This is a genomic window from Tianweitania sediminis (assembly GCF_017813335.1).
GTDB classification, from domain to species: Bacteria; Pseudomonadota; Alphaproteobacteria; order Rhizobiales; family Rhizobiaceae; genus Tianweitania; species Tianweitania sediminis.
On sequence record NZ_JAGIYY010000006.1, the window covers coordinates 1 to 54,938 of the forward strand.

The 54,938-nt window shown below is 65.0% G+C and carries 58 protein-coding genes (1 of these 58 running past the window's edge); 20 read left to right on the forward strand and 38 right to left on the reverse strand.

Going from position 1 to position 54,938, the window contains the following annotated elements:
- Positions 1 to 45 precede the first annotated feature (45 nt).
- Complete coding sequence (locus tag J5Y06_RS23325; protein WP_209336153.1) at positions 46 to 714, forward strand: nuclear transport factor 2 family protein; 669 nt, start codon at positions 46 to 48, stop codon at positions 712 to 714.
- A gap of 189 nt (positions 715 to 903) precedes the next feature.
- On the opposite strand, the gene J5Y06_RS15760 is transcribed toward J5Y06_RS23325, so the two are convergent.
- The 10 genes from J5Y06_RS15760 to J5Y06_RS15805 all read right to left on the reverse strand — a co-directional run bounded on the left by J5Y06_RS15760 (position 904) and on the right by J5Y06_RS15805 (position 10,161).
- Positions 904 to 2,097, reverse strand: a complete 1,194-nt coding sequence (locus J5Y06_RS15760; protein WP_209336154.1) for an ABC transporter substrate-binding protein — start codon at positions 2,095 to 2,097, stop codon at positions 904 to 906.
- Between the two features lie 41 nt (positions 2,098 to 2,138).
- Positions 2,139 to 3,233 carry a branched-chain amino acid ABC transporter permease gene (locus J5Y06_RS15765; protein WP_209336155.1) on the reverse strand — a complete coding sequence of 365 codons (1,095 nt, stop codon included), beginning with the start codon at positions 3,231 to 3,233 and terminating at the stop codon, positions 2,139 to 2,141.
- A 6-nt stretch (positions 3,234 to 3,239) separates the two neighbouring features.
- Positions 3,240 to 4,145, reverse strand: a complete 906-nt coding sequence (locus J5Y06_RS15770; protein WP_209336156.1) for a branched-chain amino acid ABC transporter permease — start codon at positions 4,143 to 4,145, stop codon at positions 3,240 to 3,242.
- 1 nt (position 4,146) lies between these two features.
- Positions 4,147 to 4,875 (reverse strand): ABC transporter ATP-binding protein, encoded by a 729-nt coding sequence (locus J5Y06_RS15775; protein WP_209336157.1) that lies wholly within the window; start codon positions 4,873 to 4,875, stop codon positions 4,147 to 4,149.
- A complete protein-coding gene (locus tag J5Y06_RS15780; protein WP_245247948.1) occupies positions 4,872 to 5,696 on the reverse strand; it encodes an ABC transporter ATP-binding protein in 825 nt (274 codons plus the stop codon). Before J5Y06_RS15780 ends, J5Y06_RS15775 begins: the two co-directional genes overlap by 4 nt.
- A gap of 230 nt (positions 5,697 to 5,926) precedes the next feature.
- Entirely contained in the window at positions 5,927 to 6,898 is a 972-nt protein-coding gene (locus tag J5Y06_RS15785) for a 5-oxoprolinase subunit C family protein (protein ID WP_209336158.1), read from the reverse strand.
- Positions 6,895 to 7,764, reverse strand: a complete 870-nt coding sequence (locus tag J5Y06_RS15790; protein ID WP_209336159.1) for a 5-oxoprolinase subunit B family protein — start codon at positions 7,762 to 7,764, stop codon at positions 6,895 to 6,897. Before J5Y06_RS15790 ends, J5Y06_RS15785 begins: the two co-directional genes overlap by 4 nt.
- Before the next feature lie 11 nt (positions 7,765 to 7,775).
- Positions 7,776 to 9,140 (reverse strand): acetyl-CoA carboxylase biotin carboxylase subunit, encoded by a 1,365-nt coding sequence (locus J5Y06_RS15795; protein WP_209336160.1) that lies wholly within the window; start codon positions 9,138 to 9,140, stop codon positions 7,776 to 7,778.
- A gap of 1 nt (position 9,141) precedes the next feature.
- On the reverse strand, positions 9,142 to 9,375 hold the full coding sequence (locus J5Y06_RS15800) for an acetyl-CoA carboxylase (protein ID WP_209336161.1): 234 nt from the start codon (positions 9,373 to 9,375) through the stop codon (positions 9,142 to 9,144).
- 63 nt (positions 9,376 to 9,438) lie between these two features.
- Positions 9,439 to 10,161: a LamB/YcsF family protein gene (locus J5Y06_RS15805; RefSeq protein WP_209336162.1), complete on the reverse strand. Its 723-nt coding sequence runs from the start codon at positions 10,159 to 10,161 to the stop codon at positions 9,439 to 9,441.
- Between the two features lie 128 nt (positions 10,162 to 10,289).
- On the opposite strand from J5Y06_RS15805, the gene J5Y06_RS15810 reads away from it, so the two are divergent.
- Both J5Y06_RS15810 and J5Y06_RS15815 read left to right on the forward strand, forming a co-directional pair.
- Entirely contained in the window at positions 10,290 to 11,195 is a 906-nt protein-coding gene (locus J5Y06_RS15810; RefSeq protein ID WP_209336163.1) for a LysR family transcriptional regulator, read from the forward strand.
- Between the two features lie 272 nt (positions 11,196 to 11,467).
- Positions 11,468 to 11,707 carry a DUF6074 family protein gene (locus J5Y06_RS15815; protein ID WP_245247949.1) on the forward strand — a complete coding sequence of 80 codons (240 nt, stop codon included), beginning with the start codon at positions 11,468 to 11,470 and terminating at the stop codon, positions 11,705 to 11,707.
- A 619-nt stretch (positions 11,708 to 12,326) separates the two neighbouring features.
- Here J5Y06_RS15815 and J5Y06_RS15820 read toward each other — a convergent pair.
- Entirely contained in the window at positions 12,327 to 13,118 is a 792-nt protein-coding gene (locus tag J5Y06_RS15820) for an alpha/beta fold hydrolase (protein ID WP_209336164.1), read from the reverse strand.
- Between the two features lie 577 nt (positions 13,119 to 13,695).
- On the opposite strand from J5Y06_RS15820, the gene J5Y06_RS15825 reads away from it, so the two are divergent.
- Both J5Y06_RS15825 and J5Y06_RS15830 read left to right on the forward strand, forming a co-directional pair.
- Entirely contained in the window at positions 13,696 to 14,949 is a 1,254-nt protein-coding gene (locus tag J5Y06_RS15825) for a TadE/TadG family type IV pilus assembly protein (RefSeq protein ID WP_209336165.1), read from the forward strand.
- A 680-nt stretch (positions 14,950 to 15,629) separates the two neighbouring features.
- Positions 15,630 to 15,803 carry a hypothetical protein gene (locus J5Y06_RS15830; RefSeq protein ID WP_209336166.1) on the forward strand — a complete coding sequence of 58 codons (174 nt, stop codon included), beginning with the start codon at positions 15,630 to 15,632 and terminating at the stop codon, positions 15,801 to 15,803.
- 258 nt (positions 15,804 to 16,061) lie between these two features.
- On the opposite strand, the gene J5Y06_RS15835 is transcribed toward J5Y06_RS15830, so the two are convergent.
- Positions 16,062 to 16,478: a hypothetical protein gene (locus tag J5Y06_RS15835; RefSeq protein WP_209336167.1), complete on the reverse strand. Its 417-nt coding sequence runs from the start codon at positions 16,476 to 16,478 to the stop codon at positions 16,062 to 16,064.
- A gap of 160 nt (positions 16,479 to 16,638) precedes the next feature.
- Positions 16,639 to 17,007 (reverse strand): hypothetical protein, encoded by a 369-nt coding sequence (locus tag J5Y06_RS15840; RefSeq protein WP_209336168.1) that lies wholly within the window; start codon positions 17,005 to 17,007, stop codon positions 16,639 to 16,641.
- 219 nt (positions 17,008 to 17,226) lie between these two features.
- Here J5Y06_RS15840 and J5Y06_RS15845 point away from each other — a divergent pair, with 219 nt between their 5' ends.
- Positions 17,227 to 18,006 carry a glycoside hydrolase family 26 protein gene (locus J5Y06_RS15845; RefSeq protein ID WP_209336169.1) on the forward strand — a complete coding sequence of 260 codons (780 nt, stop codon included), beginning with the start codon at positions 17,227 to 17,229 and terminating at the stop codon, positions 18,004 to 18,006.
- A gap of 498 nt (positions 18,007 to 18,504) precedes the next feature.
- Here J5Y06_RS15845 and J5Y06_RS15850 read toward each other — a convergent pair whose 3' ends face one another.
- Positions 18,505 to 18,990 carry a DUF305 domain-containing protein gene (locus tag J5Y06_RS15850; protein ID WP_209336331.1) on the reverse strand — a complete coding sequence of 162 codons (486 nt, stop codon included), beginning with the start codon at positions 18,988 to 18,990 and terminating at the stop codon, positions 18,505 to 18,507.
- Between the two features lie 762 nt (positions 18,991 to 19,752).
- Between J5Y06_RS15850 and J5Y06_RS15855 the strand changes: the two genes are divergently transcribed.
- From J5Y06_RS15855 to J5Y06_RS15905, 11 genes are all read left to right on the forward strand, one after another.
- Positions 19,753 to 20,085 (forward strand): four-helix bundle copper-binding protein, encoded by a 333-nt coding sequence (locus J5Y06_RS15855; protein WP_209336170.1) that lies wholly within the window; start codon positions 19,753 to 19,755, stop codon positions 20,083 to 20,085.
- Positions 20,086 to 20,121: 36 nt separating this feature from the next.
- On the forward strand, positions 20,122 to 20,616 hold the full coding sequence (gene copM, locus J5Y06_RS15860) for a CopM family metallochaperone (RefSeq protein WP_245247951.1): 495 nt from the start codon (positions 20,122 to 20,124) through the stop codon (positions 20,614 to 20,616).
- 262 nt (positions 20,617 to 20,878) lie between these two features.
- Positions 20,879 to 23,356: a heavy metal translocating P-type ATPase gene (locus J5Y06_RS15865; RefSeq protein WP_385932322.1), complete on the forward strand. Its 2,478-nt coding sequence runs from the start codon at positions 20,879 to 20,881 to the stop codon at positions 23,354 to 23,356.
- Between the two features lie 414 nt (positions 23,357 to 23,770).
- Positions 23,771 to 24,151, forward strand: a complete 381-nt coding sequence (locus J5Y06_RS15870; RefSeq protein WP_342453440.1) for a DUF411 domain-containing protein — start codon at positions 23,771 to 23,773, stop codon at positions 24,149 to 24,151.
- 178 nt (positions 24,152 to 24,329) lie between these two features.
- Positions 24,330 to 24,740, forward strand: a complete 411-nt coding sequence (locus J5Y06_RS15875; protein WP_209336172.1) for a hypothetical protein — start codon at positions 24,330 to 24,332, stop codon at positions 24,738 to 24,740.
- Positions 24,741 to 24,856: 116 nt separating this feature from the next.
- Positions 24,857 to 26,281, forward strand: a complete 1,425-nt coding sequence (copM, locus tag J5Y06_RS15880; protein WP_245247952.1) for a CopM family metallochaperone — start codon at positions 24,857 to 24,859, stop codon at positions 26,279 to 26,281.
- A 114-nt stretch (positions 26,282 to 26,395) separates the two neighbouring features.
- Positions 26,396 to 26,758, forward strand: a complete 363-nt coding sequence (locus J5Y06_RS15885; protein ID WP_209336173.1) for an ArsR/SmtB family transcription factor — start codon at positions 26,396 to 26,398, stop codon at positions 26,756 to 26,758.
- Complete coding sequence (arsC, locus tag J5Y06_RS15890; RefSeq protein WP_209336174.1) at positions 26,755 to 27,189, forward strand: arsenate reductase (glutaredoxin); 435 nt, start codon at positions 26,755 to 26,757, stop codon at positions 27,187 to 27,189. Before J5Y06_RS15885 ends, arsC begins: the two co-directional genes overlap by 4 nt.
- Before the next feature lie 13 nt (positions 27,190 to 27,202).
- Positions 27,203 to 28,297, forward strand: coding sequence for an ACR3 family arsenite efflux transporter (gene arsB / locus J5Y06_RS15895; RefSeq protein ID WP_209336175.1), 1,095 nt, complete (start codon positions 27,203 to 27,205; stop codon positions 28,295 to 28,297).
- A gap of 10 nt (positions 28,298 to 28,307) precedes the next feature.
- The gene (arsH, locus tag J5Y06_RS15900) at positions 28,308 to 29,063 is read left to right on the forward strand and encodes an arsenical resistance protein ArsH (protein WP_209336176.1); all 756 of its coding nucleotides are present in this window, start codon (positions 28,308 to 28,310) and stop codon (positions 29,061 to 29,063) included.
- Between the two features lie 91 nt (positions 29,064 to 29,154).
- Entirely contained in the window at positions 29,155 to 30,126 is a 972-nt protein-coding gene (locus J5Y06_RS15905) for an ArsO family NAD(P)H-dependent flavin-containing monooxygenase (protein ID WP_342453441.1), read from the forward strand.
- 38 nt (positions 30,127 to 30,164) lie between these two features.
- On the opposite strand, the gene J5Y06_RS15910 is transcribed toward J5Y06_RS15905, so the two are convergent.
- The 14 genes from J5Y06_RS15910 to J5Y06_RS15970 all read right to left on the reverse strand — a co-directional run bounded on the left by J5Y06_RS15910 (position 30,165) and on the right by J5Y06_RS15970 (position 43,713).
- Positions 30,165 to 30,671, reverse strand: a complete 507-nt coding sequence (locus tag J5Y06_RS15910; protein ID WP_209336177.1) for a 3TM-type holin — start codon at positions 30,669 to 30,671, stop codon at positions 30,165 to 30,167.
- Complete coding sequence (locus J5Y06_RS15915; RefSeq protein ID WP_209336178.1) at positions 30,664 to 31,398, reverse strand: glycoside hydrolase family 108 protein; 735 nt, start codon at positions 31,396 to 31,398, stop codon at positions 30,664 to 30,666. Before J5Y06_RS15915 ends, J5Y06_RS15910 begins: the two co-directional genes overlap by 8 nt.
- Before the next feature lie 81 nt (positions 31,399 to 31,479).
- Positions 31,480 to 31,773 carry a DUF6127 family protein gene (locus J5Y06_RS15920; RefSeq protein ID WP_245247954.1) on the reverse strand — a complete coding sequence of 98 codons (294 nt, stop codon included), beginning with the start codon at positions 31,771 to 31,773 and terminating at the stop codon, positions 31,480 to 31,482.
- Between the two features lie 17 nt (positions 31,774 to 31,790).
- Positions 31,791 to 32,867: a DUF2793 domain-containing protein gene (locus J5Y06_RS15925; protein ID WP_209336179.1), complete on the reverse strand. Its 1,077-nt coding sequence runs from the start codon at positions 32,865 to 32,867 to the stop codon at positions 31,791 to 31,793.
- A gap of 7 nt (positions 32,868 to 32,874) precedes the next feature.
- A complete protein-coding gene (locus tag J5Y06_RS15930) occupies positions 32,875 to 36,840 on the reverse strand; it encodes a baseplate multidomain protein megatron (RefSeq protein ID WP_209336180.1) in 3,966 nt (1,321 codons plus the stop codon).
- A gap of 9 nt (positions 36,841 to 36,849) precedes the next feature.
- Positions 36,850 to 37,296, reverse strand: a complete 447-nt coding sequence (locus J5Y06_RS15935) for an NlpC/P60 family protein (protein WP_209336181.1) — start codon at positions 37,294 to 37,296, stop codon at positions 36,850 to 36,852.
- A complete protein-coding gene (locus tag J5Y06_RS15940; protein WP_209336182.1) occupies positions 37,293 to 38,177 on the reverse strand; it encodes a DUF2163 domain-containing protein in 885 nt (294 codons plus the stop codon). The genes J5Y06_RS15935 and J5Y06_RS15940 overlap by 4 nt, the downstream gene beginning before the upstream one ends.
- A complete protein-coding gene (locus J5Y06_RS15945) occupies positions 38,174 to 38,800 on the reverse strand; it encodes a DUF2460 domain-containing protein (RefSeq protein WP_209336183.1) in 627 nt (208 codons plus the stop codon). The genes J5Y06_RS15940 and J5Y06_RS15945 overlap by 4 nt, the downstream gene beginning before the upstream one ends.
- Positions 38,800 to 41,217, reverse strand: coding sequence for a phage tail tape measure C-terminal domain-containing protein (locus J5Y06_RS15950; RefSeq protein WP_209336184.1), 2,418 nt, complete (start codon positions 41,215 to 41,217; stop codon positions 38,800 to 38,802). Before J5Y06_RS15950 ends, J5Y06_RS15945 begins: the two co-directional genes overlap by 1 nt.
- Complete coding sequence (locus J5Y06_RS23330; protein ID WP_280819058.1) at positions 41,210 to 41,338, reverse strand: DUF7697 family protein; 129 nt, start codon at positions 41,336 to 41,338, stop codon at positions 41,210 to 41,212. Before J5Y06_RS23330 ends, J5Y06_RS15950 begins: the two co-directional genes overlap by 8 nt.
- 98 nt (positions 41,339 to 41,436) lie before the next feature.
- Complete coding sequence (locus J5Y06_RS15955; RefSeq protein ID WP_209336185.1) at positions 41,437 to 41,874, reverse strand: hypothetical protein; 438 nt, start codon at positions 41,872 to 41,874, stop codon at positions 41,437 to 41,439.
- Complete coding sequence (locus J5Y06_RS15960) at positions 41,874 to 42,815, reverse strand: phage tail tube protein (RefSeq protein WP_209336186.1); 942 nt, start codon at positions 42,813 to 42,815, stop codon at positions 41,874 to 41,876. The genes J5Y06_RS15955 and J5Y06_RS15960 overlap by 1 nt, the downstream gene beginning before the upstream one ends.
- A 24-nt stretch (positions 42,816 to 42,839) precedes the next feature.
- The gene (locus J5Y06_RS15965; RefSeq protein WP_209336187.1) at positions 42,840 to 43,259 is read right to left on the reverse strand and encodes a hypothetical protein; all 420 of its coding nucleotides are present in this window, start codon (positions 43,257 to 43,259) and stop codon (positions 42,840 to 42,842) included.
- Between the two features lie 91 nt (positions 43,260 to 43,350).
- Positions 43,351 to 43,713: an ArsR/SmtB family transcription factor gene (locus J5Y06_RS15970; protein WP_013654510.1), complete on the reverse strand. Its 363-nt coding sequence runs from the start codon at positions 43,711 to 43,713 to the stop codon at positions 43,351 to 43,353.
- A gap of 47 nt (positions 43,714 to 43,760) precedes the next feature.
- Between J5Y06_RS15970 and J5Y06_RS15975 the strand changes: the two genes are divergently transcribed.
- Positions 43,761 to 44,630, forward strand: a complete 870-nt coding sequence (locus tag J5Y06_RS15975; RefSeq protein WP_013654509.1) for a cation efflux transmembrane domain-containing protein — start codon at positions 43,761 to 43,763, stop codon at positions 44,628 to 44,630.
- 128 nt (positions 44,631 to 44,758) lie between these two features.
- Here the strand turns inward: J5Y06_RS15975 and J5Y06_RS15980 are convergent, their stop codons facing one another.
- From J5Y06_RS15980 to J5Y06_RS16015, 8 genes are all read right to left on the reverse strand, one after another.
- Complete coding sequence (locus tag J5Y06_RS15980; protein WP_245247957.1) at positions 44,759 to 45,394, reverse strand: DUF6441 family protein; 636 nt, start codon at positions 45,392 to 45,394, stop codon at positions 44,759 to 44,761.
- Positions 45,394 to 45,705: a head-tail joining protein gene (locus J5Y06_RS15985; RefSeq protein ID WP_209336188.1), complete on the reverse strand. Its 312-nt coding sequence runs from the start codon at positions 45,703 to 45,705 to the stop codon at positions 45,394 to 45,396. The genes J5Y06_RS15980 and J5Y06_RS15985 overlap by 1 nt, the downstream gene beginning before the upstream one ends.
- Positions 45,705 to 46,040, reverse strand: a complete 336-nt coding sequence (locus tag J5Y06_RS15990) for a DUF2190 family protein (protein ID WP_209336189.1) — start codon at positions 46,038 to 46,040, stop codon at positions 45,705 to 45,707. The genes J5Y06_RS15985 and J5Y06_RS15990 overlap by 1 nt, the downstream gene beginning before the upstream one ends.
- Before the next feature lie 77 nt (positions 46,041 to 46,117).
- Positions 46,118 to 48,217 (reverse strand): prohead protease/major capsid protein fusion protein, encoded by a 2,100-nt coding sequence (locus tag J5Y06_RS15995; protein WP_209336190.1) that lies wholly within the window; start codon positions 48,215 to 48,217, stop codon positions 46,118 to 46,120.
- A 4-nt stretch (positions 48,218 to 48,221) separates the two neighbouring features.
- Positions 48,222 to 49,766: a phage portal protein gene (locus J5Y06_RS16000; RefSeq protein ID WP_209336191.1), complete on the reverse strand. Its 1,545-nt coding sequence runs from the start codon at positions 49,764 to 49,766 to the stop codon at positions 48,222 to 48,224.
- A complete protein-coding gene (locus J5Y06_RS16005) occupies positions 49,766 to 49,975 on the reverse strand; it encodes a phage head-tail joining protein (RefSeq protein ID WP_209336192.1) in 210 nt (69 codons plus the stop codon). Before J5Y06_RS16005 ends, J5Y06_RS16000 begins: the two co-directional genes overlap by 1 nt.
- A gap of 2 nt (positions 49,976 to 49,977) precedes the next feature.
- Entirely contained in the window at positions 49,978 to 51,993 is a 2,016-nt protein-coding gene (locus J5Y06_RS16010) for a phage terminase large subunit family protein (protein WP_209336193.1), read from the reverse strand.
- On the reverse strand, positions 51,941 to 52,501 hold the full coding sequence (locus J5Y06_RS16015) for a hypothetical protein (RefSeq protein ID WP_209336194.1): 561 nt from the start codon (positions 52,499 to 52,501) through the stop codon (positions 51,941 to 51,943). The genes J5Y06_RS16010 and J5Y06_RS16015 overlap by 53 nt, the downstream gene beginning before the upstream one ends.
- Positions 52,502 to 52,614: 113 nt before the next feature.
- Between J5Y06_RS16015 and J5Y06_RS16020 the strand changes: the two genes are divergently transcribed.
- Together J5Y06_RS16020 and J5Y06_RS16025 are read left to right on the forward strand one after the other, a co-directional pair.
- Positions 52,615 to 52,839, forward strand: a complete 225-nt coding sequence (locus J5Y06_RS16020; RefSeq protein WP_209336195.1) for a hypothetical protein — start codon at positions 52,615 to 52,617, stop codon at positions 52,837 to 52,839.
- 90 nt (positions 52,840 to 52,929) lie between these two features.
- On the forward strand, positions 52,930 to 53,502 hold the full coding sequence (locus tag J5Y06_RS16025; protein WP_209336196.1) for a DUF3489 domain-containing protein: 573 nt from the start codon (positions 52,930 to 52,932) through the stop codon (positions 53,500 to 53,502).
- Between the two features lie 53 nt (positions 53,503 to 53,555).
- Here the strand turns inward: J5Y06_RS16025 and J5Y06_RS16030 are convergent, their stop codons facing one another.
- Complete coding sequence (locus J5Y06_RS16030; RefSeq protein WP_209336197.1) at positions 53,556 to 53,780, reverse strand: DUF7220 family protein; 225 nt, start codon at positions 53,778 to 53,780, stop codon at positions 53,556 to 53,558.
- Positions 53,777 to 54,938: the 3' portion of a site-specific DNA-methyltransferase gene (locus J5Y06_RS23670; protein ID WP_245247959.1), read on the reverse strand. It continues 98 nt past the right edge of the window; 1,162 of the gene's 1,260 nt are visible here — the last part of the coding sequence; the start codon falls outside the window, past its right edge — the gene reads right to left on this strand; the stop codon is at positions 53,777 to 53,779. Before J5Y06_RS23670 ends, J5Y06_RS16030 begins: the two co-directional genes overlap by 4 nt.

Here is a 54,938-nt window from a genome sequence, read left to right on the forward strand (position 1 = left end):
CACGCTGGAGCGGCTGACAAGCGCTGTCGCAGCAGAGGGGCTGAAATGACCAAAGTCACCGCAGAACCAGTGGTTCATATCGACGACGATCGGTTCAAGGTCACTGAATGGCGTTTCGCGCCGGGTGCAGAGACCGGGTGGCACATCCATGGCCACGACTACGTAATCGTGCCGCTGACAGACGGTGCCCTTGGCCTGGAGGGACCGGATGGCAAGAGAAAGCAGGCGAAGCTCACGCAAGGAGTACCCTATTCGCGCCGTACAGGCGTTGCGCACAACGTCATCAACGACGCCGACACGCCGCTCGCCTTCCTCGAAGTCGAAGTGGTTGAAGGTGGCGACCTCTCCGCACGGCGGCTGGCCGTACTCGATCGTTTCATGACTGCATGGAACGAGCGCGATGTCGACGCGCTGATGGCCTGCATGGCCGAAAACTGCGCTTTCAACAGCTCGGCTGGGCCCGATGCGGAGGGCAGGCGACATACTGGTCGCGAGGCGGTGCGCGCATCCTACACAGCCTTGTTCGAAGCGTTTCCGCAGGCCACTTGGACAAACGATCGCCATACGGTCATGGGCGAGACCGGTCTGTCATCCTGGCGCTTCGTAGGCACCAACACCAGCGGCCAGACAGTGGAAGTCGACGGTTGCGATATCTTTTCCTTCGACGGCGCGTTGATCTCGCTGAAGGACTCCTATCGAAAAGCGCGAGGATAGACCCTTCCACCCGAACCAAGACCAGGGCGGCGACAAGGCCGCCCTTTTTTGTCAGGTCTGGCGGTCTTCCCCCGGGCTGCGGTAGCTATCCAAAGCTTATACTTCAAACAACAAAGAACCCGGCTGCCGAGCGACAACCGGATCCTGCGCAACATCGGTTTCGGACGAGCCGGCACCGTGTTTTGAAAGCTACTTCAGGATCGCTTCCATCGGAACCGGCTCGGAAAGCGTCCATTCGCCCACCACACCCGGCTTACCCTTGTCGACGTTGACGACGAGGTACCGTGCGTTCGCCTGGTGATGCAACTCCGAGGTGAAGGTGCGCGGTCCAAAAAGGGTAGGCTCATCTTTCATCTTTTCGAGTTCGGCAACGACCGCTTCGGCTTCAGTCGTCCCGGCACGCTCGACGGCCTTCGACCAAACGTCCACCGCCACGTAGCCTGGATAAACATACTGGCTGGACGGATCAGCACCGGTCTTGGCCTTGTAGGCTTCGTTGAACTTCTTCACATCCGGGTTTGGGTCGTCGCCGTAAATCGACGCCTGAACCGGAATATAGAAGTTCGACAGGTCCGGTACGGCAGAAAGCCAGTAGCTGCCATCCATGCCCGACCCGTTCAGGATCATCGAGTTGATTCCGGCGGCGCGAAGCTGCTTCACCGCAGAAACGCCGCCCGGCATCATCGTGCAGAGCATGATCGCGTCGGGCTCTTCCGGCAGCGCCTTGATGCGGGTGATCTGGGCCGCGATCGAGGCGTCTTCGTTCTTGAACGTGTCTTCTCCAACGAGCTTCGCGCCCTGTTCCTCGAGCTTCGGCATCATCCAGTCGAAGCCGTCGCAGATGCCTTTGTTGTAGACCGTCCAAGTGTCGAGGAGCTTGTAGAAGGTCTTGGCATCCTTCTCCTTGAAGGCCCATTCCGCCATGGCTGCGCCCTGCACGGGTGCCAGCACCGAGCCCGAGAAGCTCAGCGGTCCGACGCCTTGGATACCGGCCTTGACCGACTCGGCGCAGGAGAAGAACGAAACGATGCCGGCATCCTGCGCGGCGAGTGCCGCTGGTGCGCCGAAGTCGTAGTCGCACGACACGATGACGAGGTCGGCGCCCTGGTCGAGAACTGACAGGCCAGCCTTGGCGCCCTCGGCGCGGTCTGACTTGGTGTCGGCGGTAACAACCTGGATCTGCTTGCCAAGCAAGCCCCCGGCTGCGTTGATCTCCTCGATGCGGATCATTGCCGCTTCGTCGGCCGGCTTGTCATAGGCCTGCATCGCGCCGGACTGCGCGGTGGCGAAGCCGACCGTGATGGTCTCATCATCAGCCAGCGCCGGAAGCGCCATTCCGACCGAGGCCAGTGCGGTTGCAAGTAGTCTTACCTTGTAGGACATGCACGTCTCCTTTTGTTTGACCGGGGGCGTCATGCCGCCGGTCATCGGTTGCGTTTTCTTTGGAACAAAGTGACCTCGCGGTTGCCCAACAGCCCGGATGGACGCAGTGCGAGGATGACGATCATAATGACGCCTAAGGCGATTTCCTGGACGCCTTTGGGCAGGGCTATCGTAGTTTCGGCGATCGAGATTCCAGCTTCCATCCAGCGCAGGATCTGGATCAGCGCTGAAAGCAGTACGACCCCGATCACGGCACCTGACAAGCTGCCCATGCCGCCGACCACGAGCATGGAAAGCGTGATAAACGTCAGGCCCAGATAGAAGGTGTCAGGCGTCACCACGCCGACCGAATGGGCGGTGAGCGCGCCGCCCAGCCCCATTACGGCTCCGGACACAACGAAGGCGACGAGCCGCTCCCTCGGGATATCGACACCCGAAGCGGCGGCCGCCGTCGGCTCGTCGCGGGCAGCGCGCAACGCCAGCCCGGATCGCGAGATCGCATGTGCCCAGGCAAGGAAGATCGCGATAATGGCACCGATCAGGTAGGGCCAGATGGTGCGGATGATCGGTATGCCGACCACTGAAGAGGTGCCGCCTGTCACGCTATCCCAGTTGGCATAGATCGTGTTGATCATGGCGAGTACCGCGAACGTGGCGATGGATGCCGCGATGCCAGACAACCGCATCAGGACCTTTCCAAGGATCAGTGCGGCGACGCCGGCGAAAATCGCGGCAATCACGGCGGATTGCCAGTAAGGCAGGCGCAGGTCGAGGATGAACTGTGGCAGTCCGGGCAGGGCGCTCGCCTTCATGATCGGATTGATGGTGAGCCAGGCCGCAGCATAGCCGCCGAGGCAGGTGAAGGCGATGTGGCCGAAGCTGAGAACGCCCGAATTGCCGATGAAGATGTAGAGACCGACCACCAGCGTGACGCGCACGAAAACATCGATGACAGTTTGATTGAAGGGGCGTGAGCCGGTCAGATAGGTCAGCACCGCGATGGCCACGAGGAGCAGCGACAGCAGGATCGGCGTCATGATCGTTTTGCGGGCAAGCGCGAACCGGGCCGGCTTGTGTTCGGCGACGGCAGATGGCGGAACGGCTTGGGCGGACATGGTAGGGGAGGCAGCGGTCATGATCGATCAGACCCTTTCCTTGGTGCCACGGGCTGAAATCAGGCCCTGTGGACTGAACAAAAGGACGAGGATGACGGCGCCGTAGACAAACGCGTCGCGGAAGGGGCGCGCGTCGATCGGCAAGAATACTTGCATGACCACCGAAGCGGCACCCAGAAGGAAGCCGGCAAGCACCGCACCGGGCAAACTGCCAAGACCGCCGATGACGGTAGCGATGAATGCCATCAGCATCACCGAAGCGCCCATCTGGATGTCGAGCGTGCCGGTCTGGCTGCCGAAGATGAGCGCAATGGCGCCGGCTAACGCACCAGAAATAGCGAAGGCGCCCATGATGACGTTGTTGGCGCGCACGCCGAGCATCCTTGCCATGGAGAAATTTTCTGCCGCAGCACGCATTTCAAGGCCGAAGCGGGTGCGGCGCAGGAATAAGGTGAGCGCCAGCAGGATGCAGATGGTGGCCACAATGGTGATCAGCTGCAGGAGCGGCAGGCGTGCACCGAAGATTTCTACCGGTTGGCCGAGCGCGGGCAGAAGCGAAATCGACTTAGGCCGGCTCGTGAAGAGCATCAGCAGGAAATAGCGGATGACAAAGCCGAGCGCGAAAGAGGCGATCATCATCGTTGCCGGGCTGGCATGGCGGAAGCGGCGGTACACCACGATTTCGCACAGCACCGACAGAAGGGCGCCGACGATCAGCACGAACGGGATCAGCAGGTACCACGGCAGCTGGCCGGCGAAGACGATCGCCAGCGCGTCAGTTGAGGGCCAGAGCAGTGCGAACACCGAAAAGGCGATCACATCGCCATGGGCGAAGTTCACCAGCCTCATCACGCCGAAGATCAGCGCGATGCCGAGCGCCCCCAGCGCATAAAGCGAGCCGAGCGAGAGTGCGTCAAACAGGATCTGCAGCATCTCAGTGGTCCTCGTAGCCGAAATAAGCGGCCTGGATGGCCTCGCTGTTGCCAAGTGCGCGGGCGTCGCCATCCAATACGATCTGACCGCCGCGCATGAGCAGCATGCGGCCTCCCACCATCACGGCGCGAGTGGAGCTCTGCTCCACGATGAGCAGTGTCAGGCCGCGCTCGGCGCGCAGGGCGATCAGCCGCTCGTAGACTTGGTCAGTGATGTTGGGGGCGAGGCCGAGCGACGGTTCGTCGATGGCGATTAGGCGCGGTTGTGTCATCAGCGCCCGGCCGATCACCAGCATCTGCTGCTGGCCGCCTGAAAGCAGGCCGGCCTGGCCGTTGCGGCGCTCTTTCAGGATTGGGAACGTGTCGTAGACGGAGGCAAGCTCATCGGCGATACGGCCGCGCTTCGCGCCGCCATGCATGCCGGTGCCGACCATCAAGTTTTCCTCGACGGTGAGCGAGCCGAAGACCTCGCGTCCTTCCGGCACCATGGAAAAGCCCATGCGCGCGATGTTTTCCGGTTTCTCGGCCGTGATGTCGCGTCCATCGAGCGTGATCTTGCCGGCTGCGCAGTGGGTGACGCCGGCGATGGCGCGCATCAGCGAGGACTTGCCGGCCCCATTGGGGCCGGTGACGAAGAGGATCTCGTTTTCGGCAACCGAGAAGGAAACGCCGCGAACGGCGGTCAGACGGCCGTATCGAACGGAAACGTCAGTGAGCGACAGAAGCGTCATTGAGCAACCTCCAACGCTTCCACTGGGGGTTCCGTATCGGCGGCGGTGCCCATATAGGCGTGCCGGACCTTTTCGCTGTTGCGGATCGCAGCCGGTGCGCCTTCCTCGATGATGGCGCCGGAATCCAGCACCACGACATGTTCGCAAAGGCCGAGAACCAGTCCGACATTGTGCTCGATCAGCAGCACGCCGCAGCCGAGGTCATGGGCGATACGTCGGATCAGCGCCGAGAGTTCCGCGGCCTCCGGACCGCTCATCCCGGCGGCGGGTTCATCGAGCAGGATGTAGGAGGGACGGCCCATCAGTGCGCGGCCGATGGCAACGCGGCGTTCGTCCGTATAGGGCAGCGTCCCGGCGATCCGGTCGCCAAGCACGCCGATACCCATCCATTCGAGCATGGCTTCCGCTTCGGCAACGGCTGCGCGGCGGCTCATGCCGAGGCCCACGCCTGTGACTTCGAGATTGTCGACCACGGCCAGATCGCGGAACAGCCGCCCGCCCTGGAAGGTTCGCGCGATGCCTTTGCGGCGTACCTGGTGCGGCTTCAATCCGGCAAGTGACGCGCCGTCGAGCTTTACCGCCCCCTCGGTGGGTGACTGGAAGCCGGTCAGCACGTTAACCAGCGTCGTCTTGCCCGCGCCGTTGGGCCCGATCAGCCCGCTGATGCGGCCCGGCTGGATTTGGAGGTCAACCGCCGAAAGGGCCGTGAGGCCCGCGAATGCCACCGAGACGGTCTCCGCGCTCAGATGACTCATGCGCCATTCCTTTCTGTTCCCCGAGGAAAAGGCGCGCAGCGGCACGTCCGGCCAGAAGGCCGTCATGATGCTGATTGTCTTCCCCTTCGGTCCCGGCGGCCTCTTTCGGGCTGCTCAGGTGGCCAATTTGATGTCGTCACCGACATTGTCTTGTCATTGCGCGCGCCGATTTTGGTGATCGGCGCGCGGGAGGCCGGATTGGCCGACCGTTCCCTCCCTCCGGCCTCATGCGAAGCTGGAAACTTCAGCTGCGCACAACTTCGATGGAAAATCTCATCACAGTCGCGCGCCGGTCCTCAGCCGACTAGGTAATCCTCGGCGCGTCTTTGCGCCGCGTTCGAGTCGGCGCGGGCGGCGAGCGCTTGATCGAGCGTTACTTCCACAAAGCGGGCTGGCGTATGCGGCTGGAGCTGCGCGATCTGGTCCATGTCGGCCGAGATCACCACACCCACCATCATGTAGCCGCCGCCCGAGACCGCGTCACGGTGGAGCACGATCGGCTCGGTGCCGCTCGGTACCTGCACGGAGCCATAGGGGTAACAGGCGTCCACGATGTTCGACGGGTCTGATCCTGCGCCGAAGGGCGGCTCGCGGGGCACAAAGTCGAGCGGCGTGCCGCCCTTGAAACGGTAGCCGATGCGGTCGGCCTCGGGCGCAACCTTCCAGGTTTCCTCAAAGAAGCGCTTTCCCGCTGCCTCGGTGACGCGGTGCCAGTAGAGCCCGGGCAGCATGCGCAGTTCCGCGGGTGCCTGCGCTGGTCGGCGATATTCGGCCGGCAGCGATTTGCCGGCTTTGCCCATACCCTCGCCGATCGGCAGCTCGTCGCCGGCCTTGAGGACGCGACCCTGAAAGCCGCCGAGCGCGCCAAGCACATAAGTGGTGCGCGAGCCTAGCACGACCGGAACGTCGATGCCGCCGGAGATCGCGATATAGGCCCGTGCGCCGCCCTTGAGGTAGCCAAAGGAAAGCCGGTCGCCTGCTTTGACCTCAAAGCTTTCCCAGCTCGGCTTTTCCTCGCCATTGACCTTCGGAGGCAGTTCGCCGCCGGTGACGGCAACGGTCGCGGCTTGCGTGAACTCCAGTTCGGGACCCATGAAGGTCGCTTCGAGGAGAGCGGCACCCGGCTCGTTGCCCACCAGCAGGTTGGCAATGCGGGTGGCAAGGCGGTCCATGCCGCCGCCTTCGGGAATCCCGATGTGGTAGTAGCCGGGGCGGCCTAGATCCTGCACCGAGGTGGCGAGGCCCGGCGAGATAACCCTGACGGTCATTTCAGCAACTCCATCAGCTTTGCATTGGTCCCGGCGATGTCCTTGTTGAAGTTGTCGAGGCTGAACTTCGCGTCACGAACCACCGGTTGCCAGGTATTCGCCTCGATCGCTTCCAGCGTCGCGTCGTAGTCGTCGCGGCTGATCGCCTTGAACTTGACGATGTCGCCCGGCTTGAACAGGCACATTTCGTCGGTGAGATAGCGCACCTTGCGCTGCGGATCGTAGATCGGGGCCGGCGTCACGCCATACATCTGGTAACCGCCCGCGCCACGAACGGAGTAGATCGCCGCGAAGCAGCCGCCGTGGCCGACCGTCAGTTTCGGCGTATCGGTGCGTGGACGCAGATATTTAGGCGCCTGGATCTGCCTTGCGCGCTCCACCATCTGGTACAGGAAAGGCAGGCCGGACACGAAGCCGACCATGGAGACGAACCACGGTTGTCCCGCATAAGCGGCAATGAAATCCTCCACCGTGGCATAGCCGTTGATGCGGGCCGAATATTCCAGGTCGGTTGAGGAGGGGTCCTGGTGGCGCTCGCGGAAGCGCAGCAGCGTTTCGTGCGTCCAGGGGTCCTGGAAATATACTGGCAGCTCGATGATGCGGGTGTCGAGCACAGGGTCGGACTTCGCCGCAGCCTGTTCCATGGCCTGGAGCTCCATCAGGAGGTCCTGTGGCTTGATCAGATCCGGGTTGAATCGAACCTGGAAGCTGGCATTGGCCGGGCAGATTTCGGTGACCCCCTTGATGCCGGCCTGCCTCACCGCATTGGTCATGGAAAGGCCGGTGAAGAAGGAGGCAAGCGACATGTCTTCGGAGACTTCCCCGAAGATGTGTTCGTCACCGCCGAAGTTGAAACGGATCGACATCGGTTCCCCTGTCAGTTCGCAAGTGCTGCGGCGTTTTCGGTGAGCCAGCTTTCCAGCCAGCGGGTGTGAACCTCGCCCGCCCGCACCGAGGGATCGGCGGCCAGGGCAACAAACAGCGGCTTCGTGGTCTTCAGTCCACCGATCTGCAATTCGCCGAGGGCGCGGATCAGCCGGTCGATTGCGGCTTCGCGCGTGTCGCCATGCACAATGAGCTTGGCGAGCAGGGAGTCGTAGAACGGCGGCACCTGATAGCCGCTAAAGAGCATGGAATCGAAACGTACGCCGGGTCCGCCCGGGATGCGCAGGTCGTCGACCTTGCCTGGAAATGGCGCGAAGTCCTTGGCGGGATCTTCCGCGCACAGCCGCACTTCGATGGCGTGCCCCTTCACGGCGATGTCGGACTGCTTCAGCCGCAGCTTCTCGCCGCCGGCGATCCGCAGCATCTCCGCAACGAGGTCGATCCCGGTGATAGCTTCCGTCACCGGATGCTCGACCTGGATACGGGTGTTCATCTCGATGAAGTAGAAGCGATCGGCTTCGTCGTCATAGAGATACTCCACCGTGCCCGCGCCCGAATAATGCACTGCCTTGGCAAGTGCGATGGCGGACGCGCACAGTTCCTCGCGCAATGCGTCCGAAAGCGCACACGATGGTGCTTCTTCCCAGACCTTCTGTCGGCGGCGTTGCAGCGAGCATTCACGCTCGTAGCAGTGAATGGCGTCCGTGCCGTCAGCCAGCACCTGCACTTCGATGTGGCGCGCCTTGCCGATCACCTTTTCCATGTAAAGGCCACCGTCGCCGAAGGCTGCAAGCGCTTCGGCTTCCGCCTGCGGGAACGCTTGTTCGAACTCGGCCTGGCTGTTGGCTATGCGGATGCCGCGCCCGCCGCCCCCGGCGGCAGCCTTGATCATTACCGGGAAGCCGGTTTCCTCCAGAATGGCACGGGCGGACTCGATGCCGTTGACGCGGCCCTCCGACCCCGGCACCACCGGCACGCCGGCCCTTGCCGCAGCAACACGCGCCGAGACCTTGTCGCCCATCAGCCGGATGGCGTCACCGGACGGGCCGACGAAAACGAGGCCGGCATTCTTCACCGCATCGGAGAAGTCGGCATTCTCGGCCAGGAACCCATAACCCGGATGAACGGAGTCGCAGCGCGTATCCGCGGCTGCCTTCAGCAGCGCCTCGGTGCTGAGATAGGACTTCTTGGCCGCGGGAGGTCCGATGTTGACGGACTCGTCGGCAAGCTGGACATGGAGCGCGTCAGCGTCGGCAGCGGAATAAACCGCCACGGTCGCGATGCCGAGATCCTTCGCCGCGCGAATGATGCGCACTGCGATTTCGCCCCGGTTGGCAACCAGAAGCTTCTTCAGCATCTCAGTCGAGGTCCGCGAGCGGCGCGCCGGCCATCACCGGCTCCTCGTTGTCGGCGAGGAAGCGGATGTTTGAGCCCGCCACTTCCGCGCGGACCTCGTGGAACGACTTCATGACCTCGATAAGGCCGATCACGTCGCCGGCCGCCACCGTGTCGCCATCCGCCTTGTAGGGCGGCTTGTCCGGGGACGAGCTGCGGTAGAAGGTGCCAGGAAGCGGGGAAAGTATTTGGGCCATGACGAGCTCCGGATCAATCAAGTCAAAAAAGGATAAACGCCGCCGCGCCGGGGGCAAGGCGGTTCAGTGCCAGGGGGCGATGGCGTCGCGAACGGCCTTGGTGATCTCGAGCGCGTTGGGCGTATCGGAATGAACGCAGATCGTTTCGCAGCGAACGGGGAAGAAGCTGCCGTCCTCGCAGGTGCCCTGGCCCTCCGAAATGGCGCGGACGCAGCGCTCGGCCATCAGGGCCGGCTCCTTGGCATCGTGTTCGCGCGTCACGATCAGGGTTCCGCCCGGCGCATAATCCAGATCGGCGTAGAACTCGGCGATGAACTGCTTGCCGCGTGCCTGGTAGATCTTCTCGTGCATCGTGCCGGTCATGCCAAACAAGGGAACGTCGAACACGTCGGCTGCATCGCAAATGCCTTGCGCAACCTCTTCCTGACGGCCGGCCATGCCGTATAGGCTGCCGTGCGGCTTGATGTGGTTGAGGGTCATTCCTTCCGCCTTTAGGAATCCGACCAGCGCGCCCACCTGGTAGATCACGAGATTGGCGACTTCCTCGCGGCTCAGCTTCATCTCGCGGCGGCCGAAACCCGCCAGGTCGGGCAGAGACGGATGCGCGCCGACCTTGACGCCGTTTTCCTTGGCGCGGCGAACCGTGAGCCGCATGTGGTCGGGATCGGAAGCGTGAAAACCGCAGGCGACGTTGGCCACATCGATCAGCGGCATGATGCCGGCATCGTCGCCGATCCGGTACAAGCCGAAGCCTTCACCCATGTCACAGTTGAGCGTCACACCCATCGCTTTAACCCCTCGAATGCCGTCTTTTGCGGCGTTGCAGTAGTCTTGGCGTGAGAATGGGCACTTGTGAAATAGTAGTTTTTTGATTGTTATATCGAAAAATCAGATCGCCTATTTGCGAGGCAGAGTTGGCTATCACGCTGAAGCAACTTGATTATTTCATAGCCACCGCTGATAGCGGTCAGGTCAGCAACGCCGCGGTGGAGCTGAACATCTCGCAGTCTGCTGTTACCGCCGCGATCAAGGCGCTGGAGGTCGAACTCGGCGCCCGGCTGTTTGATCGCACCCATTCCGGTGTGCGCCTTACGATGGAAGGCGCACGTTTTCTCGACCATGCCCGAGTCATCACCGGCGCCGTCGCTGCTGCCGTTCACAGTCCGCTTCGTCAGGGCAAAGGGCTCGCGGGGCGCCTGAAGCTTGGCATGACCTATACGGTGGTCGGCTACTTCATGTCGAAGTATTACGCGCGTTTTCGCAAGACTTATCCTCAGATCGAGGTGGAGGCGACGGAACTGCCGCGCGACGCCCTGGAGCAGGGGGTCGTCGACGGTGAGATCGACATGGCTGTGATGCTGGTGTCGAACCTAGAGCGGGTTACTGAGATTGACCATGAACTGCTTGTGCGCTCACGCCGCCGCCTGTGGATGCCGGCCGACCATCATCTTCTATCGAAGCCGGCCATCACCTTAGCCGATGTCGCGGCAGAAGATTACATCTTTCTAACGGTCGACGAGGCAAAGACCACCGCGTCGCGGTATTGGGAATCGGCGGGCCTTTCGCCTCGAACGGTTCTCGTGACGTCCTCGGTGGAAGCCGTGCGCTCGCTCGTTGCGGCTGGCATGGGCGTGACGGTTCTGTCGGACATGGTCTACCGGCCGTGGTCGCTGGAAGGTCAGCGCATTGAAGTTCGTGCGCTGGACGACAAAGTTCCCAGCATGGATGTCGGCCTTGCTTGGGCGCGGGGCCGTGAAATCATGCCTCAGGCCGCTGCTTTTCGCGCCTTCATGTCGGTCACAATGGGCGGCGGCGGCTGATATTAGCACGTCCCCATTTGGCAAAACTGAAGGGCGAAACGCGAGCGGCATCCGGGTGCAGCGCCCCGCGTGGCCGGCAGGCAATGACTCGGAGCAAACGGGCCGATCAACCGAGCAGTGCCTGGTCTAGCTACACGCGCTCAAAACGGCCATGGACGAAGAATGCTGCGGCGTAGCGGGGCTGCAAGTAGCGCAGACATCCCTAGTGGCAAACGAACTGTTCATCGTTCTCACCGACCATCAGTCTTGTTGATTCGCGTGGGAGGTCGATCTTGAGTGCCAGTGTTTCCGCTTTTCCGCTGTGCCGGCAGCGGGAGGCCCTTGTTTGCGTGACCGAGATCCTGAAGAAGAACGGCGAACAAGCCAATCAAGCTTGGCGGGACATGGCGAAGGATCTCCTGCAACAGCTCGTCGGGCGCGGCATTGCGGTTCATCTGGCCGAGGCTGAAGTGCGGAGCCTCCTCTACGCGGCACTCGCTGAATTGAAGAAAGCGGACGCTCGTCGCGCCTGAGAGCGGTTGAAGCCGCTAAGATCGAAGCCAGAGAAGAAGTCAGCCTCGGCGGCGAGGTATGCCACGAGGCGATCGGCTCCTACCGACATCTTAAGCGGATGAGGTCGCCTTTATCCAGATTACTGCCTACGTCTAGCGACCTTGGGCCCGAGAGTTGGCTTAAAAGGTGATCGATGCACAGCAGCAGGAAATCTCGGAATGCTGACCTGGCTCGACAAGCGCGCAGGCGCTGAGTCTGAGGAAGAGCTCAGCAGACGGAGACCCCCGTTCAAGGTGTGAGCATAGGTGCAGGACGGCCAGCGTGATCTCGCGGCAGCAACGTGACGTCAATCGGTCGCCCGACCGCGATCTAAAGATATCGCCAGTCGCGTCCTTAGAGGCTTCTGGCAGAGCGCGTCGCGCCTGTCGAATAGAAAAGCCTGGCCGCTCAAGGTTCAGTTCATCCCGCAGCTGACCTCAAACGCGTGAAGAAAGGTCTGAGTGAGAGCGGATGCCCGGCGGTGAAGACCAAGGAACGGCCGGGCGCTGGATCTGGCAAAGAATTCTTTCCTCCGGTAGGCAAATATCGCCTCTGCCTTGCTGCACAAACTTGAGATCTGCCGAGATGACAACGCGGCTATTAAGTCGCTTGTGACGCCGGGGTGCAAGTAGCTGCAGCCCCACCCCGGCCGAGCCACTCCAGCAGGAGGGCGGCGAAACGGTCAGGATCCCTTTCGGGGAGCATGTGGTCTCCACCGCGGACGGTTACCAGAACTGCGTCGGGAATAGACTTGGCCACAGACCTTGAGGCTATCTGAAAGAGGGGTCTGGATTGTTCTCCAAAGGCCACGGTGGTGGGCACCCTGATCGTGGCGAGATCCTTCATTCTGATGGTGGTCGGAGGGGCGCCTCCAAGCAGAAGCGGCATGGCGCCTGCACCCGCGAGATAGCGCGCTTGGCGATCCGGAGCCAAGCTCTCGAAGGCGCCGAAACCGCCTGAACTGAGAAACAGCGCTCGCATGGCTTCTTCAGGTCCCTCTTCGTGCAATGCCCTGAAGATCGGCCCAAATGCCTGTCCGGCATCGGCATTGAAAGCTTCAAGGTCTTCGCCCTCCAGATAGGTGGAAAACCCCGGCTCATAGAGGAAGCAGCTGGTAAACAGGTGCGGCTGCTTAAGGAGGGCTTCAAGAACAGGATGGCAGGCGTAGGACCACGCGGCGATCGCGACGGGCTTTGCTCGTTGCCTGGCAAGATCGACAAGCTCGTCTGCGTGGAAGGCAGTGCCAAATCGCCCGACTGCCTCAGGTGACGGATCCGGGCCGAAACCTGCCAGCGTCGGCGCGACAACGGTCACGTGAGGCATACGAGAGAGGACTGGCTGCCATAGTGCGCCATCGCCGGGCGCACCGTGAACAAGAATGAGGTCTTCCATTTCCTACTCGCGGAGGCGTGTCTTTCCTTGAAGGCGGCAATCTGAGGCAGGCGTTATGCCAATAGTCTCCTGGGTCTCCTTTGTATTGTTCAGTATCTAATACGGCACGACCGGCTTGAGTTCATCGCCCCGCCGTTGCCTTCCTTGCCGCTTCGATCGTTGTTACCGGAAGACCAGCCTGCTTGAAATCTAAAGTGCCGGATGCGATCCGCTCCGCCGTCACTTCGAGTGTGAGGACTGCCGGCCGCAGCGCAGAAGCTAACGCTGCTTGAGGCAAGCTTCCTGGATCGATCCTGCCACTCAGGTGCTGAAGCTCGATGGCAAGGGCAGGCAGCGCCAGTGGGCCGCAGGAGGGCTGGGGCGGTTAAGACGCGCTGCAAGGCTCCTTGAAGCAGGATGAGACGAGCTTGATCTCGTGCCAGGCGTACGGCTGCGGCGATCACCAGGCGGATCCATCCCCAAGCAAAATCGGCGCTAATTAGACCTAAGTCCAAACCTCGAATTTTAATGGCTTCAGTAAGGTTTGCTCAGCTTACTGGAAGCATCAGTTCGTGCAGGCTGTTAGTAGAGACTTGGCATGTTCAGGAAGTTCCAGAAGGATAGAAGAGGCAACATAGCAGTCACGTTCACGCTTGCGATGCTGCCCGTGATGGGCGGTGTGGCAGGCGCCGTTGATTACTCGAGCGCGTTCAATCGAAAGGCGCAGTTGCAGAACGCCTTAGACGCAGCGGCTCTGGCAATCGGGATGCAATCGCTCTCGGGGACGAGCCAGGCAGAGCTGAGCCTGTTAGGCCAACGGGTATTTAGCGCGAACGTGCCAGAAGAAATGGCCGCGAGCTTCCGCTATCTCCACAGCGGCACCAGCACTGCCATCGAGACTTCCGAATGGGGAAACGCGCTGTTGCCAGACGCAGGTGGCGCGTCTGAAGATCGCATTCTCGTGAAAGCGACGGCCGCACAAAAGCGCCTACTTGATTGGGGCGAAGACTGGCCCGTCTCTGCAAGCTCGGTGGTCCGCGTCACACGGGGTGAAGAAGCTTGTGTTTTGGCGCTCAGTCGTACTGCCACCGAAGCCATAAAGTTGCAGGGGTCGACCCAGGTGCGGCTCGATGGCTGTGTGGTCGCTGCCAACTCTAACTCCGACACAGCCGTTTCACGCAGCGGTTCTGCAATTCTCTCGGCCGGCTGTGTTTATGCCTCAGGTGGCACACTCGGACTAAATGTTAGCAACGCGCAACTCGAGTGCGGTTTGCCAAAAGAGCGACAGCCAATTTCGCGCGATCCCCTGGCGATCATGCAGCCTCCAGAGTACGGGACATGCAAGTCGATGCCCGGTGGCAAACAGAAGACGCTGCAGCCCGGTACCTACTGCGACCGCACCATATCCGGGGATGTGACGCTTGATCCGGGAACCTACATCCTAAAAGGAGGTCAAATCCGCCTCGGTGGCAACGGTCGACTCTCCGGAACTGGCGTGACGATCTTTCTTATGGAGGGTGCTTCCATCACTGTCGGCGCGAACGAAGTCATCAACCTTAGCGCTCCCACATCTGGACCATACGCGGGTGTGACGATCTTCCAATCACGCGACAATGCGCAAGACGTTAAGCTGAATGGCGGCGCGGGATCGCAGTTCGTGGGCTTCCTCTACGCGCCTTCCGCTCATGTGCAATACGCTGGAAACGACTCCATGACTGGTTCCGGCGGTTGTCTTCGCATCGTCGCGAACACCGTCGAGATGACGGGGAACTCGGACGTAGCGAGCGGCTGTGAAGACCCATTGGCTGGCAAGAAGATCCACGCCGGACGTACCGTGAGCCTCATGCGCTGACGGCTCGGCCGCAAAGCGTTACCGGTGCACGATCAGCCGGCCTGATCCCGTAGATGGTGAGTATCGCTGCAGTGCGCGCAAGCAGCCTGGAGCGGTCCGGCTTTGTGAGCCGCTCCACTTTATGGCCGGTTCGGATGAGCGCCGCTGGCCTTCCAGTTGGCGACAGTGATTTGGCGTGGTTAGCTAAAGAGCCTCGCGAGGAGACTACTGCAGCTGCGGAGCGTCAGAGTCTGCGTCGTCTAAGATCGTCACGCCCGCGATGAAAAGCGCGGCTCCAGCGCTCCAATCAACTGACGTGAATAGAAACCTGACGCCCAACAGCATCAACATGAGGAGCATCACTGCCACAAAGATGTTCCTGCGGTTTTTGCCGTTCCGAAAATCGATCTTCCGCATCAATCCTTCCAAGGGCGCCTGCACCCCTCAACAGTCTCAGATCGCACTGAAAGCGGAAGGGGCGCATGCTCGTTCCGGATCAAGGACTTCAGTCCATGGTGAACCAGGACTTAGGTCTTGTGCGAACGAGTTCATGCTTGCCAGGCAACCTCTTACCTGTTGCGCTTCGGGCCACCTGACCGTGGTGGTGTAGTGCCGTCTATCGCCACGGTTCTGCCTTGTGATCAGAAAGGGAGGAACTCGCCTTAGCCTTGGTCGTTCGTCGTCTCGAAAGGAGCCTCGCCATGCGGATTTACATCGACGATGAAAGCAGCAGGCAACTTGATGAGAAAGCTGGCCGCCGCGACAAAAGCCCGGAAGACACGTTGAAGGAAGCCGTGGACCGCCTAGACGATGGGGAAGCGGAAGACCTGCCGGAGGAGGATGCGGGCGCCGCAGACGTCCCTAAGACGGGCTGATCACCAGGAGGTCGCCACGCTCCAGATCACGAGGCCGACAAACAGAAGCGCGATGCAGGTGATGAGAAGCGCGGCAGCTGCCGAACGGCTCATGCAAGCCTCCTCTCTGATGAGAGGATAGCCGCGGGAACGGGCGCCCACAACAAACAGCCCGCCGGGTGAGGGCGGGTCGCGGTGGTCGATCTCGCTTCGTTCGGCGCCTATCGCCATATCAACTGCAGTGATCCATCGTGAGACGTACCATGAGGCATGCCCCGCTCATGTTGCGATCGACACCCAGGTATCCACTGCGGCGAGGGGGACGTACAGGCCTGTTAGCGAAGCGTAGACGCGACGGGATCGCGCTAAGTACGCAGCTACAGGCACAAGTATCATGAGGAGGTCCAGCCAAGCCCAACCTGAGTTGAGGTCTGCGCCGAACATTGACACGTTGATGATCGCTCCAAGCGTCAGAAATGCCGACAACGCAAGCAGCGCAAACCGGCCATCCTGCTCGAAATAGGCCCTTAGCCCGCCTCCCTCGTCTTCCGCGCGGCTGGGCAGCAGCAAAGCTGCGGCAAGGAACAGCATAAGCGTGAGCAAAACCAACAGCAGGAATTCTTGAAACCCGAAAGAGGGTTTGAGGCTCGGTAGCTGATTGATCGCCCACCAGAATTCCATCTGCATCGCAAACAAGACACCGCTCCAGGCGAGCGGAACCCAATCAACGCGGCAGGACGTTCGGATACGAAACACAGTTACCAGCGCCAGCAGGAGGCGTGTGACCGACAAGCCCAGGATCATCGACAAAACTGTCGCGATGATTGTGAAGTCAGTCAATCGATGCCGCTCTCTCTCATCCCACCTTCCGTCCTGCCATTGCCTGGTTCCTCATCGCCCAGGTTCTCCTCGACCAGCCGTGCGAGCGCGGGATGATTTTGGCTGCGTCAAGCAGCGCATCCGTGACCCTTCCGGCAGCGTATGCCCCGGGCGCACGTGCCATCGCGCGCAGAAGGTCGACGGTGTCGCCTGACCGGTTACGCACTGGAGCACCCACGTAGCCGAACTGCTCTCGCAGATCCTCGATGGCTTTGGCCGCCCGTTCCATCAGTTGCGCCCGCTCTGGTTTTGTCAGCCGCTCCACCTCATTGGCAGCTCGCGCAAGTTCGGAGATCAAGACGGAGGTGGAGGTGGAGGTGGAGGTGGAGGTGGAGGTGGAGGTCATATCCGGGAGGCCATCGCGCTAAGTCAAGGATGATGCAGATGGCGACCTGCCGCAAGCCAGGCTGAGGAACCTGGTTGAGCGCTTGGTCGGACTCTCGTATCAGGCGATATGCTCACAATGTTCCGCAGCTTTCTTCAAGCCGGGTTCGAGTGCGGACGGTTGGAATGGCAGGGAAACTTCTGCCTTCTCAGCGGTAGCCGGCACCTACCGGAAGTGGATATGGCTAACCACTACCGCATCGTGAAGGCCCACGGCATAAAGACGGTCCGCGACGGCCTGCCTTGGTGGCTTCCGATCGAGGCAAGGCTACAGGCCGCAAAGAGCGCCGACCTGGAGGTCATATGGGACCTCAATCATTATTGGCGTCACCCCGATCCGATTGGCTATGTCGAACGCGTGGTAGACGCGGTCAGGATCGCCGCCCCCGACCAGACATTCTGGTGCTGCTTCAATGAACTCAGCTTTCATGCCCGCATGGTGCCGGGGGAGGGCTTCGACTATGTGGTCGAGCAAGCGCGGACCATCGTCTCGATCCTTCGCAAGGGGCTTCCGGACGTTCGCCTGATCACGGCCGAGCCCGCCCATCGTCCGCAGGAGATCGGCGCCCACGCGCTGGCTGATCTGGCCGATGTTATTGGCGTGAACGTTTATCCCCATGAACTGAAGCGCGACATCAGCCGCTCGCTGCGCGATGCAGCCAACCGTTACGGAAAACCGGTGATGATTTCCGAAACCGGGCTACACAAGGGTCATCACCGACGGTGGAAAGGCATCAACGACAAGGGGGAGTGGCTTGCGCACGTGCTGGATGCGGTAGCACGATCGAGGACGCATGTGGTGGGTGTTTGCCTTTACCCCATCGTCAACGCACCAGCCTGGAATGCTCCCCATCGGGGTCGATGGGATCATGGCTTGATCCGGGAGGATCTCAGCGTCGACCCCACCCTGTCCGCCGCCATAAAGCGCACGACTGGGGTGGATCGGTTCATTGCTGCCTGAAAGCAGGCAGTTAGTCCGCCGAGCACCAACTGATAGTCGAAGGTCGCCTGTTCTGGTGGGCGAAGGGCAGGTGGTTGATCGCGCTGATCATTGCCAGAGTGGCTCCGGAACTTTACCATCGGCTTGGAGCGAGCAACTTCCGAAGGGAGTGATCGCTTGCTGGCGGTGCCTCAAGTACAACAACACTTGTCTGCTGTTTTGTACGTAGGAAAGGTACTTGCCGCGAAAAGTCACCAAAAAAAGGCAGCAGAGCGGGTGAACTGGCGGAGGGAATGGGCCTGATGTCCAACCTTCTCTGGGCGCGCGAGTACGCACGGATCAGCGCCACTCGATGAGCGAGATGGATCGTCGCAGCACAGCGCGTCACCACGATCCTCAGCTTCTCCCCGTCGGCCCAATGCCTCCGCCGCCCCCCGCAGGTGATGGCCTCGACTAATTCGTTGGCGTCCGACATCACGCTATGCCTATCCCCATCCTCCTGCTTATGCCGCTGCCAATTCAATCGAGGCGTTCTTGGATCTGTTCCATTTGCTCGATTTCAGATCGTTGCGCCTCGATGATCTCTTCGCACAGAGCGACCAACTCTGGATCGCTCAGCGCCGCCTCTCGGCACATGAGGATGGCGCCCGAGTGATGTGGGATCATCGAGTCGATGAATTGGCGGTCGTGGATCAGCGTTTGTGAGCGCGTGGCGGCGAAAGACGCAATCGTCAGGGCGATAAACAGGCCGTGGAGAGCGATATTGAGTGCCTTCCTTGGAAACATGCCGGGCATCGTGGCCAGCATGAAGATTCCCATCGGCGCCCACATGGTCACCGCCATATAGAACATGTTGAGGTTGTTCCGGAAATCGTGCAGCCCATCGATCATCGAGAACATCACGACATACATGACCAAGAGGCCGAGAGCCATGTTGATCCAGAACATCAAGTACGGACGGCCGGAGCTTCCGCTGTGCTGAGTATTATCAGAGGACTGCGCCATGTCTGCCATTTAACCTTTTCTGCCGACGCTTGGACCGATCACGCCGTGACGTCTTCCCTTGCAGCAGGCCCGAGCTGCGCCAGGCGAACTAGTATCGGGCACCAGTAGTCACATTACCGGTTGTGCTGGAACAAGTCTTCTCCATCGTCGTTGCCTCGCTATGGAACGACCAGCCGCCAGCGCGAAAGCTGCGTCAGTCTGGCAGAAGCTTTCGAACATCGTTACGCTTCTGGCGGTCGCCATGTTCTTGACCCATGCGGTAGCTGCCCAAGGCCTTCTGCCACACATACATGTCCATACCGATGCTCCTGCCGGAGCACCGCCTGTCGCGGACGACGCTGCTGCCGAGTCGGAGCAAAGCCACGCACATCCATCGATGGTCAGCGAAAAGCATGGCACAGGGGATGCGACTCCTGCCTGCTGCGGAGAAGCCTGTCTGTCGGCACTGCTGCCAAGCGAGTCTCCGTGCCCGGATTGGCCATGGGGCGCAGGGGCTAAATCTCATGTTCTTGTCTCGCTCCTGAACGGGCTTGGTCCCGACGGGCTACGTCGTCCTCCACGACCGTGATCTGGTCTGATCTGATCGTCTTCCCTCGAGATCACGCCTGACCTGAGACAAGGCATCAGCGTGTCTCCGAACCAGATACGGCTGGGGAAGCGATCGGTCGATCCGAGGCAGACGCCATGCGTCTCCGACAGCAGTGAGCGTCGGCGCGGCGCTTGCCGCTTCTCAACCCCAAAATTCCGAATTGGAGAATCCAAATGCACCAGATGTCCCCTGAAATGCAGAGCTGCATCGACGAATGCCTGCGCTGTCACAGCGTTTGCCTCAGCACAGCCATGAACCACTGCCTGGAGGCAGGCGGCCAGCACGTCGAGCCAGGTCACTTCCGTCTCATGATTGCCTGCGCCGAGATCTGTCGGACCGCGGCAAACTTCATGCTGATGGGCACCGACCTTCACAAACGCACCTGCACAGTCTGCGCAGAAGTCTGCGAGGAGTGCGCCCGGAGCTGTGAACAGATCGGCGATATGCAGGAATGCGTCGATGCCTGTCGCCGGTGCGCCGAGAGCTGCCGGAAGATGGCCGCCTGATTCCAACAGAGCCAATTACATCAAAGGAGAACTCTCATGCGTAAATTCGAAGTAGCCGCAATCTTGGCTGTCCTGCTCGCTGCTCCCGCCGCCCTCGCGCAAGAAGGAGGGATGCACGGGCAGCACGGCCAGACAGGCCAGCATGGCCAGATGGCAGACCTGTCGATCCTGCCACAGGGCTGCCGGGATGCTATCCAGCAGTCCGCGGCGCCAGACATGATGCAGGGTATGGACATGTCCGGCATGATGGGAAGCATGGAAGGCATGGACGAGGCCCAACAGGCCTCCATGCAGGCCATGATGGAGATGAACGGCCCGATGATGGCCACCCACACCATCAAAGACCCCGATCTCGCCTTCCACTGCGGGATGATCGCGCATCATACGGGCGCCATCGCCATGGCCGAGGTCGAACTCCAATACGGTGATGACGAGCAGTCGAAAGCGCTCGCACAGGAGATCATCGACTCTCAGCGCCAAGAGATCGAGGAGATGACCGCCTGGGTCGAGGAGAACGCGGGTCAGCAGTAAGCATGTCGGCCGCCGGAGCTCGAGGCTTCGGCGGCTCCGACAGAAGACTGCCTGGCATTGCGGAAGGCGCTGCCGAGATCGACACTACACATTCGAAGGTACGTCCAGAAACGCTGCGCAGGCAGAACCGGAAGAGCGAAATGTCCTTCGTCACCGTCACGGCAACGGCTTCCGCCTTGCGATTTACTCTTGACCTTCCAGCGATGGGAAGGCGCACGCTGAATAATGACGATTCTCGGGCACTTCCCGGACGAGGTACATGATGGCCAACATGAGCAAAGACCAACACCAGCTCTCCGCGGGTGCCTCAAAAGACAATGACTCACCGCGCGGCGGCGAGCATCACCGGTCGGGACATCATCACGAACACGGCCCCGACCACTCGGGCCACCATCACGGACCGGAGCACCCACACGGCACGGCTGCGGCTCCGGCCGACACAGCGCATCGGGTGAAGGATCCGGTCTGCGGCATGATGGTCGATCCTCACACAACGCAGCACAAGGCAGAGCACGCCGGTCGACCCTATTACTTCTGCTCGGCGGGATGCCGCTCGAAGTTCCTGACCGAGCCTGAACGCTACCTCGACCCGGCCGCCGCCGCGGCCAAGGCGGAGCCCGTTCCCGAGGGGACGGTCTACACCTGCCCCATGCACCCGGAGATCCGGCAGATCGGCCCGGGTTCGTGCCCCATCTGCGGAATGGGGCTGGAACCGGTGCTCGTCAGTCTCGAGGCTGAGCCCAACCTTGAACTGATCGACATGCGGCGGCGCTTCTGGATAGGGCTGGCGCTGACCATTCCGGTAATTGTCCTGGAGATGGGCGGTCATTTTCTTGGGCTCAGCCACTATATCGGCCAGCGCACCTCCAATTGGCTGCAACTGATCTTCGCGACGCCCGTCGTCCTTTGGGCGGGATGGCCGTTCTTCGAGCGTGGCTGGCAATCTCTGGTCACGCGCAATCTCAACATGTTCACCCTGATCGCCATGGGCACAGGGGCAGCATGGGTCTACAGCCTGGTGGCGACGCTCGCGCCCGGCATTTTTCCGGATGCTTTCCGCCAACCGGATGGCTCGGTCGCGGTCTACTTCGAGGCTGCGGCGGTCATCACGGTGCTGGTACTGCTCGGGCAGGTGCTGGAGCTGCGCGCCCGCGAGAGCACCAGTGGCGCGATCCGGGCGCTACTCGATCTCGCGCCCAAGAACGCGCGGCTAATTCGTGATGATGGCGCCGAGGAAGAGGTTCAACTCGACGGCGTTCATGTCGGCGACCGCCTACGGGTCCGGCCCGGCGAAAAGGTGCCGGTGGACGGCGAAGTCTTGGAAGGCCGCAGCGCCATCGACGAGTCGATGGTGACCGGCGAGTCCATGCCGGTGACCAAGGAGGTGGGTTCGAGGGCGATCGGCGGCACCATGAACCAGTCCGGCGCGCTGGTGATTGAAGCGCGCAAGGTCGGCCGGGACACCATGCTCTCGCAGATCGTCCAGCTCGTCGCCGAGGCGCAGCGCAGCCGCGCACCCATCCAGCGCCTCGCCGACCAGGTATCGGGGTGGTTCGTGCCGGCAGTGATCCTCGTCGCGGTCCTTGCCTTCATCGCCTGGTCGATCTGGGGCCCGGAGCCGCGCTTCTCCTTCGGTCTTATCGCAGCCGTTTCCGTCCTCATCATCGCCTGTCCCTGCGCTCTCGGCCTTGCGACGCCAATGTCCATCATGGTCGGCGTCGGGCGCGGCGCTCAAAATGGCGTTCTGATCAAGAACGCCGAGGCGCTAGAACATATGGAGAAGGTGAACACGATCATCGTGGACAAGACCGGTACTCTCACCGAGGGCCGACCCGCCGTCACCGCCATCGTTGCGGCGCCCGGCTTCAATGAGGAGGAGGTGCTGCGCCTTGCCGCAAGCGTGGAGCGGGCGAGCGAGCATCCACTAGCCCTCGCCATTGTGCGCGCGGCGGAGGAGCGCAGAATCACAACGGCGCCAGTCGCGGATTTCGACTCGCCCACCGGCAAGGGCGCGCTAGGAGTGGTCGAAGGCAAGCGCATCCCGCTTGGCAATGCAAAGTTCCTTGCCGAACAGGGGGTCGATGTCGCGCCGCTGGCCGAGGAGGCGGACAGGCTGCGCGAGGACGGCGCGACCGCGATCTTCATGGGTGTGGACGGACAGGTTGCTGCGATCTTTGCAATCGCCGATCCGGTCAAGGCATCGACGCCGGAGGCGCTGGCGGCGCTGAAAGCACAGGGCATCCGCGTGGTCATGCTCACCGGCGACAACTGGACGACGGCAAAGGCCGTGGCGCGTCAACTCGGCATCGACGAGGTGGAGGCGGAGGTCCTGCCCGATCAGAAAAGCGAGGTCGTCCAGCGGCACAAGGCGGCTGGCGAGGTCGTGGCGATGGCCGGCGACGGGGTCAATGATGCGCCGGCGCTGGCAGCCGCGGATGTCGGCATTGCCATGGGCACCGGGACCGATGTGGCGATGGAGAGCGCGGGCGTCACCCTGCTGAAGGGCGATCTTGTCGGCATCGTGCGGGCGCGGCGGCTGTCGCAGGCAGTGATGCGCAACATCCGCCAGAACCTGTTCTTCGCCTTCATCTACAATGCGCTTGGCGTCCCGGTGGCGGCGGGGATCCTCTACCCGTTCTTCGGCATTCTCCTCTCGCCGATCATCGCCGCGGCGGCCATGGCTCTGTCGTCGGTGAGCGTCATCGCAAACGCGTCCCGGCTGCGTGCCACGAAATTGTAGGAGCCAAGGTGAGCGAAGAATCTGTCCAGCACTACGGCTCCGATACGGCTCACGAGGCCGTGTTCGTCTCCAGCAAAGTGTCCTTCCTTGCGCCGCCTCAAGTTCGGCGGCGGCAGCTTGTGCTAGTATCTGCCAGTCATCGCCAACAGGAAGCTCGCCATGAACGAGATGATGTCCGGCGGCATGATGTGGGGTATGGGCTTCTGGGGCCTCCTGCTTCTGGTGCTTGCGCTCCTCACCGTCGCAGCATTGATCAAGTACGTATTTTTCCGCTGAGATCGTCGGCGGCGTTCGTTAGGACTAGAGATGCGAAATGACCATGCGATCAGCCGGCGCGCCTTCTTGGCAGGCCTTGGCTCGATACCTGTTCTGCTTTCAGTACCGGGGACAGGATATGCCGCAAGCTCGCCACTCGTGACCGTTACCAAGGACCCGAACTGCGGCTGCTGCACCGGGTGGGCCGAGCATATCGAGGCCGCGGGATTTCCGGTGCGGATCGTTGAATCCCAGAACATGGACGCCATCAAACAGCGGCTCGGCGTGCCCCCGGCGCTCTACTCGTGCCACACGGCCGAAGTCGACGGCTATGTCGTCGAAGGCCACGTTCCAGCCGCGGCAATCCAGCGTCTCCTGACCGAGCGCCCGGCGGCCACGGGCCTCGCAGTTCCCGGAATGCCGGCGGGCTCGCCGGGCATGGACTTCCCGGGCATGACTGCCGAGCCGTACGAGGTGTTCCTGTTCACTCCCGCCGACCACAAAATCTTCGGGCAGTTCCGCGGCGCGCAGGAGGTCTGAGAAGAACGCTGCTCATGACCCATCGGACTGCCACCAGTACCATCCAGAATGGGCCCCGCGGGGCGGAACCTGCCCCCGTGAGCAGCCTCGGCTGCCTGCGTCCGGATGCCGGCGGGCGAACGGATATCGACTGGTGCCTGACAGGCCTCCGTCCTGACCTCGCGCAGGAAGCCACGCCATGAGCAGGAGCTCGACTGCGGCGTTCTGGTCGAAAAAGGACTGGCCGCGCCAGTTCCTGACCGGCCTGCTGCTGCTCGTCTTCAGCGCTTTCGCTGTCCTTGGAACGGCACATGCCAGTTCAAGCACGCATGCCACGCACCTGGATCAGGCCGTTGCCAGCGCGCAGCATGACGTCTCTTCGCAGCATTCCGACGACCGCAGCGAGGCTGCGGACGAACGATGCTGTCACCCTGAAGCAGCGCCGGATCTGGATTGCGGCCAGGTCTGCACCTTTCTTGCCCTGCTTCCCGATCCACTGCCGGCACTGCCAGCGTTGGACGGGGAACCGCCCCTTCGCATTCAGCACAGTGTTCTGGGCCGAAATCCTTCAGGCATCCTGAGGCCACCGCGTCTGACCACGATTGCATAGTGAAGCACGGCCGGGAGCTGTTCGTTCCCGGCTGCTCCAGCAACCGACGATCAGATGAAGCCGGAAAGCGCACGTCCGAGGATGTGAGGCGTTTCTCCGGCGCCAAAGGATGCACAATGATGTACCGAACAATAATTGCCCTTTCCGCCACTCTCCTGATGGGGGTTTCCGGCGCTGCTCTGGCCCAGCAGGCAGAGCATGACGCCCACCGCCCCGAGACGCTGCAGGCGCAGGAGGATCGGGCCCCTGCTCCCATGTCTCCTTCAGGACAGATGCCTTCGATGGCCGATAGGGACGCGGGAAATTTCACCAAAGCTTATGTCGATGCGATGGACGAGATGCACGGGCCGATGATGGAGGGCGTCATGGCGGGAGACCCGGACGTCGCCTTCGTCCGGGGCATGATCCCGCACCATCAAGGTGCGATCGATATGGCGAAGATCGTGCAGCAATACGGAGATGACCCGCAAACGAGAGAGTGGGCGGCGCAGATCATCGAAGCACAGGAGCGTGAGATCGCCGAAATGCAGGCATGGCTGGAGACGAATGCCAGCCAGGAGCCTGCCGGCTTCATCCAGAGGGACGGAACCGTGTACTCCGCCAACGAGGGCGGCAATTCAATCAGCTCCATTGATCTCGGCACCGGTTCTGTCGAGACCGTTCAGATCGGCGTATCGCCACACAATGTCGATCTGACGCCGGACGGGAATCTGCTGCTCGCGGTCGGGAGCCCTGCCTCCGATCACGCTCACGGATCGGCGGACGATGGACATGCCGAGGCCGAAGCGGGCGGAGGGGTTCTGGTGGTGCTCGACCCACAGCAACTATCGCAACCTGTCGCCACTCTGGAAGTCGGGGCGCATCCTGCGCATGTCGTCGCCGATCGCACCGGGCGTGCCTATGTTTCGCTGTCCGGCGGGAACGAGATCGTAGTCGTTGATCTCGCAAAAGCTCAGGTTATCGGGCGCATCGCGACCGGAGCCTTTCCGCACGGACTGCGCCTCAGCCCGGATCAGAGCGAGCTCTATGTGGCCAATGTCGATGACGGCTCGGTCTCCGTCATCGACACCCAGAACCTGACGGAGCTTGCGCGCATGCCGGTGGGCGCAGCGCCGGTCCAGGTCGGGTTCACGCCCTCGGGCGATCAGGTCTACGTCTCTCTTCGAGACGAGAACCGGGTGGCCGTCATCGACACCGCATCCCGCGAGGTGACGAACAGGATCGACGTCGGGCCGAACCCGATCCAGATGTTCGCCACACCCGACGGAGCCTACGTCTATGTGGCTAACCAGGGCACCGACGCGGAGCCGAACGACACGGTGTCCGTGATCGACACGGCGACCGGAGAAGTGGTGAAAACGATCGCCACCGGGGGTGGCGCTCACGGCGTCTCGTCATCGGCTGACGGGGCATTCGTGTTCGTGACCAACATTGCCGACGATACCGTGTCGATCATCGACGTGGCGAGCCAGGACGTCGTCAAGACCGTCCCGGTCGGCGACCGCCCGAACGGCATCGTCTACCGCGGATCAAACCACTAAGGAGGTGAATGGCGCCGGAGGCAGTTCCGGCGCCACTTCCACAGCCACCGCTGGAGGTGATCGGCAGGGCTATCCTGGCATTGACACCAGAAACATCTCCACTATTCTGGAGATATGGAAAAAACAGATATCATCGCTGCCTTGTCCGCGCTTGCGCAGGAGACCCGGCTCGATATCTTTCGGCTGCTGGTGCAGGCCGGGAGCGAAGGACGCGCAGTCGGGCATATCGGCGAGAAGCTGAACCTGCCCTCGGCCACCCTGTCATTTCACCTGACCCAGCTGAAGCATGCCAGCCTGGTGACATTCCGCCGTGAGGGGCGATCTTTGATCTACACCGCCAACTTTGCGGCGATGAACGGGCTGATGGCCTATCTCACAGAAAACTGCTGTGGCGGCGACACCAGCGATTGCGCGGTCGGCGCAGCTGTCTGTGATCCGTCCGGCAACGCCACAATTAAGGAAGGTGCCGGCGCATGAGCGCGAATTACACCGACGTCATCATCTATCATAATCCTGAGTGCGGAACTTCGCGCAACACGCTGGCCATGATCCGCAATGCCGGGGTCGAGCCGCACGTCATCGAGTACCTCAAGACTCCGCCCTCGCGTACGCTGCTGCTGCTGCTCGTTGAGCGGATGGGCGTCTCGGTCCGGGACATCCTGCGCGAGAAGGACACGCCCTACGGCGAACTCGGTCTCCACGACCCCGGTCTGACGGAGGAGCAACTTCTCGATGCGATCGAGGCTCACCCGATCCTGATCAACCGGCCCATCGTGATCAGCCCGAAGGGCGTCAAGCTGTGCCGCCCCTCCGAGACTGTCCTCGACCTCCTGCCGCCCCAGAAGGGTGCCTTCACCAAGGAGGATGGCGAGAAGATCACCGACACCGCGGGCAACAGTCTCGCCTGACAGGAAACTTCCAATGTCTAACGCAACAGCGCCGGCACGCCGGCTGTCCTTCCTTGACCGCTATCTGACCGTCTGGATCTTCGCGGCGATGGCGCTAGGCGTGTTCCTCGGAACCGCTTTTACGAACCTTCCCGCGGCGCTCAACGAGATGTCGGTCGGTTCCACGAACATCCCGATTGCGATCGGCCTGATCCTGATGATGTACCCGCCGCTCGCCAAGGTACGCTACGAGGAACTGCATCGCGTCTTCGCCGACAAGCGCGTGCTCGTGCTATCGCTGGTCCAGAACTGGATCATTGGCCCGGTGCTGATGTTCGCGCTCGCCGCGATCTTTTTGCGCGACTACCCCGAATACATGACCGGCGTGATCCTGATCGGACTGGCGCGCTGCATCGCGATGGTTCTGGTCTGGAACCAGTTGGCCAAGGGCGACAATCAGTACGTCGCGGGCCTCGTCGCCTTCAATTCGATCTTCCAGATCCTGTTTTTTTCGACCTACGCCTGGTTCTTTCTCTCGGTCCTGCCGCCACTCTTCGGGCTGGAGGGCAGCGTCGTGGATGTCGGCTTCTGGACAATCACCGAGGCGGTGCTGATCTATCTCGGCATCCCCTTCGCGGCCGGATACCTGACCCGGCGCATCCTGATCGCGCGAAAGGGTCCCGATTGGTTCCAGGACGTCTTCCTGCCGAAGATCAGCCCGATCACCCTCGTCGCGCTGCTCTTCACCATTATGGCGATGTTCAGCCTGAAGGGCGGCGACGTGCTGCTTCTGCCGTTCGACGCGCTGCTGATCGCGGTGCCGCTGGTGATCTACTTCGTCGTGCAGTTCGTCATCAGCTTCGCCATGGGCAAGCTGATCGCCGGGGACTATCCGCGCACGACCGCGATCGCCTTCACTGCCGCTGGCAACAATTTCGAGCTGGCCATCGCGGTCGCGATCGCCGCATTTGGACTCGCTTCCCCGGTCGCCTTCGCCGCCGTAATCGGGCCGCTGGTGGAGGTTCCGGTGCTCATCCTGCTGGTGCATGTCGCTCTCTGGCTCGGCCGCCGCTGGTTTAGCGGTTCCCCGCCTGCCGCCGTGCCGGCGGCCGCGACAAGTCAGCAGTAGGAGGCCGGTCATGCGTTTGCGTACCCTGCCTGACCCCGATCACCTGCCGGCTCTCGACAGGCGCTTCGTGCAGGAGCGCCTGGCAATCGAACTTGGCCCGGACGACCACAAGCCGCGCATCCTGATGCTCTACGGATCGCTGCGGCCACGCTCCTATTCCCGGCTGGCGACCGAGGAGGCGGCACGGCTGCTGCGGCTGTTCGGTGCGGAGGTCCGCATCTTCGATCCGTCGGACATGCCGTTCCCCGATCAGATCGCGGGCGACGACCACACCGCGATCCACGAGCTGCGCGAGCACGCGATGTGGTCCGAAGGCATGGTCTGGTGCAGCCCCGAGCGGCACGGCCAGATCACCGGCCTGATGAAGGCGCAGATCGACAACCTGCCGCTCAACATGGGTGGGATGCGCCCGACGCAGGGGCGCACGCTTGCGGTGATGCAGGTGTCGGGCGGCTCGCAGAGCTTCAACGCAGTCAACACGCTGCGCCTTCTGGGTCGCTGGATGCGGATGATCACCATCCCCAACCAGTCGAGCGTGGCCAAGGCGTATGATGAGTTCGACGGATCCGGCCGGATGAAGCCCTCGAGCTACTACGACCGCATCGTAGACGTGATGGAGGAGCTGGTCCGCTTCACCATCCTTACCCGCCCCCATGCAGCGCGTCTTGTTGACCGCTACTCGGAGAGGAAGACCGCAGGAAAGGCCTTGGACCCGGCGGCGGACCTCTCGTCGATTGCCACAGCGTCTCAGAAGCGCTCGGCATGAGCGACCCTGATCATGATGTCGTGGTGATCGGGGCGGACAGGCCGGGCTCGCGGTCGCCTACTACCTTCGCCGTGCCGGTCTGGATTTCGTGGTGCTGGACGCGGAGGGGCGGCCCGGCGGCGCCTGGCGTCATACATGGGACTCGCTGCGCCTGTTTTCGCCTGCGGGCTACAGCTCGCTGCCCGGCTGGCCCATGCCGTCGAGCCAGACGAAGGGCTTTCCGACAAGGGACGAGGTGGTCGACTACCTGTCCCGCTACGAGCGTCGCTACGGGTTTCCCATCGAGCGTCCGTGTGAAGTACGTGCCGTGGAGCGCGACGGCGAACGGCTTCGTCTCCGCCTGAAGGATCAGCGCAGCCTCACTGCACGCGCGGTCGTCAGCGCCACCGGGACATGGGGCGCGCCCTATATTCCCGACTACGCTGGACGGGGGCTCTTCCGGGGCATTCAGCTCCATTCGGCGCACTACCGAAACCCGCAGCCCTTCGCCGGAAAGCGGGTGCTGATCGTCGGCGGCGGCAATTCCGGGGCCCAGATTCTCGCCGAAGTGAGCGAGGTCGCCGAGACCATTTGGGTCACGCTCAAGGAGCCGGTCCTTCTGCCTGACGACATAGACGGCCGGGTGCTCTTCGAGCGCGCCAGCGCGCGGGTGCGCGGAGACTTCGATCAGGCCGCAACCACCACGCTCGGCGACATCGTCATGGTCCCGCCTGTGAAGGAGGCGAGAGATCGGGGCGTGCTAACTTCCGTCCGTCCCTTCGAGTGTTTCACCGAGACAGGCGTGGTCTGGCGAGAAGGGACAGAGACGAAGATCGACGCTGTTCTATGGTGTACGGGGTTCCGTCCTGCAACCGAGCACCTTCGGCCCCTCGGCGCGGTCGAACCTGACGGGCGTATCGAGGTCTTCGACCAACGCGCTGTCAAAGAACCAAGGCTGTGGTTGGCGGGTTATGGGAACTGGACGGGAGCCGCCTCCGCAACGCTGATTGGCGCCGGGCGTACGGCGCGAGAGCTGACTCCTCGGATCAAGATCGCGCTGGCGAGCGAAAACTCGGCAGTCTGACCGCGAGGGCGCCTGGCACAAGGTGTGAGTTATTCTCTCTACCGCCCCAGTACCGACTTGATCGTGTGACCGCCGCCATAGATTGCGAGCCAGAGGCCGGCGAAGCCAAGCAGGTGCTCCCATGGGATCGGCACGATCGATGTGCCGGCAGTTGCGTTTGCGACCGGCAGGATCACGCCGTTCCACGACCAGAGGAACAGCAACATCCACGACATGGCCGGGCGCCATCCCCAGGAGAAGACGCTGCCACGCTGATCTTCGCGGTCCAGCATGTGGTCGCGCTGCGAGGTTGCCATGGTGAGGTAGGCGACCCACTCGGCGCTTCGTTCGCGCTCGATCGCCTGCACCTTGGTGGCGGCCTTGGGATCAGCCTCGATCGCAGCTTTCACTGCTTCCGGTGTGGGCTGAGCACCAAAGGCCTGGGCGAGCGCCTCAACGACCTGTGCGGAAGCCTCTCCAGCGACCCCGCCGAGATTGGTGCGCAAGATCGAGCCAAGAATGGGCGCACCGAGGCTAACAAGAACAGGAGCAAGAGAACTAAGCATTTGCGGCCTCCCGGGCGTAGGCGGTGGCGCGGTGGGTGTTGATCACCGCGCGAATAATGAGAAAAACGAGCGCCGCAACAGCGAGGACCGCGATGCCCGCGAGAATCCAATCGCCGAGCTGCGCTCCCTGATTGATGGAGATTGCGCCGCCGCTACCAGCGCCGGCCGCGACCCCGGTCTGGTTGCGCGCCCGAGCACGCGCCTTGTCCGCCTCGTCACCAAGTTGCTGCTTGACCAGTTCGCGGTTGTCGTTCGCGGCCGTCAGTGCCCAGGCCACGCCCTTGGCTTCGATATCAGCGACACGACGCGCCCAGCCGCGGCCGAAGGTGTTCCAGATCTTCAGCGACCGCATGAAACTGAGCCGGGTGGCGCAGATACGCTTGACCGTCTCATGGTCCGGTCCGCCGATCGAATCGAGCAGCCATTTGCGGCCGCGCGAGACGCCGGAGTTCACGGAAGCGTCGTAGGTGGCGAGGTCGACGCCAGCAGCGAGTGTCGGGCCGCCGCTGGGCACCCAGTAGTGTTCGAAGTAGATCTGCTCGGCTTCGGCCGGGGTAATCTGGCGAACCGGGCGGGCCGGCTTGCCGTGCTGGCGCAGCCAGGCGTGGTACACGGCTTCGGTCACGCCATACATTGTTTTGCCACCAGGATCGGCGGGATGGTCAGACCATCCGCCCTCCCACGTCTTGGTCACGTAATGGCAGCGCCGGAACTTGGCCGTGCTCATCGACGGTTCTCCTCTTGATGCTGAATACGAAAAACCCGCCTCGAGGGCGGGTGCGGTTGGTCGATCGGGTTGGTGGCGCGGCTACGGAGTGCCGCCGAAGATCTTGAGCTTGATCGCGATGCCCGCGAGCAGCGCCAGCATGATCCCGGTGGTGATCATCCGCACCGAAGTCTGCACGGCAGTCCGCCGCACGAGCCGGATGCATTCCAGCAACGAGCGGATGTCGCGGATGTCGAGGGCGGCTTCCTTGCCCTCGAGCCCCACGTCGGCGAGCGCACGTTTTGCGCCTTCCTCGGCAGCGCGCGCCAGCATCGCCTCGAACTCGACCTCCGGAATGCGAATGAAGCCTTGATCGGAACGGGGTGGTGTCATCATCTCTCCTTTCCCGCTCATCAGCCGACCTTCGCACCCCAGAACGAGGTGTGATCGGCGGCGAAATAGCCATCGGCGACACGGAAGGTGCCCTGCAGCTCGACTGTGTCTCCGGCGCTGAGCGGCACCATCGTCTGGAGCGAGAGTGCCGTCGCTTCGGAGACGTGGGTCCCAGAGCTTTCGCCGAACGACCCTCGGACCTCGGTCGAGCCGTTCAACACCAGCCGCCCGCGCATGCGCGCCGTCGTGCTGGAATTCACCTTGTAGAGAAGCGTCGCGCCGAAGAGGTAGGTGCCGCCAACCGGCGCCACGAAGCGGTTGTTGGCGGCATCGAAGGCGCCCTGGTCGTTGTAGTCGGTGTTGTTGATGCCGATCTTCGTCCAGGCGTCGACGGCGACGTAGTTGTCGTAGTTCGTGTAGCCCTTGAAGCGCGGCAGGCGCGGCTGGTCGACGATGCCGCTGGCATTATCGACAATGAACCCGTCGAAGAAACTGCTGCCGTCCGCGGAGACCGCGAGCCTGAACTTGTCCGAGCCGAACAGCCCGAGCAGTGCTTTCGTGACATAGGCGGTCTGGAGCGTGAGCCCGAGATCGTCGCCGGCCGCCTCCTTGTTCATGGTGTAAAAAAGGTCGCCGGTACCGCCCTCGGCTATGGTTTTCGCTGTCCAAAGCGCCGCGTTGAGCTTCGCCGAGAACGGATTGGCGGCGTCGGCGATGGTGCCCACGCCAACTAACGCCAAGTTCTGCAAGGCCGCAGGCGTCGTGTCACTCCAGCTCGACCCGTCGTAAACCAGCAGGAGACCTTCGTCCTCCACCCACGCGCGCCAGCCCGTCCGCGGTGGCAGGCGCAGCCAGGCGCCGTCGGTCCAGATCGCGACGTTCAGGTCCCAGCCAGCCCATGCGCCCGTGGCGCCGGAGCCGACGATGTAGCGGTCGCCATCGGCGGGACTGCCGGGCGGTGCGGTCAGGTCGCGGTCTAGGACGGAGAGCTGGACGAGTCCGTCAAGCAGCCGCAGCGCCTCATTGTGGGTGACGTGCTTCTGGGCCTGTGCCGCGAGCATATAAGGCAGCAGGAGATTGGTCGTGGCGTCGGACATGGGGTCCTCAGAAGGTCAGCGTGACATTTTTCGGCGCGCCCCGCCCCACGAGGGCGGAGAGCTGGAAGATGCGGACGTCGAGCGTGTCGCCGGAACCGAGCAGCGCGCCCCAGTCGGCGGTCTGGTGGGCGGCGGCGTAGACCGCGCTGGTCGTGGTCGCGCTCAGCACCCGCTTCACGGCAGCGCCGTCGAGGATCTCGACCTCATAGGCTTCGAGCTCTTCTCCGAGCGGCACCTCAAGCCCGCCCCAGCTGTCGGCTGCAAGCGCGCGGGACCGGCGCGTCCAGCGGATGGTCAGATCGTCGGAGGTGCGGGGCTTGCGCCACGGCTGCTCGACATGGGCGACGGAGAACGGCCGCAGCCCCACGCCCACCGGCGTGAAGGCCTGCGCCACATAGGTCTCGTCGCTGACCGGACGGCTGGCCGGGCCGATGCGCCAGTTCCACGGGATGCCGAGGTCGGCCTCGGCGATCGGCAGCGACGCGAGGCTGTCGTCGAGCACCACGACGCGGGCACCAGCAGGCGCCGGGTTGCCCATGGTGCCCTCGGTCCCGCGCTGGCCACGCAGGAGCCGGGTCAGACGATATCGACCCGGTGCCAGAAGCTCTGCCGCGCCCGCCTGCACGATCTCCCAGGTGCCGGGCGCGCTCTCGATGGCCAGCGCGTTCGCCCCGCCGAACAGCGTCAGGTCGGTGACACTTTCCAGCGTGCCGGTCAGCAAATCGACCACCAGCGCATTGCCGAGATCGAAGCGCGAGGTGGGCCCCGCGAAGAAGTCGGAGACCAGAGCCCCGATCCGCGCGCGACTGCCGAACGTGGTCAGCAACTCAAACCCGTCCGTCGACGGGCTGCGGAACACCGCAATCTCGCCGGGCCAGGGAACCGCGTGGGCGGCGACCAGCGGCCGATGCGCGGGCTGGTCCTCGGTCAGCTGCGGCAGGTCCATCAGCACGGCATCCGGCGCGCCGAACACGACGGCACGCGTCAGCGACGCCGCGCGAGGATCGCCGGGCGGAAGGTCGTAAGTCGCGCGGTCCTGGCGGACCGCCTCGATGCCGCGCGCCTCCGCGTCGGCGATGAAGACGAGCCGCAGGTCGACCAGCCGCCCGTCATGGGCGAGCCGGATCGCGTCGGCAGGATCGAGCGCGAGCCGCGAGGGCGGCACACGGAATGCCGCCGTCTCGCGCCCCACCCACGCCTCCATCAGCGCGCGGCGGCAGCGGCGCTCGGCCTCCTCGGGCGGCACCGCCATCGGGAAGGATTCTGAGGCGATCCGGGTCGTGTCTACCGTGATGCGCCGCGCCTCGACGAGGGCCGCGTCGTAGTCCTCGTCGGCGCGGGCGATCTGCCATTTCAGCGCCTGCGGCAGTTCGGTCTCCTGGCCGCGCGTCAGTTCCAGCACGTCGCCCTCGCGGGCGGCGACCAGATCGTTGTGCCCGAGGGTGGCGACGGAGGCCCGGCCGCGCATGACGAAGCGGATCACCCCCTCGGTCTCCACCGCATCGAAGCCGAAGTGGCGCGACAGCGTGGTGATCGAGGCGCGCGGGGACTCGAGCGCGCCGATAGCGTAGCCCTCGACGGCACCCCAAAGGCCGGTCACGTCGATGCGATCTTCGGGCAACCCCGCCCGCAGACAGAGATGGCGCACCAGTGCCGCCAGCGACACCGCGCCGAGCCGCCCGGTCAGCCAGTGGCCGAGCCGCCAGTTCGCGCCGTCCGTCCAGACGTCGGTCAGTGCGGGAAAGAACGGATAGGGCCGCGCGTCCCATGTCCAGGCGGCGCATTCGGGCACATGCACCATCCGGCCGCCGTAGACCGAGGACACCGGGTTGTTCGCGGCCTCGCCCCACCAGAGATATGTCGCCTCGAGATAGGCCCGCTGGATCGCGTCATCGCGCCAGCCCCGCGAGAAATGCGGCGTGAAGCTCTCCGACGACTTCGGGTCGAAGAAGACGTTCGGCTGGTTGGTGCCCCGGTCGATGGCGGGACAGCCGAGCTCGGTGAACCAGATGGGCTTGGACTGCGGCGCCCACGCCGTCGGCGTCGCGCTCTCCACACCGCCCGGGCGGTCGTAGTGTGCGTTCGACCACCAGGCGCGAAGATCCTTGTAGCGAAAGACCCACGGCTTGGCCGCCGCGCCATCCGTGATCGGGGTCCGCACCTGCCCGGTGCGATCCGCCGCACTGGCATAGAACCAGTCGAAGCCTTCGCCGCCCGCGATATTGGTTTGCAGGTAGGCGCGGTCGTAGATCGCGGGCCAGCCCTCGGCTGCATCGAGATGCTCGAACCCGTCCCGCCAGTCGGAGAGCGGCATGTAGTTGTCGATCCCGACGAAGTCGATCTCCGGATCAGCCCAGAGCGGATCGAGATGAAAGAACACGTCGCCTGAGCCGTCACCCGGCTGGTGACCGAAATACTCCGACCAGTCCGCCGCATAGCCGACCTTGGTGCCGGACCCGAGGATCAAGCGCACATCCGCAAGGAGGTCCCGATACGCCTGCACGGCCGGATAGCTGCTGGCGCCCGAGCGGATCGTCGTCAGCCCCGGCATCTCGGTGCCGATCAGGAAGGCATCGACCCCGCCCGCCGCCGCGCAGAGATGGGCGTAGTGCAGCACCATGCGGCGCAGGCCCCAGTCGCCCGATGGCCCGGTCCAGTTGACGCTCTCGCCCGAGACGCTGAAGCTCGCGGGCGTGGCCGCGCCGAACAGCGCCGCGACCTGGCTTGCCGCCGTGGCGGTCTTTTCCACGGTCCCGGCGAACCCCGCTGCGGGCGAGCAGGTGATCCGCCCCCGCCAGGGAAAGGCAGGCTGTCCGGTCTCCGCGGCATTGTCGGAATACGGGTTCGGCAGCGTGTTGCCGGGCGGCACATCCATCAGGATGAAGGGATAGAAGGTCACGCGCAGCCCGCGCGCCTTCATCTCCTGGATCGCCTGCACCACGGCGAAGTCGAATGGCGTGCCGCCATAGACGGGCCGATCCTGATCGTCGCGGCTGACGAGGAAGGCATTGGCGCGGCTGACGCCATTGACCGACCAGCTGGCGGGCGTGGTCGACTTGGCCGAGACCTCGACGCCGGGCCGCACCTTGCAGGAGCCCGCGCGCAGGTCGTCGCCGAACCACGCCACGACGAGACTGACACTCTCGACCGAGGGCGCCATCGCTTGCAGCCGGTCCAGCGCCTCCACAATGTCGGTGGAGTCGGCGAGCGCGTTCAGGTTCTCGGGCACCGTCGCGCCGCCATCGGTCTTTCGGATCGCCTGCGTGGCGTAGGTGAACTCGCCCGAGGCCGGGATCATGGTGACGGCGCGGGTGAGCCCCTCGGCGGTGTCGGGATCGGCAAGCGGGCGGAACACCTCGAAGGACAGCTGCGGCAGACGGTTGCCATAGGTCGAGAGCGCCAGCTCCTCGAAGACCACATAGGCCGTCCCGCGATAGGCGGGCGTGCTGGCGGCACCCATCCTTGACGCGATGAACGGATCAGCGGTTTGGGTCTCGTCGCCCGGATACCAGCGCCAGGTGACGCCGGAGAGGTCCATCGGCTTGCCGTCGGCCCAGATGCGCCCGATGCCGGTGATCGGGCCCTCGCAGAGCGCGACCGCGAAGCTCGCATAGTACAGATACTCGGTGGTCTTGACCTTGCCGCCCCCGCCGCCCTTGCCGCCGCCCTGCGTGGTGGTCTTCGTCTCCTCGCGGAAGTCCGTAGCCCAGATGATGTTGCCGCCCATGCGCATGCGGCCATAGAGCCGCGGGATCACAGCACCTTCGGTAGCCGAGGTGATGCGCAGCGTGTCGAGCCGCGCGCCCTCGATGCGCTGCGTCGGCGCCAGCGACGAGATGATCCAGCTGTCGACGACCGAGCCGATGCTGGAGCCGATGAAACCGCCGATGGTCGCGGCGCTGACGCCGAGGATCGCGCCGCCGATCGAACCACCAATGGCGGCGCCGGCCGCGCCGAGGACAAGCGTTGCCATGTCGAGGTCTCAGCGTTGCGGGAACAGGAAAGCGAAGGCGATGCGCCGCAGCCAGGATGGGGCGAGCGGTTCCTCGATCACGCCGAGCCGCTCGTAGGCGTGGAGGAAGGAGGCGGGACCGGTCAGGATCCCGACATGCTTGGCGATGGCGCGGGGCTTCATGCGGAAGAGCACCAGCGCGCCGGGACCAGCCTCGGCGGGCGCGACCTCGATCATCATCCGCCGCGCGCCGTCCGCCAGAACCTCGCGCGGGCCGGTCTCGCCCCAGTCGCGGCTGTAGGGCGGGATCGGGAATGGCTCTGGGCCGACGACCTCGCGCCAGACGCCCCGGGCCAGCCCGAGGCAGTCGCAGCCGACGCCGCGCAGGCTCGCCTGGTCGTGGTACGGCGTGCCGATCCAGGACCGCGTAATGGCGATGACGCGCGCGGGGTCGGCGAATGCGAGAGGTTGCGTCACAGCACGCCACCCTCGTGCCCGCCATCCTTCGTGGCATAGCGCAGCACCGCGTCCTGGCCGGGGATATGCGGGAAGCCTCGGAAGTTGGCGGTGTTGGCGAACTTAGCCCCGCAGGTCTCCATGCGCTTGTCGCAGCCCGCGCAGATGGTGAAGCCGTCACCCTCGGCGATCGCGCGCATCGGCGCCTCGAGCAGGGTCAGCACAGCGATGCCGTCCGAGACGTCGTGGCCGAGCACTTCGGTGCGCCGCCCCGCGTTCGCGCCGCTCGTCCAGTCCAGCGTGCCGAAGGTGAACCAGCCGGAGGTGAATCCGCCGAGCCCCGAGGCGGTGAAGGCCCGGTCGCGCAGCAGATCGATCACGGCGCCCGTGCCCTTGTAGGCGGGATCCTCGAGGTCGACGCCGCAGCGCGCATCGCCAAGCGCGGCATCACAGGTTGCCTGGAACGTACGCCCCACCGTCTGGCCGAGGACGTGGGCGAGCGAGCGCACCTCGGCGACGAAGGCCAGCCGCCCGCGCCGGATCTGCCCGATGGCGCCCCGGCGCATCAGCACGCGCTGGCCCGTGTCCGCCCAGTTCACGCGCCAGACTTCGACCTCGGCATTGTCCCAGCGGCCATCGAGGATGTCGGTCTCGGTGATCCGGTCCGATGTCAGCACGCCCTCGGCGTCCTGCGCGTCGACCGACAGGTCCGAGCCAGAGCGGACCTCTGACGCGGTGAGCCCGCTCTCGGGCTCGAAGTCGGTGCCGTCGAAGGCGAGCGTCCGGTCGTGATCGGTGAAGCCGAAACTCGTGCCGTCGGCGCGCGCGATCCGCCAGCACCAGGCGAGCGTCGTCGTGCCCTCGTCGAGATGGGCCTGCAGGGCGGGGTCGAGGGTCTTCATCGGCGCAGTTCCAGAAGCGGAATGGAGGTGATCGAGCCGAGCCGCTCGAGGTCGAGCGTCACGTCGAGCGCATCGGTGTCGAAGCGGACCGGTACGTCGAACTCGAAGCCCGCAGTGATCGCGACGCCCGCACCCGGCGCGGCGCTGAAGGTGACGAGGCCCGTCGCACTATCGACCGACCAGCCGGAGGGCAGCTCGATCCCGCCGAGCGCGATGCGCACGCTGCCCGCCACCGGCTTGGCGATGGCGCGCGACCAGGATTGCGCGCCCGAGGCGTAGCGCTTGACCAGCTGGAAGGCGGTCGTCGTGCCGTCGCCGGTGCCGACCGCCTGATCGGTCGGCGCTGGTGTGCCCGAAGGCAGACAAGACTTGTGGTCGCCCCAATCCTTGAATCGGAAGCCATGCAGTCGCCCGTTGCGCGCCTCGAAGAAGGCGACGACGGCGGCGAGATCGTCCGCGCGGCGGATGCCGTAAGCGACATCGTAGCGGCGGCGCGAGTTGGCCCAGCTGGCGTTGCGCTCCTCGTCGCCCGAGGCGAGCTCGACGATCTGCGTGCGCCGTTCCGGCCCGCCGCGCGCGCCGCGACTGATGTTGTCGGGAAACCGGACCTCGTGGAACGCCATCACATGCCCCTCCGCCCGAGCGAGACGGCGCGGGCGATGTCCGCCGCGACCTGTGTGCGGGACTGGCGGAAGCTCTCGGCGTCGCGGGCCACGATGGTGACGTTGACCCCGCCGCCTGCGCTGTAGCTCTGCGCCTCACGCCGAGACAACACCCGCTCGCCCCGCTGCAGGATCGCCGGGACTTCGTCGTGGCGAAGCCCCGCCATGCCGCCACCATGCATCCGGGGCGCTGCGGCGAAGGCCATGGCCGGGACCATGCGCGAGGGCCCGGCCGATCCGACCATCCCGCCCGCATGCAGGATGTCGGCGAAGATGCCGCCTGCGCCACCAAGCACGCCGGAGAGCGCATTCGCGATCGGCCCGAGGATGAAACGCCGCGCCGCCAACTGGGCGAGGTCGGCGAGCAGCGAGGTGACGAGATCGCGGAAGTTCAACTTGCCGGTCCGCACGAACTGACCGACCGCGTTCTCGGCCGACTGGAAGGCGCCGACGAGGCTCTGGCCAATGTCGCCGCCGATGTCGCGCGCCTTGCTGGCGTAATCCGACAGCGCCGCCGTGACCGCCTGCCACCCGGTGACGGCGGCCTCGGTCGCGGGTTCCGCTGCAGCGGCGGCGGCTCCGGCCGCCGCGCCTGCACCTGTTGCAGCGCGCCCGGCATCGCCAAGCGCGGTCTCCAGCCGCTCGGCCGCTGCGGTGGCCTCGGTCAGCGCAGCGGCACTCGCCTCGTCGGTGCCGCGCACCGCATCGCGCAGGGCCTGCCAGCTTTCGAGCGGGGCGCGAGCCCCTTCGGCCAGATCGCGGGCGGCCCCACGGTATACATTCGCTGACTCGAGCGCACGGGCGGCCGCCTCGGTCAGGCCGAGATCGGGCGCGGACAGAGGGTTGTCCTCGAAGGCCCGGTCGAAGGCCGCCTGCGCAGCCGTCGTGGCAGCGCTGGCCGCGCCCTCGAAGCGGTTCTCGATCTCGCCGAGGTCGAGGTCGGGCACCAGCGAGATGCGGCGCTCCGACCCGAGGGCTTCGAGCCCCTGATTGATGCCGCCGATGAAGCCGTTGATGCGCGAGACCACGCCGTTCAGCATCGCCTCGACGCCGTCGACCAGGCTGTTGGCCGCCTGGAATGCCAGATCGCCGATGGCGGCGGGCAGCAGACCCCAGATCGCTTTGATCGCCTCGTAGGCGCCTTCGAAGGTGTTCGCCGCCGTATTCCCGAAACCGACGACACTCTCGATGGCGCTCTGCATGCCCGACGCGGCGTCGGCCTTCAGGTCGAAGAACATCGCCGTGGCGGCCGCGCCAGCCGCCGCCGCGCCCATCCTGATCCGCTCCCAGACCTCAACGGCGAGGTCCTTCAGGAGCGACATGGCCTCGCCGAAGCCGCCCGCGCCGGAGACGAGGCGCGTGAACTGATAGACAAGCTCGCCCGCGCCGACGATGAGTGCGCCGATGCCGGTACGGATCAGCGCGCCCCGCAGCACGACCAGCGCCGTGGCCAGGCCACGGACCGAGAGCGCCGCAGCCGCCATGCCGGCGATCCAACGTCCCGCGAGGAACGCCGCGAAGGTGGCGGCATAGGTGGTCAGGCGACCGATGTTGTCGAAGAGACCGCGGATCGCGATGCCGAGCGGGCCGGTGCGGCTGGCGACCGCCGCCATGGCATTGGCGACGGCTTCCAGCGCTGGAGCCGCGGCGACCGCCAGCTGGTTTGACAGCCCGCGCCAGATCAGCCCGAGCCGTGAAATCGCGTCGTTCGTCCGCTCGATCTGGTCCGCATCCTGCTCCGAGACCACGACCCCGAAAGCGAGCACGTCCTCCGTGGCCTGGCGCAGCGTTGCGGTGTCGATCCGGCTCATGGCGATGGAGCCTTCCTCGCCGAAGAGCTGACCAGCCACGGCGGCACGCTCGGCAGCGGGGACGAACTGCTCGATGGCGGCGTTGATCGCGCCGACGCGCTGATCCAGCGGCAGGGCGATCAGCTCGCCGGCCGAGAGCCCAAGACGGTCCAGTGCGTCGGCAGCCGGGCCGGTTCCGGCGGCCGCCTGGCTGAGACGCCGCGTCAGATCCTTCGTGGCCTGTTCGATGCCGGACATCGAGACGCCTGCCAGCTCGCCCGCGCGCTCCAGCGTCTGGATCGAAGCGACGGTGGTGCCGAGCGACTGCGCGAGCTTCGCCTGCGCATCGACCGTCTGGAGACCAGACCGGATCATTGCCACGCCAGCGGCTGTAGCGGCGGCCACGGCTGCGGCAGCCGCTACAGCCACACGGCGGGAAAACGCCGCGAGCCGGGCGTTCGCCGCTTCCATCTCACGGCTGAGCCGCCCGAAGCCGCGCGATCCGGCTTCGCCCACGCCTTCCAGCTCGGCGCGCACTTGCCGCCCGCCGACTGCGGCGAGCCGGACGGAGACACGCTTCTCAGCCATTGGGACGTTCCACTTGTTCGTTGAGCTTGACCACCATCACCGCCTCGATGACAGGCAGCAGTTCGGCAATGGCAAGCGGTGGCACGCCGAGCGCGTCGCCGAGCGCCAGCGCGGACGACATGTCCCAGCCGATCACCGCGCCCGGCAGGACGCGCAGCTGGCCGCCGAGACGCCCGACGAGGTCCCAGACCTGCCAACCCTCTGGAGTTTCCGGACGGTTCAGCCGCGCCGGGCAGTCCGGGCAGGTTTGCGGGCAGGCTTCGCAGTAGCGCTCGCCCCCACCGAAGGACCAATCGGCGAGAGCGCGGAGGCGTTTTTTTCCTGTTCCAGCAGCAAGCCCTTCGAGACATAGGTCAGCTGGAAGCCCTCGAAGATCGGCCAGATGTCGAGCAGCGCGTCGATGCTCTCGGGGTTGGGGTCGATGGCATTGCCATCGGCGTCGCCCACGCCCTCCCAGGCGAGCACCGCCCGGCGCGCTAGCGCTTTGGCGAAGGCGACGGCACGCTCCTCGTCGGAGGCTTCTTCCGAAACCGCCTCAATCACCGGATCGCTGCGCGTCGCCACCATCAGCGCAGTGGTCAGCGGGCGCAACTGCACCCGCACGCCGGGCGCCAGATCATGCCAGCGCGGCGCGTTCGTCAGGTCGAGAGTCAGCATCAATAGGTCTCCACATCGTTCACGAGGGTGGCGGTGCACATCCTGCCGACGGTGCTGTCCCGCGCGGCTTGCCAGTCGAACGTCGCCTGGACGCCCTGCGGACCCGAGATCTCGATCCGTGGGCGCGGCAGGTAGACGGCATGCACGGTGAAGGTGAAGCTCGCACCCGAGGGCAGCACGTAGGCGAATTCCAGCTCGCAGGCTTCGCCATTGATCGCCTGCGTCACCAGCGTCTGATCGGCGAAGCGCACCTCGATAGAGCCGGTCAATGCTGCGATGGACGGGTCCGCGCCGTCGATGCGGCCGTCCGCCCGGATCGTCTCGATCCGATCGAGGTTGTTCGCGTAGGTGATGGCGGCCGAGACGACGTTACCAAGGGCGGAGCCGTTCCTGGTGATCGATCCGTTGAAATGGCCGAAGCGCTTGAGCTCCAGCGCAGCGGGCGTTCCCACGCTGGTACTTGTGCCGACTGTTTCGCCCTGCGCCACCAGCCGCGCTGTCGCGGTCAGCAGGCCCGAGCGCTGCATCTGCCAGGTGATCTGGTCGAGCACGCAGCCGGAATACATCGCATAGCGCGGAACCTCCGGCATGCCGGTTTCGATCGACATGCTGGGCAGCGTCCACGACCCCGACTGGAACTCGTGGCTGTACGGCGCTTCCGCGCCCGTGGTCGTCGGCGCGCCGAAGGCCGCCTTCAGCCAGAAGCCGAAGGCCTCCGCGTCGAGCGGCACGACGACATCGCCGTCGGCCGTCACCGCATCCTTGATCGGCGCCAGCGGATCACGACCGTAGCCCAGCAGTTCCGAGTTCAGCAGCGGTTGCTCTGCGCCGAGCGAGGTGCTGGCGAAGGGCATGCGGGTGAAGCCGCCCACGGGCGGCGTTCCATAGGTCGTCTCGAACGCAAGCGCCATCAGCGCCCGCGCCCCCTGGGCTCGTGCCATGGTGTTCTCCTCGGGTTGTCGGGGTCAGGCCAACTGGTCGGCCGTGGAATAGTGCAGCACCACCGGGATCACGGCGGCCTTCAGGCTGGCCGCGCCCTCGACCGGCAGGTCTACGGGGCGCGGGGCTTCCGCCTCGACCCAGTCGCAGAGCCCGCCAAGCGTGCGGTCGGCGGCGAGCGCCGCGCCAATGCTGGCGGTCAGCCTGTCGAAGTCGGCGTCCCGATCGGCGCCCTGCACGACCGCTTCGATCTCGGCGCGGTGCTGGTAGTGGTAGCGCAGAGGCGAGAGCGTCACCTCCGGCTCGCCCGGTTCGCCGTCCCGCAGGATCAGGAGCCCGGCGGCGGGCACGCGCTCGGGCAGAACCTCGCCGCGCAGGGTTGTGGCAGGCACCGTCAAAAGACGTGCGTGCAGCGCCGCCAGCGTGGCCTCGCGTGTACTGGGCATGATGTCACCGAAGAAAATCCGAATGGCACAGCACCGGGCGTCGTCGCCCGGTCTTGATCGTAGGCCAACGACGGCGGACGTCCGCCGTCGATCAGACCGTGCCCGTTCCTTTGAAATTCTCGCACGAGTCAACGCCCCGAGCGGTCCCGGCCAGGAGGTCGTCGGCCAGCCTCATCAGTTCGTCCAAGCGCGGATCGCTCAACCGATACCGGACGAACCGACCGTCCGGTTCTCCGACAACCAGCCCGCATTCGCTCAGGCACCGCAGGTGGTTTGAGGCGTTCGACTGCGACAGGCCGGTGGCGCCAACGATCTCCCCAACCGAAAGCGGGCCGTCACGCAGAGCGGCCAAAATCGACATGCGCGAGAAGTCAGCCAAGCCGCGGAAAAGCTTCGCCCGCAACTCGACGACTTGAGCATCAGCCTGCTGAAGGATTCCGGTCTCGCTCGACATATCAGTCTGCAATGATATATAGCCTCGTCTGTCCACGGAAGATCGTAATGAGCGAAACGGCCACAATGAGCAACGCTGAGCACGCGCGCTACAGAGTCACCGGCATGGACTGCCCGTCATGCGCCGCGAAGATCGAGAAGGCGGTGCGGTCGGCCGGGGTCGAGGACGTGAAGGTCTCGACTGCCACGCAGATCATGACGGTGCATGTATCCGACCTGAGTTTGCAGCTGCCCGAAGTGGAGCGTGCGGTGTCGGGCATCGGCTACCGACTGGATCGGCTGGGCGGACCCGAAGCTGATCACGAGGGAGACATCGACGATCTTCCGAAGGACTTGAGCCATATCACCCCGGCCTACCGGCGTGCGCTGTGGATCGTGATCGTGCTGAACGTGGGCTACGGCCTCATCGAGATGGTTGGCGGCTTCATTTCCGGATCGCAGGCCCTGAAAGCCGATGCGCTCGATTTCCTCGGCGATGGCCTGATCACCTTCCTTGGGGTTCTGGCGATCGGCTGGAGCCTGGTCTGGCGAGCCCGTTCCGCTCTGATCCAAGGCTTGTTTCTCGGGGCGCTCGGTCTCGGGGTCCTCGCCAACACGGCCTACCGCGTACTGGTTCAGCAGCAGCCTGAAGCTGAACTGATGGGCCTGTTCGCCGTGATCGCGCTCGTGGTCAACGTGGTTGCCGTTCTGCCGTTGCTGCCCCACCGGGCCGGAGATGCCAACGTTCGGGCCGTCTGGCTGTTCTCGCGCAACGACGCCATCGGCAATGCAGCGGTCGTCGTGGCAGCGGGTCTGGTCGCCTGGACTAACACGGCATGGCCCGACCTCGTTGTAGCGGCAGTGATCGCCGGGCTGTTTCTGCAATCCTCGTGGTCGATCATCCGCGACGCGCGGGCCGATTTGCGGGTGGCCACGTGAGGCCACGCCGGTCACCGGGCTTCGGGCGCCGGATCGTGCAGGCGGCATCAGGACCAGAATACGATCTCTCGGCCGCCGAGATAGTCGGGGCCTGTCAGGGCTCCAGATCCTTTTTCCGGCGCGTCCGACTATAGTTTCGCCTCCACCCAATTCGCCACGATCAGTCCCGGTACCGCGTCGTGCGCCCGCTCGGCATCCCTCGCCAGATCAAGCCGCTTCGGCAACTTGACCTGCGGCACCAGCAGGAAGATCGGCGCGGTGACCTTTCCGCGCCCGGTCTTCGAGCGCGACACCACCGCCTGACCCTTGGTGTTCAGCCGCCCTTCGGCCACCAGCAGGCTCGGCCCCGTCCGGCGATAGACGAAGCGCAGGCGCAGGCCGCGCCGCCGCTCCCATTCGCCGGGGGTGATCCGCCCGCCGCGCAGGGACTTGCCCGCTGCGGGCAGCGGGATCGCCAGCCAGAACCCGTCCTTCGAGCGGATCAGCGGACCGGTGTCGTGGGCGCCGACGATGACCGGCGCCTTCGACCAGACCAGCGCCGCGGCGTCGAGGCTCTCGCCCGACTTGGGGAAGTTCTGGCTCCGGATCGAGTTGGCCAGCCGGGCGCCGAGCCCCGCGCCGGTGATCTGCAACCGCCATGCGGTCTTCAGCCCGGTCCCGGCCTCGCGCATGGCGGCGGTCACCGCGCGTTCGCCCGCCGCGACCTCGGCGGCCATCATCGCGACGATGTCGGGATCGATGTCGAGCTTCAGCTTCATGGCCATCACGCGGGCCTCAGATCGACGGTCCAGACGAGCCGCTCGCCGTCGCGGACCGGCTCGCCCTGAATGAGGAAGGCCTCGCCCTCGATCTCGATCCGGTCGCCGGGGCGCGGGTTCGCCACCTCTGCGGCGCGCAGGTCGATCCGGGTGGTCTCGGACCAGAGCCGCGTATCGCCGAAGTCCGTGATCGCATCGGCACGCCGGGCGATCACGCGCACCAGGACGGGCGCGCCGCCGTCGGCGATGTAGACCGCGTCCCGGCCGATGTTCTGATCGGCGAAGAGCGCGCCAACGGCGGCGGCGAAGGCGCTCATCAGAACGCCGCGTTCAGGCGCACCCGCCCGATGGTGTCGCCCGCGCCGCTGGCCACCGCTTCGACGGCCACGCCGACAAGAGTGTTGTCGGTGGCGACCGTGGTGCAGCGCTTGTTGGTGTCGTCCCAATAGACCTTGGAGCCGACGGTCCAGGCCTGGGAGCCGACCTTGGTGATGTCGAAGACGCCGGTGAGCGCGGTCTCGACGGGCTCGCCGAGCGCGGCCGCGCCCGAGGCGATGCCGAAGATGGAGCCGACGAGCAGGCCATCGCCCGAGGCGACGGCATAGGGCGCGGTCAGGGTGATGGTGTTGCCGGGCTGAACGTAGTTTTTCATGGGGAGGATCCTTTGGGAAAGACAAAGGGCGGCCCATGAGGACCGCCCGTGTGTCAGGGTTCAGGATGGGGTGCGCCTTACGCGCCCGGGTTCTTGTAGAGGCCGCGCCAGTCGATGGCCTTGGCGCCGAAGTCGAGGCGGCACTTGATCTCGACCCCGTCGACGTCGAAGCCGTTGCGCGTCTCGATGTAGGCGCCCTGTTGGCCCTCGAGGTAGGCGTACTCGATGGTGTCGATCTGGTTCGGGCTTGCCGCCAGATACCAGGCGGTCTCGCTGGCGGCATCGAGCCGGGGTTCGCTGATCGGTGCGAGTGTGCGGATCGACTGCGGCACCACGCTGGACGTCGCGGCAGGCACGAGGTTCTGCGCGACCAGCTGCTCGGCCTTCAGTTCCAGCGAGGCGGGCACGATCAGGAAGGCGGGCCGGACGTTCAGCACCGTCTTCTTGTCGAGGCCGGTCTGCTTGGCCATCGCCGCGCGCGCCGCGCCCACCGCCTCGACGGCCAGCGCCGCGCCGGTGCCCGCGAGGTTCTTGTGGCTGGTGTGGAACAGCGCGTTGCCGTCGGCCATCGCCGGGTTGGCGGTGATGATGCCCCAGACCACGTCCGATTCCAGCTGCGCGATGGAATTGCCGTACATCGCCGGGATCCTGGTGAAGGCGTCGAGATCGTCGTTGATCAGGGTCTGGCGGGTGATTGCGACCACCCGGCCATAGGTCTTGACCTTGTAGCTCTCCTTGCTCTCGCCCAGCGTGCCGCGCTTGAACTCGCCGCTCTCGCCGACCTCCAGCAGCTGCGGGGCTTCGCCGAGCTGGACCCGGTGCATGGCCTTGAAATCGGTGGCGAGCACCTGGCGGCAAAACAGCATGAACGTCCGAGGATAGGCATCGTAGGCCTGCCGCAGCGTCTTGTTGGTGACCGCCGACAGGATCTCCGGGAAGTCGGACGTCGAATGCAGAGCGCGCGTCGCCACCTCGTCGCGCGATAGGCCGCGGGTGTTGACGCCCGCATTTCCGAGGCTTTCGCGGGCGAGTTCCAGCAACGTCATGCCGCGATACTGGCGCGCAGCGTCCTCCAGCTGGAATAGCGTCGGGCTGTAGCGGTGCAGCAGCGCGTTCGCCACGGCATCGCGCCGCGTGATGCGCTCGTCGCGGCCGCCGAGCGGGACGGAGACATGGCCGAAAGTCCGGGTCTCGTCGGATTTGGCGGCGACCTGATCGAGGATCAGGCGGCGGGACTCGTCGACGCTGACGCCGCGCTTGACCAGATCCTCGGCAAAGCCGCGCTCGAGGTTCAGGCGCCCGGCCAGATCGTAGATGGTGGAGACGCGATCACGCTCCGCCTCACGGGCGCGGGTGGCGACCGCCTCGGTGTCAGGCGCGGGAGTTGCCTGCGTCATCGGCTGGCTGCGGGTTTCGCTGGCGCGGACCTGCGGTTCGACTGCGGCGGTCTTGGGTTCGGGCGCAGCCGCTTTCGGCTCGGTCATGGGGGTGTCCTCGGTTTCGACCGGCTCGGTCGGCTGGCTGGTGGCGGGGGTTGCGGCGTCGCTCGCCGGGGTCTGGGTCTGCTCCGTCATCGGGATGGGTCCTTTCGCTGTCGCGGACTTGCAGTTCGTGGTGGAAGGGGCGTCCCGGCGGTGAAGGACGCAGTCGTGAAGGGGATGCCGGGCGCGGAAGCCCGCGGCGGGGTCCGCGCCGACGGCGACGGCGGAGACCTCGAAGGGCGTCCAGTCCACCGCGCGCCAGAGCTCGCGCGCGGCCTCGGGTTTGGAGACCTCGAAGCGGTGCACCTGATAGCCGATGGAGACCGCGCGAATGTGCCCGGCCTGGATGTCGCGCCAGATCGGCTCGACATCGGCGCGTTCGCTGATCCGGACCAGCGCGATGCCCCGGCCGTTCTCGATCCGGGCCGAGCCCGGCACGACCGAACCGATCACCGCGTCGAGCGTGTCGAGGTCGTGCACCTTCAGGAAAGGCGCGCCCGCATTCAGCCGGTCGAGGCGGACATGGGCCGGGTCGAGGCTCAGTTCCTCATCATAGGGTTCGCCAAAGAAGGTGGCACGGCGGACGCGCGCCCCGGCCGACCAGACCACCTCGACGGTGCGGCTGTCGGCATCGGCCGTGTTCGGCGCAAGCTCCGCCGACCGGCGCATGGCCGGCAGTTCGATCATCGTGTCCATGAGGTCAGTCCTGTTGGTCGGCCTGCGCGGGATCGGTTTCATCCGCTTCAGCGGAGGGATCGTCGGCGGCGGGATCGGCCGCCGGATCGCCGGTCTGCGCGCTGCCGGTCTTGGTGACGCGGCGCGGGTCGCTGTCGAGCACCAGCCCCAGCGCGTCGAGTTTCGCGTTGGTCGCGGCGATCTCGGCCAGCACGGCGTCCGGGTTGCGGCCCTGCCGGGCGATCACCTCCGCCAGCGTCATGGTTCCGGACCGGATCGACAGCAGGTTCGCCATCGCGTCCTTCTGCGGATCGACCGCCTCGAACTTCGGCGGCGACCATTCCACCGGCACCGTCGGCGACGGGATCTGCCCCGCCGCCCATGCAGCCTCGGTGAACCAGCGCCAGACCGGCGCGCAGAACATCGGGATGAACAGCTGCCACTGGACGGCGTCGATCTGGCGGCGGAACTCAACGAGACCCGCCCGGATCGAGGAATAGTTGACCTGGGACAGGTCCCCGGTCAGCAGCTCGTAGGGCACCCGGAACCCGGCCGAGATGGTGTGCAGGCTCGCCCGCTTGTATTCGCCATAGCCGCCGGTCGCGGAAGGCTGGTTGAAGCGGATGTCCTTGCCGCCGCGGGCATAGGCGATCAGCCCCGGCTCGAACTGCTCGACCCGGTTGCCGTCGGCATCGACCACGGAGGGCGCGATGCCCTGCTGCGCCTCGTCGTCGCCGAAGACGATGGCGGTGACGCAGGCCTCGGTCTTCTTGCGGACCAGCTCCGCCACCTCGTAATCGTCAAGATCGCGCAAGCTGCGGATCACCGGCGCGCCCCAGGGAACGCCACGCGCCTGCGTGCGCTGCTTCTCGTAGATGTGCGCGATCTCGCTCGCGGGGACCGGGCGGCTCTGCAGACCGTTCTGCAAGGCGCCATATGCGTCGCCGGGATGTTCGGCATGGAGCCAATAGGCCCTGCGCTTGCCGACCGGATCGAACTCGATCCCCTGCACGAGGCGACCTGCTCCAAGGGCGCCGGATTTCGTGGCGTCGAGGAAGTCGGCCTCGAGCACCTGCAATTGCAGCGGCACCGGCAGACCGTCGCTCGGGCGGCGCAGGCGGCGGCGGACCAGCACCTCGCCGGCCTCGACCATCTCGCGGCAGATCAGGGTCTGGATCCCATAGAAGTCGAGTTGGCCGTCGGCGTCGCACTCCGCCGTCCAGCGCTCGAAGAGAGCGTCGACCTTGCGGTCGAGCTTGTCGTCGCCGCTCGCGGCGCGCGGCATGATGCCCGCGCCGATGATGTTGTTCACCAGCACCGCCACCGCCTTGGCCGCATGCGGATTGTTGCGCACCAGATCGCGCATCCGGTCGCGCAGCAGCGCCCCGGCGACGCCGATCTCGGTGTCGGCCGAGGATCCCGGCGCGCGCCAGCCCTCGGTGCGCCGCCCGCGCGCCGCGCCGTCATAGCCCCGCGTCAGGGTATCGAAGGCCTGACGCGCCATCACGCGGCGGGCGGCCATACGCGGCGCCACCGTGGCGATGGCGTGATCGAACCAGGTCGCCGACATCACCGGTCCCCGCGCGAGAAGCCCGCAAGCCCTGCCACCGGCAGTGGCCGCGTCGTCCCCGCGATGGCGCGTTCGATGGTCCGGATGCGCGCCAGCAGGTCTTCGGCAGAACCGTAATCGACCGACTTGCCGTCATAGCTGACCCGGGTCGTGCCGCTGGCATAGGCCCGGCGCAGCGTCGAAAGCTCGGTTTCCGTCCAGTCGGTCATGTTCAGAACCATCCTCCGCGCCGTCCGAGCCAGTCGGAACGGCGCTTGCCCTGCGGGGCCTGTCCCTGCCGGTTGATCTGTCCGGCTGGATCGGTGTCGGTGGGGGCCGCCTCGAGCTGATCCTCGAGGTCTTGCCATTTCTCGTCGGGCCAGCGGTCCGCGCCCGCGATCCAGGCGGCGGCGCGGGCATAGACCCGGCAGTCCAGCGCCTCGTTCCGTTCGCGGAGCTTCTGCCATTCCAGCCGGGCGAAGCCGCGCTTAGTGCGCACGGTCACCAGCTGCTCGGCGACGAACTGCTTCAGCCATTCGTTCTCGACCCAATGCGGCAGGTGCACCGAGCCGGGCGGGAACGCCGCCCCGTCGGCCATCTCCTCTTCGGTCGGCCGCGCCAGCCGCAGGAAGCGGTATGTCTCGGCCTTGAAGGTCGACACCGCCACGGTCCAGAGCCGCGCGCCGCGCCGCAGCCGCTTGCCGCCCTCGGTCGCGTCGACAAAGGTTGGGCCCGAGACCGGGCTGGAGCGGTTGAACCCCTCGACACCCTTGACCGGCGAGACCTGCGCGAACCCCTGCGCCCGCGACCAGGAATAGACCGCCGGGGCCTCGTAGCCGGTGTCGATGGCGAGCCGCGCAATGCGCAGATGCGCGCCACGTTCGTGCGGGAAGGACCGGTCCAGCAGCGCCGTCAGGTCCGACCACGCGTCATGCCGATCCGGCCCGCCTTCGATGACAACGTGATCGACGAGCCAGCTTTCAAGGCCACGGCCCCAAGCCCAGACATCGACCTCGATCCGGTCCTTCTGTACGTCGGCCCCGGCCGTCAGGAACAACCCGCCCGCAGGCACCGTGCTGGATTTCCAGCGCTCGCGGCGGTCGTAGAGCCGCTGCCAGTCCGGCGCTTCGCCGGTCTCGACCCACGTCTCGCCGAGGATCGTGTTGCGGAAGGCCTTGATCGCCTCGTCCGAACCCTGCGCCGCATCCCATGCCCGCACGATCCGCTCCCAGCTCAGCCAGCCAATCGGCGAATAGAGCGCCGAGAGGTGATACCCGACCGTGGTCGGATCAGCGGCAACGGCAGTCGCCCGCCATTCGCCGCCCTCCAGCATGGCTGTCTTGTGGTGTTCCGCGATGGGCGTCTCGCAGCCCTCGCAGTGATACTCCGCCGTCTCCGGCCGCCCCTTCTGCCAGCGCAGCCGGTCGAACTTGAGCCATTGCACCGCGCCGCAATGCGGACACGGCACGAAAAACCGGCGCTGGTCCGAGGCCTCGTATTCCCGCTCAATCCGGCTCAGACCGCGGACGGTGGGAGTCGAGACCAGCAGCAGCTTGCGCCGGTGGGCGAAGGTCAGCGACCGCGCTTCCGCCAGCGTCACCGGGTCACCTTCCTCGTCGGCCGAGGCCGGATAAGCGTCGACCTCGTCGAGGAAGATGTACCGTGCTGGGGTGGAGCGCAGCCCGACCGCGGAGTTCGCCCCCGTCATGATCAGGATGCCGCCCGCGAACTCCTTCGACAGCATCGTGTTGCCGGCGTCGCGGGAGCGCGCAGGTTTCACCCGTTCCCGCAGTTCCGGGCTTTCGTCGATCAGCGGGTCAATGCGCTGGCGCGAGTTGCGCTTGGCGAGCTCCACCGTCGGCTGGACCGCGAGCATCGGACCCGGCGCCTGGTGGATCGCGAAGCCGATCCAGTTGTTCCCTGCCTCGGTCGCGCCAACCTGTGCGGCCTTCATGAACACGATCCGCTGCATCGTGTCGCCGGGCGACAGCCGATCCATGATCTCGCGCATGTAGGGCGTGCGGCTTGTGCGATATCGCCCCGGTTCGGCCGAGGAGCGGCCCGAGAGCATCCGATTCCGGTCCGCCCATTCCGAGACGGTCAGGTCCGGGTCGGGCCGCAGCCCGCTGCCCCAGGCGCGCAGGATCTCACCCGCGCCGTCGAACTCCGTCAGGCCGCCAAGATCACCCCCATGCTCACCGGAAGTCGGGCCGGACCTCGGCGAGTTCGTCGAGGTGGGCGCGTACATGTTTCTCCAGGACCTTCTGCATCGCGGCAGGCTCCACGCCGAGATCGGCCGCCATCAGCGCCGCCGCGCGCGCAGGCCAGTTCACCCATGAATCCCGTTCCTCACGTGCCAGCCGGAACACCAGCGCCAGCGCGCGGGCCCGCTCAATCAACTCCCCCTTCAGCTTCTGCAGACGGATGCGCCGCTCCTGCGCCTTCAGCACCTCGTTCGCGGTCTTGGCCTGCAGAAAGGTCGTGCCGCCGCCGACCGCCGGCACCGCCAGACCCTGTTCGCGCAAGGTGTCGCCGACAGCGGCGACCGCCGCCTCGGGGACGGGCTTCAGCTTCGGCGCGGGCGGCTTTCTCGTCTTGGACGGGTCCGTCGTCTCCGCGCGCCGGGCGTCGCTCGCGGCCGCGTTGATGCTGCCGTCGGGATAGAGGACCAGCCGCTCGGCGGTCTTCGCCTTCTGAATCGCGCCACGCGACAGCCCGACATGCGCGGCGTACCGGCGCTCGCTCATGCCCTGCATCGACGGCTCCGATTATCATTCTAAATCATGTGCTTATCGAGTTGATAAGCGCGCCGGACAGAGCGAACGTCACTCCAACGAAGCGATGCAACTCGACCCAAGGAGCCACCCCGATGACCCGCCGCGCGACCGACAACACGAAAGCCCCCGACGCCTTCATCGCCGCGAAGACCGAAATCGACGCGATGCTGGAGCGGCTCACCGCCCTCAGCGCGGACCATTTCGAGACCAGCCCAGACGAGATCAACTGGGGCCATGTCGGCACCCTGAACCACTACCGCGCCAAGCTGCGCGAGATCACCGACATGGCCTTCAGCGAAGGCGAACACGCCGAGTGAGACGACCCGCTCCCAGTCCCGCCCGCCGACTGGCGGGCTCGACCTCGTAGAAGGGCCCGCATCCCGCGCGCCCCGATACGGGAGACGACGATGAACAAGCTTTCCGACACCCAAGCCCTGATCCTGAGCGCCGCCGCCCAGCGGCCCGAGCACATCGCCCTGCCGCTGCCCGAGAGCCTGCGCGGCGGCGCTGCCGCCAAGGTGGTCGGCGCGATGCTCGCGAAGGGCTTCCTCGAAGAGGTCGACACCGACATGCGCAAGGGCGAGCCCATGTGGCGCGAAACCGGCGACGGCCACGGCGTCACACTGATCGCCACCGACGCAGGCCTCGCCGCCATCGGGATCGAGCCCGAGGACGCGAACCCCGCGCCTGCGGGCGCGACGGACGCGCCGACCGAGGAGGCCGCGCCGGACTCCCCCAACGAACCGAAGGCCGCGCCCAAGACGCGCACGCCGCGCGAGGGCACCAAGCAGGCCACCCTGATCGCCATGCTGCGCGCGCCGGACGGCGCGACCATCGGGGAGATCATGGCCGCGACGGGCTGGCAGTCGCACACGGTGCGCGGCGCGATGGCCGGGGCGCTGAAGAAGAAGCTCGGGCTCGAGGTGACCTCGGCGAAGGTCGAGAACCGGGGGCGCGTGTACAAACTCCCTGCCGCCTGACGCACCGGACAACGACAAGCTGATGACCGCCGTCCCTCCGGGGCGGCGGTCGATCATTTGGCGCTCCGCATCCGGATCGCCTCGAACACCCGCCGCAAGGCGAAGGAACGGGCGATCGACACGACGGTGAAGATGGCGCCCATCTTCAGGTTCTGCGCCAGCGTCGTATGCAGCCCGAAGACCGGAAAGATCAGGATCTGCGTTCCAACCGCGACGCCGTAGCCGACGATCACGTTGGCGACGGACTCGACCAGCGACATGATGCGCGACTGCTTCATGCGGCGGACTTGCGCTTTCGCGCGGGTTCGGGTTCGGCGTCCGTGCCCGGCGTCTCGGCCGGTGGTTCGGCGTCGTCGCCCAGCCGCTCGGTCCTCACCTCAGCGAAGGTCCGGCCGTCGCCGTCGAGGATCGCGTCCTTGCCGGTTTCGGCCTGCCAGCGTTCAACGGCGACATCGATGTAGGCCGGGCTGATTTCCATCGCGAAGACGCGGCGGCCGTTGGCCTCGCCTGCGATGATCTGCGAACCCGACCCAGAAAAGGGCTCGTAGCAGAGGCCGCCTCGGGCGACGTGCTGGCGCATCGGGATGCCGAAGGCTTCGAGCGGTTTCGGCGTCGGGTGGTCGGGGCGCTCGTCCTTCGCGAAGCTGGGCAGCGCCCAAGTCGACGGCAGCGTTTCCTCGGCGACCTTGGGCGGGCGGTTCGGACGCCGCCAGCCCATGAAGCAGGGCTCGTGTTTCCACAGATAATGCGACCGGGTAAGAACCCCGCGGTCCTTCACCCAGATGATCTGCTGATGGACAAAGGCCCCGGCCTTTTCCCAGCAAGCCTCGAGCATCGCCTGGCGGCGCGAGGCATGCCAGCAATACCATGCAGCATTCTCGGCGATGGCCTCCGCCACGGCGGCGGAAATGAAGCCGTCGTAAAGCTCGGCTCCTTGCGAACTGTCGTCCCAGGTCGTGCCATAGGACGCCGACGAGTCCTTGTTGCGGGTCGGATGGTTCGAACCGTCGTAGTCCACAAGATATGGCGGGTCAGTTGCGAACAGGATCGCCCGTTCGCCATTCATCAGGCGACGCACATCAACCGCGCTGGTGCTGTCACCGCAGAGCAGCCGATGGTCGCCAAGGATCCACAGGTCGCCCGTGCGCGAGGCCGGATTGCGCGGCGGTTCGGGGATGGTCACCGGCGGCACGGAGCCCCCGGCGCCACCTTCTTCACCGTTTTCTTCCGCGACGTAGGCCAGCAGCTTGTCGAGTTCGCCGTCCGAGAAGCCGACCAGCGACAGGTCGAAATCCTCGGCCAGCAGGTCGTTCAGTTCGGCAGACAGCAGCGCCTCGTCCCAGGTGCCGAGTTCGGTCAGCTTGTTGTCCGCGATCCGGTAGGCCCGCCGCTGCGCCTCGGTCAGGTGCCCGAGCACGATCACCGGCGCTTCGGTC

Bases quoted from the DNA above. Each gene is read 5' to 3' on its own strand.
- copM (WP_245247952.1), top strand. From the start codon at position 24,857: ATGATGTACCGAACAATAATTGCCCTTTCCGCCACTCTCCTGATGGGG.
- J5Y06_RS15820 (WP_209336164.1), bottom strand. From the start codon at position 13,118: ATGGAAGACCTCATTCTTGTTCACGGTGCGCCCGGCGATGGCGCACTA.
- J5Y06_RS15760 (WP_209336154.1), bottom strand. From the start codon at position 2,097: ATGTCCTACAAGGTAAGACTACTTGCAACCGCACTGGCCTCGGTCGGA.
- arsC (WP_209336174.1), top strand. From the start codon at position 26,755: ATGAGCGCGAATTACACCGACGTCATCATCTATCATAATCCTGAGTGC.
- J5Y06_RS16025 (WP_209336196.1), top strand. From the start codon at position 52,930: ATGAACAAGCTTTCCGACACCCAAGCCCTGATCCTGAGCGCCGCCGCC.
- J5Y06_RS15965 (WP_209336187.1), bottom strand. From the start codon at position 43,259: ATGCCCAGTACACGCGAGGCCACGCTGGCGGCGCTGCACGCACGTCTT.
- J5Y06_RS15875 (WP_209336172.1), top strand. From the start codon at position 24,330: ATGAGCAGGAGCTCGACTGCGGCGTTCTGGTCGAAAAAGGACTGGCCG.
- J5Y06_RS15970 (WP_013654510.1), bottom strand. From the start codon at position 43,713: ATGTCGAGCGAGACCGGAATCCTTCAGCAGGCTGATGCTCAAGTCGTC.
- arsB (WP_209336175.1), top strand. From the start codon at position 27,203: ATGTCTAACGCAACAGCGCCGGCACGCCGGCTGTCCTTCCTTGACCGC.
- J5Y06_RS15840 (WP_209336168.1), bottom strand. From the start codon at position 17,007: ATGACCTCCACCTCCACCTCCACCTCCACCTCCACCTCCACCTCCGTC.
- J5Y06_RS15975 (WP_013654509.1), top strand. From the start codon at position 43,761: ATGAGCGAAACGGCCACAATGAGCAACGCTGAGCACGCGCGCTACAGA.
- J5Y06_RS15825 (WP_209336165.1), top strand. From the start codon at position 13,696: ATGTTCAGGAAGTTCCAGAAGGATAGAAGAGGCAACATAGCAGTCACG.
- copM (WP_245247951.1), top strand. From the start codon at position 20,122: ATGCGTAAATTCGAAGTAGCCGCAATCTTGGCTGTCCTGCTCGCTGCT.
- J5Y06_RS15955 (WP_209336185.1), bottom strand. From the start codon at position 41,874: ATGCTGACTCTCGACCTGACGAACGCGCCGCGCTGGCATGATCTGGCG.
- J5Y06_RS15805 (WP_209336162.1), bottom strand. From the start codon at position 10,161: ATGGGTGTGACGCTCAACTGTGACATGGGTGAAGGCTTCGGCTTGTAC.
- J5Y06_RS16010 (WP_209336193.1), bottom strand. From the start codon at position 51,993: ATGTACGCGCCCACCTCGACGAACTCGCCGAGGTCCGGCCCGACTTCC.
- J5Y06_RS16015 (WP_209336194.1), bottom strand. From the start codon at position 52,501: ATGCAGGGCATGAGCGAGCGCCGGTACGCCGCGCATGTCGGGCTGTCG.
- J5Y06_RS15995 (WP_209336190.1), bottom strand. From the start codon at position 48,217: ATGGACACGATGATCGAACTGCCGGCCATGCGCCGGTCGGCGGAGCTT.
- arsH (WP_209336176.1), top strand. From the start codon at position 28,308: ATGCGTTTGCGTACCCTGCCTGACCCCGATCACCTGCCGGCTCTCGAC.
- J5Y06_RS15980 (WP_245247957.1), bottom strand. From the start codon at position 45,394: ATGGCCATGAAGCTGAAGCTCGACATCGATCCCGACATCGTCGCGATG.
- J5Y06_RS15960 (WP_209336186.1), bottom strand. From the start codon at position 42,815: ATGGCACGAGCCCAGGGGGCGCGGGCGCTGATGGCGCTTGCGTTCGAG.
- J5Y06_RS15885 (WP_209336173.1), top strand. From the start codon at position 26,396: ATGGAAAAAACAGATATCATCGCTGCCTTGTCCGCGCTTGCGCAGGAG.
- J5Y06_RS15915 (WP_209336178.1), bottom strand. From the start codon at position 31,398: ATGAGCACGGCCAAGTTCCGGCGCTGCCATTACGTGACCAAGACGTGG.
- J5Y06_RS15950 (WP_209336184.1), bottom strand. From the start codon at position 41,217: ATGGCTGAGAAGCGTGTCTCCGTCCGGCTCGCCGCAGTCGGCGGGCGG.
- J5Y06_RS15910 (WP_209336177.1), bottom strand. From the start codon at position 30,671: ATGCTTAGTTCTCTTGCTCCTGTTCTTGTTAGCCTCGGTGCGCCCATT.
- J5Y06_RS15780 (WP_245247948.1), bottom strand. From the start codon at position 5,696: ATGACGGCCTTCTGGCCGGACGTGCCGCTGCGCGCCTTTTCCTCGGGG.
- J5Y06_RS15790 (WP_209336159.1), bottom strand. From the start codon at position 7,764: ATGTCGATCCGTTTCAACTTCGGCGGTGACGAACACATCTTCGGGGAA.
- J5Y06_RS15845 (WP_209336169.1), top strand. From the start codon at position 17,227: ATGGCTAACCACTACCGCATCGTGAAGGCCCACGGCATAAAGACGGTC.
- J5Y06_RS23330 (WP_280819058.1), bottom strand. From the start codon at position 41,338: ATGTCGTCCGCGCTGGCGCTCGGCGACGCGCTCGGCGTGCCACCGCTT.
- J5Y06_RS15785 (WP_209336158.1), bottom strand. From the start codon at position 6,898: ATGACCGTCAGGGTTATCTCGCCGGGCCTCGCCACCTCGGTGCAGGAT.
- J5Y06_RS15770 (WP_209336156.1), bottom strand. From the start codon at position 4,145: ATGCTGCAGATCCTGTTTGACGCACTCTCGCTCGGCTCGCTTTATGCG.
- J5Y06_RS16020 (WP_209336195.1), top strand. From the start codon at position 52,615: ATGACCCGCCGCGCGACCGACAACACGAAAGCCCCCGACGCCTTCATC.
- J5Y06_RS15930 (WP_209336180.1), bottom strand. From the start codon at position 36,840: ATGGCAACGCTTGTCCTCGGCGCGGCCGGCGCCGCCATTGGTGGTTCG.
- J5Y06_RS15920 (WP_245247954.1), bottom strand. From the start codon at position 31,773: ATGATGACACCACCCCGTTCCGATCAAGGCTTCATTCGCATTCCGGAG.
- J5Y06_RS15775 (WP_209336157.1), bottom strand. From the start codon at position 4,875: ATGACGCTTCTGTCGCTCACTGACGTTTCCGTTCGATACGGCCGTCTG.
- J5Y06_RS15855 (WP_209336170.1), top strand. From the start codon at position 19,753: ATGCACCAGATGTCCCCTGAAATGCAGAGCTGCATCGACGAATGCCTG.
- J5Y06_RS23325 (WP_209336153.1), top strand. From the start codon at position 46: ATGACCAAAGTCACCGCAGAACCAGTGGTTCATATCGACGACGATCGG.
- J5Y06_RS15800 (WP_209336161.1), bottom strand. From the start codon at position 9,375: ATGGCCCAAATACTTTCCCCGCTTCCTGGCACCTTCTACCGCAGCTCG.
- J5Y06_RS15850 (WP_209336331.1), bottom strand. From the start codon at position 18,990: ATGGCGCAGTCCTCTGATAATACTCAGCACAGCGGAAGCTCCGGCCGT.
- J5Y06_RS15940 (WP_209336182.1), bottom strand. From the start codon at position 38,177: ATGAAGACCCTCGACCCCGCCCTGCAGGCCCATCTCGACGAGGGCACG.
- J5Y06_RS15765 (WP_209336155.1), bottom strand. From the start codon at position 3,233: ATGACCGCTGCCTCCCCTACCATGTCCGCCCAAGCCGTTCCGCCATCT.
- J5Y06_RS15990 (WP_209336189.1), bottom strand. From the start codon at position 46,040: ATGAAAAACTACGTTCAGCCCGGCAACACCATCACCCTGACCGCGCCC.
- J5Y06_RS15925 (WP_209336179.1), bottom strand. From the start codon at position 32,867: ATGTCCGACGCCACGACCAATCTCCTGCTGCCTTATATGCTCGCGGCA.
- J5Y06_RS15830 (WP_209336166.1), top strand. From the start codon at position 15,630: ATGCGGATTTACATCGACGATGAAAGCAGCAGGCAACTTGATGAGAAA.
- J5Y06_RS15865 (WP_385932322.1), top strand. From the start codon at position 20,879: ATGGCCAACATGAGCAAAGACCAACACCAGCTCTCCGCGGGTGCCTCA.
- J5Y06_RS16030 (WP_209336197.1), bottom strand. From the start codon at position 53,780: ATGAAGCAGTCGCGCATCATGTCGCTGGTCGAGTCCGTCGCCAACGTG.
- J5Y06_RS15985 (WP_209336188.1), bottom strand. From the start codon at position 45,705: ATGAGCGCCTTCGCCGCCGCCGTTGGCGCGCTCTTCGCCGATCAGAAC.
- J5Y06_RS16000 (WP_209336191.1), bottom strand. From the start codon at position 49,766: ATGTCGGCGACCTGGTTCGATCACGCCATCGCCACGGTGGCGCCGCGT.
- J5Y06_RS15945 (WP_209336183.1), bottom strand. From the start codon at position 38,800: ATGGCGTTCCACGAGGTCCGGTTTCCCGACAACATCAGTCGCGGCGCG.
- J5Y06_RS15795 (WP_209336160.1), bottom strand. From the start codon at position 9,140: ATGCTGAAGAAGCTTCTGGTTGCCAACCGGGGCGAAATCGCAGTGCGC.
- J5Y06_RS16005 (WP_209336192.1), bottom strand. From the start codon at position 49,975: ATGACCGACTGGACGGAAACCGAGCTTTCGACGCTGCGCCGGGCCTAT.